The 57,671-nt window shown below is 42.3% G+C and carries 54 protein-coding genes; 18 read left to right on the plus strand and 36 right to left on the minus strand.

What is annotated here, in order from left to right; translation table 11 throughout:
• The first annotated feature begins 384 nt into the window (after window positions 1–384).
• The 3 genes from ACE1EF_RS12610 (at window position 385) to ACE1EF_RS12620 (ending at window position 2,146) form a co-directional block, all read left to right on the plus strand.
• Window positions 385–855 carry a macro domain-containing protein gene (locus ACE1EF_RS12610; RefSeq protein ID WP_375721030.1) on the plus strand — a complete coding sequence of 157 codons (471 nt, stop codon included), beginning with the start codon at window positions 385–387 and terminating at the stop codon, window positions 853–855.
• A gap of 80 nt (window positions 856–935) precedes the next feature.
• Entirely contained in the window at window positions 936–1,553 is a 618-nt protein-coding gene (locus tag ACE1EF_RS12615; RefSeq protein ID WP_375721031.1) for a hypothetical protein, read from the plus strand.
• Window positions 1,554–1,573: 20 nt separating this feature from the next.
• Entirely contained in the window at window positions 1,574–2,146 is a 573-nt protein-coding gene (locus ACE1EF_RS12620) for a GNAT family N-acetyltransferase (protein WP_375721032.1), read from the plus strand.
• A gap of 4 nt (window positions 2,147–2,150) precedes the next feature.
• Here ACE1EF_RS12620 and ACE1EF_RS12625 read toward each other — a convergent pair whose 3' ends face one another.
• Window positions 2,151–3,569, minus strand: a complete 1,419-nt coding sequence (locus ACE1EF_RS12625) for a glycoside hydrolase family 88 protein (RefSeq protein WP_375721033.1) — start codon at window positions 3,567–3,569, stop codon at window positions 2,151–2,153.
• A 321-nt stretch (window positions 3,570–3,890) separates the two neighbouring features.
• Between ACE1EF_RS12625 and ACE1EF_RS12630 the strand changes: the two genes are divergently transcribed.
• Both ACE1EF_RS12630 and ACE1EF_RS12635 read left to right on the plus strand, forming a co-directional pair.
• The gene (locus tag ACE1EF_RS12630) at window positions 3,891–5,909 is read left to right on the plus strand and encodes a family 43 glycosylhydrolase (RefSeq protein ID WP_375721034.1); all 2,019 of its coding nucleotides are present in this window, start codon (window positions 3,891–3,893) and stop codon (window positions 5,907–5,909) included.
• 150 nt (window positions 5,910–6,059) lie between these two features.
• Window positions 6,060–7,445, plus strand: coding sequence for a T9SS type A sorting domain-containing protein (locus tag ACE1EF_RS12635; RefSeq protein WP_375721035.1), 1,386 nt, complete (start codon window positions 6,060–6,062; stop codon window positions 7,443–7,445).
• A gap of 78 nt (window positions 7,446–7,523) precedes the next feature.
• On the opposite strand, the gene ACE1EF_RS12640 is transcribed toward ACE1EF_RS12635, so the two are convergent.
• The 3 genes from ACE1EF_RS12640 to metG form a co-directional block, all read right to left on the minus strand.
• The gene (locus ACE1EF_RS12640) at window positions 7,524–7,841 is read right to left on the minus strand and encodes a hypothetical protein (protein ID WP_375721036.1); all 318 of its coding nucleotides are present in this window, start codon (window positions 7,839–7,841) and stop codon (window positions 7,524–7,526) included.
• Window positions 7,842–7,845: 4 nt separating this feature from the next.
• Window positions 7,846–8,115 (minus strand): hypothetical protein, encoded by a 270-nt coding sequence (locus ACE1EF_RS12645; protein ID WP_375721037.1) that lies wholly within the window; start codon window positions 8,113–8,115, stop codon window positions 7,846–7,848.
• 162 nt (window positions 8,116–8,277) lie between these two features.
• Window positions 8,278–10,311, minus strand: a complete 2,034-nt coding sequence (metG, locus tag ACE1EF_RS12650) for a methionine--tRNA ligase (RefSeq protein ID WP_375721038.1) — start codon at window positions 10,309–10,311, stop codon at window positions 8,278–8,280.
• Window positions 10,312–10,601: 290 nt separating this feature from the next.
• Between metG and ACE1EF_RS12655 the strand changes: the two genes are divergently transcribed.
• From ACE1EF_RS12655 to ACE1EF_RS12670, 4 genes are all read left to right on the plus strand, one after another.
• Window positions 10,602–11,327 (plus strand): SOS response-associated peptidase, encoded by a 726-nt coding sequence (locus tag ACE1EF_RS12655; RefSeq protein ID WP_375721039.1) that lies wholly within the window; start codon window positions 10,602–10,604, stop codon window positions 11,325–11,327.
• A 1,034-nt stretch (window positions 11,328–12,361) separates the two neighbouring features.
• On the plus strand, window positions 12,362–13,102 hold the full coding sequence (locus ACE1EF_RS12660) for a YrhK family protein (RefSeq protein ID WP_375721040.1): 741 nt from the start codon (window positions 12,362–12,364) through the stop codon (window positions 13,100–13,102).
• 140 nt (window positions 13,103–13,242) lie between these two features.
• The gene (locus tag ACE1EF_RS12665; protein WP_375721041.1) at window positions 13,243–14,535 is read left to right on the plus strand and encodes a serine hydrolase domain-containing protein; all 1,293 of its coding nucleotides are present in this window, start codon (window positions 13,243–13,245) and stop codon (window positions 14,533–14,535) included.
• A gap of 210 nt (window positions 14,536–14,745) precedes the next feature.
• Complete coding sequence (locus ACE1EF_RS12670; RefSeq protein ID WP_375721042.1) at window positions 14,746–15,480, plus strand: DUF3667 domain-containing protein; 735 nt, start codon at window positions 14,746–14,748, stop codon at window positions 15,478–15,480.
• A gap of 307 nt (window positions 15,481–15,787) precedes the next feature.
• On the opposite strand, the gene ACE1EF_RS12675 is transcribed toward ACE1EF_RS12670, so the two are convergent.
• Complete coding sequence (locus ACE1EF_RS12675) at window positions 15,788–16,003, minus strand: hypothetical protein (RefSeq protein ID WP_375721043.1); 216 nt, start codon at window positions 16,001–16,003, stop codon at window positions 15,788–15,790.
• A 138-nt stretch (window positions 16,004–16,141) separates the two neighbouring features.
• On the opposite strand from ACE1EF_RS12675, the gene ACE1EF_RS12680 reads away from it, so the two are divergent.
• Together ACE1EF_RS12680 and ACE1EF_RS12685 are read left to right on the plus strand one after the other, a co-directional pair.
• Window positions 16,142–16,585, plus strand: a complete 444-nt coding sequence (locus tag ACE1EF_RS12680) for a MarR family winged helix-turn-helix transcriptional regulator (protein ID WP_375721044.1) — start codon at window positions 16,142–16,144, stop codon at window positions 16,583–16,585.
• Between the two features lie 16 nt (window positions 16,586–16,601).
• Window positions 16,602–17,000: a pyridoxamine 5'-phosphate oxidase family protein gene (locus ACE1EF_RS12685; protein ID WP_375721045.1), complete on the plus strand. Its 399-nt coding sequence runs from the start codon at window positions 16,602–16,604 to the stop codon at window positions 16,998–17,000.
• Window positions 17,001–18,217: 1,217 nt separating this feature from the next.
• On the opposite strand, the gene hemH is transcribed toward ACE1EF_RS12685, so the two are convergent.
• The 13 genes from hemH to ACE1EF_RS12750 all read right to left on the minus strand — a co-directional run bounded on the left by hemH (window position 18,218) and on the right by ACE1EF_RS12750 (window position 35,248).
• Window positions 18,218–19,225, minus strand: coding sequence for a ferrochelatase (hemH, locus tag ACE1EF_RS12690; RefSeq protein WP_375721046.1), 1,008 nt, complete (start codon window positions 19,223–19,225; stop codon window positions 18,218–18,220).
• A 967-nt stretch (window positions 19,226–20,192) separates the two neighbouring features.
• Window positions 20,193–21,086 carry an oxygen-dependent coproporphyrinogen oxidase gene (hemF, locus tag ACE1EF_RS12695; RefSeq protein WP_375721047.1) on the minus strand — a complete coding sequence of 298 codons (894 nt, stop codon included), beginning with the start codon at window positions 21,084–21,086 and terminating at the stop codon, window positions 20,193–20,195.
• Window positions 21,087–21,127: 41 nt separating this feature from the next.
• Window positions 21,128–22,498 (minus strand): protoporphyrinogen oxidase, encoded by a 1,371-nt coding sequence (gene hemG / locus ACE1EF_RS12700; RefSeq protein WP_375721048.1) that lies wholly within the window; start codon window positions 22,496–22,498, stop codon window positions 21,128–21,130.
• 1 nt (window position 22,499) lies between these two features.
• Window positions 22,500–23,879, minus strand: coding sequence for an oxygen-independent coproporphyrinogen III oxidase (hemN, locus tag ACE1EF_RS12705; RefSeq protein WP_375721049.1), 1,380 nt, complete (start codon window positions 23,877–23,879; stop codon window positions 22,500–22,502).
• Between the two features lie 3 nt (window positions 23,880–23,882).
• A complete protein-coding gene (hemE, locus tag ACE1EF_RS12710) occupies window positions 23,883–24,914 on the minus strand; it encodes a uroporphyrinogen decarboxylase (RefSeq protein ID WP_375721050.1) in 1,032 nt (343 codons plus the stop codon).
• A 5-nt stretch (window positions 24,915–24,919) separates the two neighbouring features.
• Window positions 24,920–26,215: a glutamate-1-semialdehyde 2,1-aminomutase gene (gene hemL, locus ACE1EF_RS12715; protein ID WP_375721051.1), complete on the minus strand. Its 1,296-nt coding sequence runs from the start codon at window positions 26,213–26,215 to the stop codon at window positions 24,920–24,922.
• 27 nt (window positions 26,216–26,242) lie between these two features.
• Complete coding sequence (gene hemB / locus ACE1EF_RS12720) at window positions 26,243–27,211, minus strand: porphobilinogen synthase (RefSeq protein ID WP_375721052.1); 969 nt, start codon at window positions 27,209–27,211, stop codon at window positions 26,243–26,245.
• 4 nt (window positions 27,212–27,215) lie between these two features.
• Entirely contained in the window at window positions 27,216–28,007 is a 792-nt protein-coding gene (locus tag ACE1EF_RS12725) for a uroporphyrinogen-III synthase (protein WP_375721053.1), read from the minus strand.
• The gene (gene hemC, locus ACE1EF_RS12730) at window positions 28,000–28,932 is read right to left on the minus strand and encodes a hydroxymethylbilane synthase (RefSeq protein ID WP_375721054.1); all 933 of its coding nucleotides are present in this window, start codon (window positions 28,930–28,932) and stop codon (window positions 28,000–28,002) included. Before hemC ends, ACE1EF_RS12725 begins: the two co-directional genes overlap by 8 nt.
• An 11-nt stretch (window positions 28,933–28,943) precedes the next feature.
• Window positions 28,944–30,191: a glutamyl-tRNA reductase gene (hemA, locus tag ACE1EF_RS12735; RefSeq protein WP_375721055.1), complete on the minus strand. Its 1,248-nt coding sequence runs from the start codon at window positions 30,189–30,191 to the stop codon at window positions 28,944–28,946.
• Window positions 30,192–30,295: 104 nt separating this feature from the next.
• Window positions 30,296–30,577, minus strand: a complete 282-nt coding sequence (locus ACE1EF_RS12740) for a hypothetical protein (protein ID WP_375721056.1) — start codon at window positions 30,575–30,577, stop codon at window positions 30,296–30,298.
• Between the two features lie 1,407 nt (window positions 30,578–31,984).
• On the minus strand, window positions 31,985–33,079 hold the full coding sequence (locus ACE1EF_RS12745) for an endo alpha-1,4 polygalactosaminidase (RefSeq protein WP_375721057.1): 1,095 nt from the start codon (window positions 33,077–33,079) through the stop codon (window positions 31,985–31,987).
• 15 nt (window positions 33,080–33,094) lie between these two features.
• Window positions 33,095–35,248 carry a PAS domain S-box protein gene (locus ACE1EF_RS12750; protein WP_375721058.1) on the minus strand — a complete coding sequence of 718 codons (2,154 nt, stop codon included), beginning with the start codon at window positions 35,246–35,248 and terminating at the stop codon, window positions 33,095–33,097.
• A 381-nt stretch (window positions 35,249–35,629) separates the two neighbouring features.
• Here ACE1EF_RS12750 and ACE1EF_RS12755 point away from each other — a divergent pair, with 381 nt between their 5' ends.
• Complete coding sequence (locus ACE1EF_RS12755; protein WP_375721059.1) at window positions 35,630–37,690, plus strand: DUF6055 domain-containing protein; 2,061 nt, start codon at window positions 35,630–35,632, stop codon at window positions 37,688–37,690.
• A gap of 138 nt (window positions 37,691–37,828) precedes the next feature.
• On the opposite strand, the gene ACE1EF_RS12760 is transcribed toward ACE1EF_RS12755, so the two are convergent.
• Window positions 37,829–38,257: a DUF3788 family protein gene (locus tag ACE1EF_RS12760; RefSeq protein WP_375721060.1), complete on the minus strand. Its 429-nt coding sequence runs from the start codon at window positions 38,255–38,257 to the stop codon at window positions 37,829–37,831.
• Window positions 38,258–38,444: 187 nt separating this feature from the next.
• Here ACE1EF_RS12760 and ACE1EF_RS12765 point away from each other — a divergent pair, with 187 nt between their 5' ends.
• The 4 genes from ACE1EF_RS12765 to ACE1EF_RS12780 all read left to right on the plus strand — a co-directional run bounded on the left by ACE1EF_RS12765 (window position 38,445) and on the right by ACE1EF_RS12780 (window position 41,913).
• Window positions 38,445–39,065, plus strand: a complete 621-nt coding sequence (locus tag ACE1EF_RS12765) for a Crp/Fnr family transcriptional regulator (protein ID WP_375721061.1) — start codon at window positions 38,445–38,447, stop codon at window positions 39,063–39,065.
• A 325-nt stretch (window positions 39,066–39,390) separates the two neighbouring features.
• Entirely contained in the window at window positions 39,391–40,656 is a 1,266-nt protein-coding gene (locus ACE1EF_RS12770; RefSeq protein ID WP_375721062.1) for a plastocyanin/azurin family copper-binding protein, read from the plus strand.
• A gap of 2 nt (window positions 40,657–40,658) precedes the next feature.
• Window positions 40,659–41,495, plus strand: coding sequence for a DUF5777 family beta-barrel protein (locus tag ACE1EF_RS12775; RefSeq protein WP_375721063.1), 837 nt, complete (start codon window positions 40,659–40,661; stop codon window positions 41,493–41,495).
• Window position 41,496: 1 nt separating this feature from the next.
• Entirely contained in the window at window positions 41,497–41,913 is a 417-nt protein-coding gene (locus tag ACE1EF_RS12780) for a QcrA and Rieske domain-containing protein (protein ID WP_375721064.1), read from the plus strand.
• A gap of 87 nt (window positions 41,914–42,000) precedes the next feature.
• On the opposite strand, the gene ACE1EF_RS12785 is transcribed toward ACE1EF_RS12780, so the two are convergent.
• The 15 genes from ACE1EF_RS12785 to ric all read right to left on the minus strand — a co-directional run bounded on the left by ACE1EF_RS12785 (window position 42,001) and on the right by ric (window position 52,570).
• Window positions 42,001–42,297, minus strand: coding sequence for a DUF1905 domain-containing protein (locus ACE1EF_RS12785; RefSeq protein WP_375721065.1), 297 nt, complete (start codon window positions 42,295–42,297; stop codon window positions 42,001–42,003).
• A 16-nt stretch (window positions 42,298–42,313) separates the two neighbouring features.
• The gene (locus ACE1EF_RS12790) at window positions 42,314–42,529 is read right to left on the minus strand and encodes a DUF5652 family protein (RefSeq protein ID WP_375721066.1); all 216 of its coding nucleotides are present in this window, start codon (window positions 42,527–42,529) and stop codon (window positions 42,314–42,316) included.
• A 121-nt stretch (window positions 42,530–42,650) separates the two neighbouring features.
• Window positions 42,651–44,006: a TolC family protein gene (locus ACE1EF_RS12795; RefSeq protein WP_375721067.1), complete on the minus strand. Its 1,356-nt coding sequence runs from the start codon at window positions 44,004–44,006 to the stop codon at window positions 42,651–42,653.
• A 10-nt stretch (window positions 44,007–44,016) separates the two neighbouring features.
• Complete coding sequence (locus ACE1EF_RS12800) at window positions 44,017–45,159, minus strand: ABC transporter permease (protein ID WP_375721068.1); 1,143 nt, start codon at window positions 45,157–45,159, stop codon at window positions 44,017–44,019.
• Window positions 45,160–45,162: 3 nt separating this feature from the next.
• Entirely contained in the window at window positions 45,163–46,131 is a 969-nt protein-coding gene (locus ACE1EF_RS12805) for an HlyD family secretion protein (protein WP_375721069.1), read from the minus strand.
• Between the two features lie 22 nt (window positions 46,132–46,153).
• Complete coding sequence (locus ACE1EF_RS12810; RefSeq protein WP_375721070.1) at window positions 46,154–46,867, minus strand: ABC transporter ATP-binding protein; 714 nt, start codon at window positions 46,865–46,867, stop codon at window positions 46,154–46,156.
• A 491-nt stretch (window positions 46,868–47,358) separates the two neighbouring features.
• Window positions 47,359–47,925, minus strand: a complete 567-nt coding sequence (locus ACE1EF_RS12815) for an FMN-binding protein (protein ID WP_375721071.1) — start codon at window positions 47,923–47,925, stop codon at window positions 47,359–47,361.
• 8 nt (window positions 47,926–47,933) lie between these two features.
• Window positions 47,934–49,133: a hypothetical protein gene (locus ACE1EF_RS12820; protein ID WP_375721072.1), complete on the minus strand. Its 1,200-nt coding sequence runs from the start codon at window positions 49,131–49,133 to the stop codon at window positions 47,934–47,936.
• A gap of 504 nt (window positions 49,134–49,637) precedes the next feature.
• A complete protein-coding gene (locus ACE1EF_RS12825) occupies window positions 49,638–49,826 on the minus strand; it encodes a ferredoxin (RefSeq protein ID WP_375721073.1) in 189 nt (62 codons plus the stop codon).
• 129 nt (window positions 49,827–49,955) lie between these two features.
• Window positions 49,956–50,270: an antibiotic biosynthesis monooxygenase family protein gene (locus ACE1EF_RS12830; protein WP_375721074.1), complete on the minus strand. Its 315-nt coding sequence runs from the start codon at window positions 50,268–50,270 to the stop codon at window positions 49,956–49,958.
• A 16-nt stretch (window positions 50,271–50,286) separates the two neighbouring features.
• Entirely contained in the window at window positions 50,287–50,484 is a 198-nt protein-coding gene (locus tag ACE1EF_RS12835) for a ferredoxin (RefSeq protein WP_375721075.1), read from the minus strand.
• A 5-nt stretch (window positions 50,485–50,489) separates the two neighbouring features.
• Window positions 50,490–50,786, minus strand: coding sequence for a hypothetical protein (locus tag ACE1EF_RS12840; RefSeq protein ID WP_375721076.1), 297 nt, complete (start codon window positions 50,784–50,786; stop codon window positions 50,490–50,492).
• A gap of 91 nt (window positions 50,787–50,877) precedes the next feature.
• Window positions 50,878–51,399, minus strand: coding sequence for a hemerythrin domain-containing protein (locus ACE1EF_RS12845; RefSeq protein ID WP_375721077.1), 522 nt, complete (start codon window positions 51,397–51,399; stop codon window positions 50,878–50,880).
• 1 nt (window position 51,400) lies between these two features.
• Window positions 51,401–51,844 (minus strand): RrF2 family transcriptional regulator, encoded by a 444-nt coding sequence (locus tag ACE1EF_RS12850; RefSeq protein WP_375721078.1) that lies wholly within the window; start codon window positions 51,842–51,844, stop codon window positions 51,401–51,403.
• Between the two features lie 3 nt (window positions 51,845–51,847).
• Entirely contained in the window at window positions 51,848–52,570 is a 723-nt protein-coding gene (gene ric / locus ACE1EF_RS12855) for an iron-sulfur cluster repair di-iron protein (protein WP_375721079.1), read from the minus strand.
• A gap of 111 nt (window positions 52,571–52,681) precedes the next feature.
• Here ric and ACE1EF_RS12860 point away from each other — a divergent pair, with 111 nt between their 5' ends.
• Window positions 52,682–54,928 (plus strand): nitric-oxide reductase large subunit, encoded by a 2,247-nt coding sequence (locus ACE1EF_RS12860; RefSeq protein WP_375721080.1) that lies wholly within the window; start codon window positions 52,682–52,684, stop codon window positions 54,926–54,928.
• Window positions 54,929–54,958: 30 nt separating this feature from the next.
• Here the strand turns inward: ACE1EF_RS12860 and ACE1EF_RS12865 are convergent, their stop codons facing one another.
• Both ACE1EF_RS12865 and ACE1EF_RS12870 read right to left on the minus strand, forming a co-directional pair.
• Window positions 54,959–55,912 carry a calcium/sodium antiporter gene (locus ACE1EF_RS12865; protein WP_375721081.1) on the minus strand — a complete coding sequence of 318 codons (954 nt, stop codon included), beginning with the start codon at window positions 55,910–55,912 and terminating at the stop codon, window positions 54,959–54,961.
• A gap of 351 nt (window positions 55,913–56,263) precedes the next feature.
• Entirely contained in the window at window positions 56,264–56,746 is a 483-nt protein-coding gene (locus tag ACE1EF_RS12870; protein ID WP_375721082.1) for an SMI1/KNR4 family protein, read from the minus strand.
• Between the two features lie 377 nt (window positions 56,747–57,123).
• On the opposite strand from ACE1EF_RS12870, the gene ACE1EF_RS12875 reads away from it, so the two are divergent.
• Window positions 57,124–57,390: a hypothetical protein gene (locus ACE1EF_RS12875; protein ID WP_375721083.1), complete on the plus strand. Its 267-nt coding sequence runs from the start codon at window positions 57,124–57,126 to the stop codon at window positions 57,388–57,390.
• Window positions 57,391–57,671 lie beyond the last annotated feature (281 nt).

Consider the following 57,671-nt stretch of genomic DNA (forward strand, 5'->3'; position numbering starts at 1 on the left):
AAAGAAAGCATTCAGAATTTGGTTTTAAAAAAGAAAATAAACTATTTTTAAGTGGTCCTAAAAATGGGAAGCTTACACAAATACCCAAAACTACTTCGAAAAATGACTCATCCCGTCATGATCCAATACCCTGATCACATCATACTGCCCCCTCTCTTTTTCTTCGCTTATCCTAATATCTACATGGACGAAAAAAAAAGGGGTAGCTCATACTGGCTGGTTGGATCCATTTAAAAGAAGGTGACAGGAATATTTGAAGATGGTAAACCTATATCAAGTCCGTACAAATGTCTTATGTCTTATGTCTTGTGTCTTGTGTCTTATATCTTGCATCTTATTTAAACTTAATTTCGTAAATTTAATCAGACCAAAATTGAATCAGCCATGCAAACAATCTCGTATGTAAAAGGTGATGCTACCAAACCTAAGGGCGAAGGGCCTAAAATTATCGTACATATCTGCAACGACATTGGTGGCTGGGGTGCCGGATTTGTACTTGCCTTATCCAACAGATGGGAGTTACCCGAAAAGAATTACCATGACTGGTTTAAGAGCGGAAAGAATTTCAAGCTGGGTGAAGTACAAATGGTGCAGGTTGAACCGGACATATGGGTCGCCAACCTAATTGGCCAGAGGGACGTTGTGCCGGGTGAAGACGGCAAACCACCTATTCGCTACAAAGCTGTTTACCTGGGAATGGAAAAACTGGAGAAAAAAGCTAAAAAACTGAAAGCCTCCGTACACATGCCACGCATCGGTTGTGGCTTAGCCGGAGGCAAATGGAATAAGATTGAACCAATTATTTCAGAAAACCTGACAGAGCAGGGTATTCCGGTAACCGTTTATGATCTGTGACCCAACACCTTTGATTAAACACAGTAATTTCGTATCTTGTTTACCTGTTTTTGAAACACAACGTCCTAAAGTACAAGACTATGACTGAACGATTTCTTAAGGCAAAACACTGGCAGATATTTTTGCTGACCTTTGGCATTCCCTTTCTCATACAAATGGGAGTGATGATTTCAGTTCTGTCTGAGGTTATTTCAAATCCGGAAGCGCCTCCCACAGATATCGTGGAACACGTAAGATTCATCCCTGTCATTATGTTTATCTTCACAGCCATAATTTACGGTTGGATATGGTCTGTTTCAACCGGTCTGCAAAACAAACTGCCGGAGGGTGTAACCATGAAGATGAACAGGTTTAAAGTCTTCTTTATTATCCCTGTAGTCTATTTATTTCTTATAATGCTGGCAATTTCCATATTCATGGGTGATCTGGCAAGCCTTGACACAGAACCGGATCCGGTTAAAATGTTTACACTTGTTTTAGCTCTTTTACCCTTCCATTTTTTTGCAATATTCTGTATTTTATACATACAGTATTTTACAGCCAAAACCCTCAAAACCGTTGAATATCAAAGGGAAGTATCGTTTGGTGATTTTATCGGTGAGTTTTTCCTGATATGGTTCTACCCCATTGGGATTTGGTTCCTGCAACCAAAAATAAATGCCTTTGTCCGAAAGAACGCGAATTCTGATAAGATATAGCCTGAACGATGATTCGAAAAATGAAGATCACCATTAAAGAACTTGCACCGGAATTACTGGCTGACTATCTCCGTTTTTTTGACACTATGGTGTTTAGCGAAAATCCGGATTGGGCCAACTGTTACTGCTACGAATCCTATTTTACCGGATCAGCCGAAGACTGGACGAAAGATAACAACAGAACTGCTGTGATAAACCTGATTGAAAAAGGAACAATGACAGGTTACCTGGCATTTGACAAGGATAAACCGGTTGCATGGCTTAACATCAATAAGCGGAATACTTTCCCGTCTCTGGAACGCTTCAGAAAGATTACAGTCGATCGCTCAGAAAACATCTGTTCGGTGGTCTGCTTTGTGATTCATCCGGATTACCGTGGCCAGGGAATGGCCACACAACTTCTGCAAAAAGCCATCAGTGATTACACCAGCAGGCCATTTGACTTTATGGAAGCTTATCCCGGGAAAGGCGACCTGTCGTGCGAAAAACACTATAAAGGCCCTTTATCCATGTATGAAAAAGCAGGATTCCAATTGTTTAAGGAATACGACCAGTTATACGTTGTAAGAAAAAGCCTTCAACAAACACCGTAAGGATTTAGTGCATCACATGTATTTTTTGTGAATAAATTTTTGCATCCGTTTTTACCTGCAAAATATAAATCCCGTTGCTGATGTCTTGCTTTCCAACTTCAAATCTGTGATTGCCTGAAGCAAGATCCTGTTCCTGAAGCCATTGTTGTACCTTCCGGCCATTAATATCGTACAAATTTATTGAATATCGTCCTGAACGATTTACATGTAAGCTAACAAGAATTGCATTTGAAGCAGAGGCAACCTGAACCGAGAACGGTGGCAGGGTCTGATCATCCAGGGCAGAAGTGAGTTGAGCCAGCTTATATGTTTCAGCTCCGGCCAGCAGAAATGCGCCCAGACCAAAATCCTCAAAGTTTGGCTCTTTATCGTAAGATAAGGGTTGTCCGTCTGAAGGTTGTTTTCCGGTTCCCTGAACCCAACCCAAAAATCCGTTATCATGCAGTGCATCACTGTGTAATCCGTTCCAGCCCTTTATCACAGCAGGCATGTACGTTTCTTTATCAAGAATCCCTTTGTTCATTCCCCATGCCAGTCCGTAAACAAAAAATCCGGTTCCCGATGTCTCTTTTCCACCATAATCATTCGGGTCAACCAGACTGGGATTCCAAAATCCATCTTCGCGTTGACAGTTAATCAAAGCCTCAGACATGGATTTATACACATCAAGATATTCTGCATAATGTGCTTCTGTTTCAGGAATAATGTCCAGCACACGAACCAGGGCCGCATACACCCAACCATTGCCCCTTGACCAGTAACAGGCTTTACCGTCAGGTGTGGTATACGGCGGATCAAAATCCTTATCCCTGTACCACAGTCCGTCTTCGGAATTGTACAAACCGTTTGTACCGTGCTGGTTTTTCGTGTAACTGAACATTTCGTACATGCGGTTAAAGTATTTCGGATCATCATGAACCACGCCCAGCTTGGCAAAAACCGGCATGGACATCTGTATGGCATCAATCCACGACCAGTCATCAATTTTTGAAGTGTTGATCATGTTATCGATATTCGTGGTGATCGGCGCTATTTTTTCAGGTTTTGGATCCAGCAGATACAACTCTATATAGGTCTGACCACAACACTGATGATCCCCGTCACGGGTATTCAGATTGCCGTAGGTTGGATTCCAGTTGTGACTCTCTGCCCAGTCTACGGCATACTGATACAAGGTATTATCGTCATTAACATAATACAAGGCCATCAGTCCTTCGTAATAGGTTGCACGTGTCCAGAGGTTACTGGGTCTAACCTTATCGGTAACAATGTCGGCTCCCGGATCAGGCCATTTAGCCATAAAATAATTATTTGCCAGCTCCATATCAGACAGGATCTCATCTGCCGGGGGCAGACTCTGAGCATTTATAATAACTGGTATTAAACCCAGTAAAAAAAGTAAAAGTGTTCCAAAGCGTTTCATAGTATGATTAATTAATAAAAGTTAGCTGTATGATATTCTACGTTTAAATGAGCTGAAATATACAGAGCTGTCTGACTCAGTATATGGGTACAGCTTTTCTGTAAATGCAATAAAGGGATGAAAAATGATCTGATTTGAAGTAAAAAACGAACTATATTTTATACTTCGCAATAAAGATATAAAAGTTTGTTTAAAAATGAACCAACCGGGTGATTTTCAAGGCAAAAAAATGAAATAAGGCTAATTCCAATCCTTTTTATATTTTTGTATTGGTGAACCATTGGATGAATTAAGGATAAACAATACAATTACACTATTGCTATGGACAGATTTAAACGCTTAACCTCATACTTATCAGTAGTCTTACTGTACATTTTTATAAACTCGGGCCTTCCTGTTTTTGCGCAGAACTGGCCTGCCGGAATCCATGATCCTTCGAGTATTGTAAAATGTAAAGACAGATACTGGATTTTCGGAACCGGTGACGGCATATATTCCATGTATTCCACTGACCTTGTGACATGGAAGTCTGGTCCTACCCCTTTCACCAAAACAGACTTTCCTGCATGGATCCTGAATTATGCCAAAACATCTACTGCTGAGTTTGAGGGCAACTTCTGGGCTCCCGATATCATTTACATGAATGACAGGTACTATTTGTACTACTCCTGTTCCGTTTGGGGCACCATGAGTTCGTGTATCGGTGTGGTTGTCAATAAAACACTCGATCCTGCAGATCCTGAATTTGAGTGGGTTGATCAGGGCGATATCGGCATTTATTCCAATGGCGGATACATCAATGCTATTGATCCGTCCGTTATGCGCGGGCCTGATAATAAAGTCTGGCTGACCTACGGTTCATTTAACCGCGATGCCATTAATGTGTACGAAATAGACACCATTACGGGACGCCCCAAACCCACCGGCAGATCGACCATTGCCAATTCATGGACCGGTCCGGGCAGTAATAATTATGGTGAAGGAGAAGGGGCCTGTCAGATTTATCATGATGGTTACTATTATTTGTTTTATAACAAAGGCGGCTGTTGTAACGGCATAGCCAGTACCTATTATATCGTTATGGGACGTTCCACAAGTCCTAGAGGGCCATTCCGTGACAAGGCAGGAAAAGCCATGCGTGTGATTGGTTCGCCCAGCGGTGGCACCCTGTTTTTCAGGCATGATAACAGCCGCGGCTTAGACGACCGCTATTACGGGCCCGGTCATGTGGGCTATTTTAAAGAAAACGGCATTGAATACATCACATTCCATTACTATTCCCCTAACGGGTATTATCCCAGTGAAACAGCCAACTATATGGGTGGCCCAACGCTTGGATTCGGAATGATTGAATGGGGAGAAGACGGATGGCCTTCCATTTCGTTCGATTTTCTTGATAAAGGGTACTATTCACTAAAAAATGCGCTTAGTTCAAAAGCCCTGGATGCACAGAACCATTCCATAAACTCCACCGATCTCTACCAGTATGCATACAACTATTCTATGGAGACACAGAAATGGCTGTTTACACCGCTGGGGACGGGTGAGTATACCATTCGTAGTTACGCCGATTCCACACGCTATATTGAAGCAACAGGGAATAACAATGAGGAATCCATCCGTTTGACGTCATCATATACCGGTGCTGTCAATCAGAAATTCAGACTGGTACAATCGCCGAACGGCAAGACTTTGATCTATCCCTCAACCAAAGACAGGATTTTTGAAATCCCCAATGCCAATACCATTGATTACCAGGTTAAATTATGGTCCAATACAAATTCTGACTGCCAGAGATGGTTTGCCACCCCTTATGAAGAAACATTTGCCGTATCGCTCAACAATGTGGCATTTATGTCAAAGGATACCATTTTCAGAGCACTTACTGTCACGGGTACGGCTTCGTGGCAAATTACGGTAGAAGATCCCTCGTGGCTTATTTTCTCTCCGTCAAAAGGGTATGGTGAAAAACAACTGCTGGTGCTGGGCAGAGCAAATAATACCGGTGTTGCCAGAACCAATACCATGAAGATTCGAACATTGGGCGGACAGGAAGCAGTGGTTAATTTTACCCAGGCAGCGGATACCAATACGGCACTTGAAAAAAATCATGCACTTCAGTTTGAAGCTTATCCTAATCCTTCAAATGGAATGATTCAGCTGGTATGCACGGCAGATGCTGTTTATTCCGTGTTTGATAATGCGGGAAGGGAAGTGTTAAGCGGTAAAACCGGTACGAAAACTTCAGTTCTGGATCTGAGTCAGCAGAATGCGGGTATTTATTTTATCAGGGTAACCGGTAAAAACGCATCAGGCATTAAAAAGTTAGTCATAAAATAAATTACATGCTGTGCGCTTTAAATAGCATTAATGTTAAAAATCGGACCAGACTTTCTCCGGCAGAAACGTACAGATCTGAAATATTTTAAAAAATAAAATAAACGTACACAATATTTGTTGTATACTTACAGCCGCATTTAACCCAAAGCAATGAAAGCACATATTACCTTTGTTGGACTGATAATTTCAGTTATGTTTTTAAATGCTCAAAACGCTAAAGAATTGAGCAAAGCGAAAACAGATCCATTTAAACATTCTCCTAAACACACAAGTTTTTTTCAGACTCAATTAAAATCCACAACACAAAAAGCCGGAACACTGGATAGTATAATATATATATCGGATATATACTCACCTGGTGAAAACATGGCAATCGGTAAAGACTTAATGTTTTATAATCAAAATGGCAATCTGGTTTTAGACAGTTCCGTGCACTGGGATTTTGAGCTTGAGAAAATGCAAGCTGACATAAAAACAAAGTATGAATATGATGAAAGTATGCGGCTGATCTCTAAAAAAGAATTCGAATTCAGTGATCCTGATTATGTTTTGAATTCGCACATGCTGTATGCTTATAACGAAAATGGAAAGATAACAGAGGAAACAGAGCTTTACAACAGAGACCAGGACATTTCAGATAAAGATTACAGATTTGTTTATTCTTATGACGGCCATAATTATCCGGTTTCAAAATCGAATTACAAACGGAATTCAGGAGATGAAACCTGGGTATATGATGGAATACATATCTATACAGTAGATAGTAATGGTAGGATCATCGAAGATATCATTAAGGATAAAGACTTCAATAACGATTTGGTCATAAATACATTAGACTGGAAAAGAACCACATACACGCTGGATGAAAACGGTCAAATTACTAAAGAATCGGTTTACAGCAGGGACAGCACAACGGACACCTGGGTTGAAAATAAAAAAACAGAATACACTTATGAAAATGGTTTGGAATTGTTGGAACAGGAATACCGGTTAAAAGATGATTCTGAATTTTATCTGAGTTGGGAAAATCGGTTCACTAACGATGAAAACGGAAATCACATAAAATCGGTATTTATAGATTTAAATGAAGAGCAGGATACGCTTTCTACAGAAGAAATGACATACACCTATGACCTTAGTGCCATGTTCAGCGATTATGCAACTCCATATTTCGTTGAATCGGTGGCTGCGAGGAATAAAGTAAAAAGGATGGATTATACAGAAACCATCGATTCGGAACCGGTTTTTAGCTTTAGTATGCTTTTTCATTATTCAGATGATATTGTGACTGATCTTATAAGACCTGATGAACAAGTTATGACATATATTCAGAATTCCAATAATATTCAGTTCATCTTTAACGGTTTCGGAGATAACGTATTACTGGATATATATAATATTTCCGGCAAGAAAATTCTTCAACAAAAAGTTATAACAAATCAGAAAATAAGTCTTGATAAGTTTCCAGAGGGAGTTTATATTTATACCCTGCGATGTGGCCAAAATATTATATCAGGTAAGTTTATTCTCCAATGACGACCGGAAATATATGTAACACAACACATCAGACAGTAATTATCCGGTTGTAATCATTTCCCTTTTACAGTGTTACCTTTAGTCAACTGAATCCAGGAATTCAAGAATTGCCGTATCAAAATAATTTAAAACAATCCAGACCAGTATTGCGGTTAACAAGGCAGCAATTGAAAATGCGATAAGAATTTTACGGCTCCGACTGGCTTCACTTTTCTTTACCATGGCACGAATGGCCAGACGTTCTTCAAGGGTTAGCTTTCTTACTGTTCGTTTCAGAGGTCTGTGCTTACCCCACTGCCCTTTCATATCGAATATGCGGGTGTGTTTCGGCCGAATCGATTGGTTATACTTAAGCGATTGTATCATCGCCAGAACTGAACCACCAAATCCTCCCATAGTTTTATATTTTAAGGTAAATAAGATATCCCAGCACTAAAGCAATGATGCCAACAACAGCAATTGCCCGGATAAGCTGAATCCGTTGTTGGTTTTTTATTTTTTCCCGGATTGCCTCCCGTTCAGAATCGCTTAACTTTTTCCCTTTGTCCTTTATTTTGAGATTTGTTTTAAGATCATGTTTATGATCATAGATGTTCTGATGCCTGGAACGCATTTTTTTGTTGTTTTCCAGGGCTGTTTTCATAGACTGAACAGATCCGAAACCTGACATAACCGGTAATTTTGATATTAAAGATAGTAAATCTTATTTGTTATTCAAACATAAAATCCCAATCATAAGCTGATATTCACTTCAGCATGAACCCCATACTTCAAGTCAGGCAAAAAAAAACCTCAACCCAAAGGCTGAGGTTTCAATCTAAATATATGTTTTCTAGCGCACCACAAAACCCGGTTTCATCGGATTCTCAGGTGTCACAAATTCCAGTTTCCCCTTGTCATCTTCTGCCAGCAGAATCATGCCCTGACTTTCAATACCACGGATTTTACGGGGTGCAAGATTGGCCAGAATGAGCACCTTTTTACCGGGCAGCTCTTCAGCTTTAAAATACTGCGCAATTCCTGAAACTACGGTACGCTGATCAATTCCTGTATCTACCTTCAGTTTCATCAGCTTGTCCGTCTTCGGTACACGCTCTGCCTCCAGTATGGTAGCTGTACGGATGTCCATCTTCACGAAATCGTCGAATTCAATGTTTGGCTTTGCAGCTTCCAGCTTCACTTCACCCGCAGAATTGGCTTTTCTTGTATCCAGTAACTTTTGTACCTGTGCCTCCACCACATCATCTTCAATTTTTTCGAACAGTAACTCGGGTTTGCCGATGACATGACCAGCCTGAATCAGGTCCGACTTTCCAAGATCTGCCCATCCAAGCTCTTCAACATTCAGAAATCCTTTCAGTTTATCTGAACTGAACGGCAGGAAAGGTGATAAACCAATTGCGCAGTTCGCTGTAATCTGCAGACTGATATTCATGATGGTTTTTACCCTGTCAGGATCTGTTTTCTGCAATGCCCAGGGTTCACAATCTGCCAGGTATTTATTTCCTAGTCGGGCAATATTCATGGCTTCAAACAGGGCCTCACGAAAACGGAAACTATCCAGCGATTTTTCGATTCGGGCTTTTGTCTCGGACAACTCCTTCAGGGTCTGTTTATCGTAATCTGTAAGCTCACCTGCCACAGGAACCTCGCCATTGTAATACTTCTGGGTCAGAACCAGTGCACGGTTCACAAAATTGCCAAGAATGGCCACCAGCTCGTTATTGTTGCGGGCCTGAAAATCCTTCCAGGTAAAATCGTTATCTTTTGTTTCCGGTGCATTGGCAGTCAGCACATAGCGCAGCACATCCTGTTTTCCCGGAAACTCTTCCAGGTATTCGTGCAACCATACCGCCCAGTTCCGGGAAGTGGATATCTTATCACCTTCCAGATTCAGGAACTCGTTGGCCGGTACATTTTCCGGCAGAATATAATCGCCGTGTGCCTTCAGCATGGTCGGAAATACAATGCAGTGAAACACAATGTTATCTTTACCGATAAAGTGCAGCATACGTGTGCTTTCGTCCTGCCACCAGGTCTTCCAGTCATCAGTCAGTTCTCTTGTGGCAGAGATATAGCCAATAGGTGCATCAAACCACACATAGAGCACTTTACCCTCTGCCCCATCAACCGGAACCGGGACTCCCCAGTCCAGATCGCGGCTCACTGCGCGCGGCTGCAGCCCTGTATCCAACCACGATTTACACTGTCCGTACACATTGGTTTTCCACTCTTTATGTCCTTCAAGTATCCACTCTTTAAGAAATGGTTCATATTTATCCAGCGGCAAATACCAGTGTTTCGTTTCTCTTAAAACCGGTTTGCTGCCTGAAATAACCGATTTTGGCTCAATCAGGTCAGTGGCATTGAGCGATGAGCCGCAACTTTCGCATTGGTCACCATAGGCACCGGCTTTTTTACATACCGGACAAATCCCAGTGATATAGCGGTCAGCCAGAAACTGTTTAGCTTCCTCATCGTAATACTGCTCGTTGGTTTTTTCAATGAATTCACCTTTATCGTATAAGGTTTTAAAGATGCCCGATGCCTGATCGTAATGCGTTGGCGTGGTGGTTCGGGAATAGATATCAAACGTGATCCCAAAATCTTCAAACGACTTTTTGATAATGCCATGGTAGCGATCCACGATATCCTGTGGTGTGACACCTTCGTTTTTAGCTTTCAGTGTTATCGGAACACCATGCTCATCCGATCCGCCTATCAACAGAATATCCTCCCCTTTCATTCGCATATACCGGGCATAAATATCGGCTGGAACATACACACCGGCTAAATGTCCGATGTGAACGGGCCCGTTTGCATACGGTAAGGCTGTTGTGATAAGGGTTCGTTTAAAATCTTTCATGGTGTTTTTCGCTTAAATTTTTACAAAGCGCAAAGATAATAATAGTGACAGTATTTTTACACGGATCGGCCATTAAGTTTCAGTTCCTTTTCAGGCCTTTACAATTGATCCTGTTTTAGGATTGCTGATCCGGATCATGATAAAAACATGTTTTCAAACACCTGACTTACTGACTTATAAGAAAATATCATATATTTAGCATCTCATGTCATCCGGTTGATCCGGACGGACTATGCGACAAAGGCAAAGCGGACGTAGTGCGGCGCTTTATTACGAACCAAAACTGATGTATGTGTTTTCATTTTTCATTGGTCGCGAATGTAAAGACCATAAGTAAGCGATTCGGTGTAAGCGGTGATTTCATCAAGGATTACACGCCACAAATCCACTTCAATGGTTTCTCACACCCTGAAACACCGGTCATCCTGAATCAGGGTGAACCAACAGCCATTATGGCAAACTGGGGCCTGATACCGGAATGGGTCCGGACCATGGAAAATGCAGAAAAGATGCGGAATAATACGCTTAACGCACGCACAGAAACTATTTTTGAAAAACCGTCATTTAAAACAGCGATCCGGAATCATCGCTGCTTAATTCCTGCGACCGGCTTTTTTGAATGGAAACTGCTTGAAAAAAAGAAGTATCCGCACCTTATTTATGTAAAGGGTCAGGACATTTTTGCTTTCGCGGGCATATACTCCGAATGGGGCACCGACATGGGCAACAAATCCTTTCATACCTTCTCCATCCTCACCAAAGCAGCAAATGATCTGATGGCCGATATACACAATACCCAGAAAAGGATGCCGGTGATCCTGTCACCCGGTAATGAAAGGCTCTGGGTTAATCCTAAACTGAACCACAGGGAAATTGTTGAGATTCTGGAAAGTGAAAAAAATGAGAACCTGGATTTCAGAACCATCAGTCATGATTTTATGCATAGCACAGGACCGGCAGAAGAAGTTTTAAAGGTTTACCATTATCCGGAACTGGATAATAACCTGTTGTTTTAATTACTCCCGGCAAATACTGGCTCTTGTTTTTGTTACATTCCGGTTGATAAATTACATAAGAAGTTATAACGCATATCTGAACATGTTTTTGATGACTTAAATCCACCCCCCGATAATTCGGGTACCTCCTTTTTGAATTTCGTCTTCAGTCTGCAGCTATGCAAAACGCAAAAGGAGGACATCTGAACTTCATCTGTGTCATGATTCTGTTCATTTAAAAGCCGGCATGTCCAGCATCATAACTCACCTGAAATATTAAGCATTTCAGAACATGCTTGTGATGACTTAAATCCACCCCCCGATACATCGGGTACCTCCTTTTTGAAAATCGTCTTCAGTCTGCAGCTATGTTGAACGCAAAAGGAGGACATCTGAACTTCATCTGTGTCACGTTCCTGTTCATTTAACAGCCGGCAGGTCCAGCATCATAACTCAGCGGAGATATTAAAGCATTTCAGAACATGTTTGTGATGACTTAAATCCTCCCCCCGAAACATCGGGTACCTCCTTTTTGAAAATCGTCTTCTGCCTGCAGCTATGCAAAACTCAAAAGGAGGACATCTGAACTATATCTGTGTCGCGATTCTGTTCATTTAACAGCCGGCAGGTCCAGCATCATAGCTCACCAAAAATATTATGCATTTCAGAACATGCTTGTGTTGACTTAAATCCTCCCCCCGATACATCGGGTACCTCCTTTTTGAAAATCGTCTTCAGTCTGCAGCTATGCAAAACGCAAAAGGAGGACATCTGAACTTCATCTGTGTGACGATTCTGTTCATTTAAAAGCCGGCAAGTCCAGCATCATAACTAACCAGAACTATTAAAGCATTTCAGAACATGCTTGTGATGACTTAAATCCTAGCCATGCACCGGATATCCCGACTATTACAGAATCGTTTGCCGTTCGCGACAACGTAATTCACCATGTATTCTGCAATAATGAACTGCCCACTAAACACTGGCTGTTCTTCATTGATTGTAGTTTTTTCATTAAATTGGCAGGTCAGGAACAGAAAACGCACGTTGTTGCCATGCCACATTTATTTACCAATCGTCCCCGACAACACAATATATTCAGCAATGCGCCGGCAGGTTCTGTGCATTTCAGCTGGGAATCCTTTAATTCGGTACTTTATCTGCTGGGCGGACTAACCTTTGTTACCGGCAGTATATTTTTTCTGCCTCAATATGATCAGAATCCGGACACCGGGGCATGGATTTTTTTTGGAGGCTCACTGGTTTATCTGTTGGTTACCGTGCATGATCTGTTCGAAGCCTCAGCTTATTTACGCAGCAGGCAACATGCATCGTTTTGGGAACGAATCGAATTGTTTGCGGCCATCGTTTACGTTTCCGGAACCATACTCTTTATTGTCGGCAGCCTGTTTTTTCTAAAAGAAACGGATATGGTGGCTGCAGGAAGCTGGTGTTTCATCCTTGGCAGTTTCCTTTTCCTGCTGGGTGCATTTATCAATGTGATTCAGATTATTCAGGCCGGAACCATGTTTACACTGCAACTCATGAATGCCACTGCCATCTGCTTTACGGTAGGCGCTGTTATCTTTTTACTGGCATCAGTGCCCTATTTGTGGACATTCAAACAATCCGCGTTGTCAGAGAAGCTGTACGGCTATATGGCCTGGGAGTATATTACCGGGAGTATATTTTTTCTGGCCGGAGGCATGTTCAATTACTATCGTTCGTATCTTGCCAATAAACATTATAAAAAGATAGAAGCCAAACAACCATTTCACAATAAAGGAAGCAGATAACACCGGGTTGTAACACATCTGATGGGTAACACCGTCTTGTTTATATTAACCGAATTATCTACTTTTAACGTGTAAATCCCCACTTCTGCGCGATTACATATTAACTTAATTCATCGTAGTATAATCTAAAACATGCCGTTATGAAGCCTATCATTACTTTTCTGCTGTCCACTTTCCTGGCCGTTACAGGAATAGCACAAACCAAATCGATTTTGTCCACACCTCCGGTCTCAGAAGCCGCAGCCAAAAGTGTTGGCATGTCAGAGGAAAGGTTAGCCCGCATAGACAGCATGCTCCTTTTTTCCATGAATGAAAAACAGATACCGGGTGCTGTTGCGCTTGTTGCCAGAAACGGGAAAATAGTCTATTACAAAAGCTTTGGAATGGCTGATGCAGAGACCGGACAGCCCTTTGAACGCGATGGAATATTCCGTATTGCCTCCCAAACAAAAGCCATCACATCTACGGCTGTAATGATGCTCTGGGAAGAGGGTAAATTCAGCCTGGATGATCCTGTTTCAAAATACATTCCCGGGTTTAAAAATGCCAGGGTGCTTGAGTCATTTAATGCTTCCGACTCTTCATATACCACCAGGCCTGCCGATAAGCCGATAAGCATACGGCATTTGCTCACTCACACCTCCGGCATAGGATATGGGTTTATTGATAATAATCAGTTTAGAAAGATATATCAGAAAGCCGGCATTATTGATGCGTTTACAACAAAACCGGTGACCATTGAAGAAAATATTAACAAGCTGGCAAAGCTGCCACTGCATCATGACCCGGGTGAGAAATTCACCTACAGCGAAGGACTCGACGTACTGGCTTATTTTATTGAAATTATATCCGGGATGCCGGTGGATCAGTTTTTTAAGGAACGGATTTTTGAACCACTGGGGATGAAGGATACATACTTCTATTTACCGGAATCCAAAGCAGCACGCCTGGTTCCTGTTCAGACGAAGAGGAATGGCGAATGGGTTCGGTTCACGGATACCACCTATTACAACCCTGAATATCCGCGGTCTGGTGCAAGAATGTTTTTTTCAGGTGGTGCCGGACTGTCCAGTACGATTAAGGACTATGCCAGTTTCCTGCAAATGTATTTAAACAAAGGTGAGTTTAACGGCGTACGACTGTTGAGCAGAACCACAGTAGAGGCCATCATGGCCAATCAGGTTGGGGATCTCCTTGGAAATTCCGGTGCGTATTACGGCCTGGCCTTTGGCGTGCTTAATCAGGACGGACAGAACAGGGGCGGAAGAGGCAGTGCCGGCACATTTGACTGGGGCGGTTATTTTAATACACAATATTTTGCTGATCCCAAAGAACAGGTCATTGGCATACTGTTTAAACAAACCCAAAACAGCGGCCCTGACGATACCGGTTGGAAATTCCGTCAACTGGTCGGACAAGCCATAGATGATTAAATATTTAATAATTATAATTAAGGTAAACAGGCACCCATTCTCATGTGTTTAATGAACTCAGGGATGGTTGTGAAGGTGATCCGGTGAAACTGGCAAGGTAAAATTCATGCAATTACCGGTATTCTTAAAGGTTCACCCTGAGCATTTTAATTTGTTCTATTAATCTAAATATTCCAGTTAACAACACCACTCAGATAAAAACATATTCATATGTCAGAGCTTAAAGACCCCGGCAGATGCAGAAACTGCAACAGTGAACTTTACGGAAACTATTGTTCAAACTGCGGGCAGCCACAGGAGTTGAAACGAATAAACGGGCATTATGTCCTTTCCGAGATCGGTAGCGTACTCAGCTTTGAAAAAGGCATTCTGTACACCATTAAAGAACTGATACTTCGTCCCGGTGTCAACATCAGGAAGTTTATAGGCGAAGACCGTAACCGGTTGGTGAAACCCATCGTTTTTATTATTGCCACCTCATTGATCTATACCATTTTTCAACAGCTCTTGCATTTTGAAGACGGTTATGTCAACGTTTCTATGGACGGTGAAACAGCAGCAGGAACAATTTTTGAATGGGTCTCCGCGCACTATGGCTATTCCAACATTTTAATGGCCCTGTTTATCGCTTTATGGATCCGCTTATTCTTCAGGAAATACAAGTACAACTTCTTTGAAATCCTTATCCTCTTATGTTTTATCATGGGTATTGGGATGCTGATCTTTACGCTTTCCGGCATCATGGATACCCTCATACCATTTAAAATAAGGGATAAGGGATACTTTATCGGATTTTTGTATATCACCTGGGGAATCGGACAATTCTTCGATAAAAAGAAAATAATGAATTATGTCAAAGGACTATTCAGTTATTTACTGGGAATGATCACCTTTAGTATCGTTGCCATCGCTTTGGGTTTTTTGATTGATGCCTTAAACAAATAAGGATCAGAGGAAACAATTAACATGTAACCGGATTCAAACCTACATGATGATCGGTTTTCACCAAAGTCTTCTACTTTATAATTCCGATAACGACCGGAAAGGTACCTCCTTTTCAAAACTGGATTTCAGTGCACAGCCTTAAAAACCGGAGAAGGTGGACATCTGAATTACACCGGCAGTCTCCGGTACGAAAAATGGCATTTAAATAGTGCTTCCCCTTAATGTGTGGCTTACGTAATTCAGTTGGAAGACGCTAAATAAATGCCATTAAATATTTCATTCCTTGTACAGGTCCTTACATCAAACCTTATCCAGATAACTTTGACAAACCCAGTCCACCCAGAATAAAGGGCAGGAGTGGTACTGTAATTCCCAGGATAGTGAAAAGAATTCTGACCACAACGGACAGATCCGGCATTTTCCATGCTATGAATAATGCTGCAGGTGGAAAAACAAAAAGGGCTATAAAAAAGGATTTATAGCTGTATCCATATTTTTGAATGAAATCTGAAAATTTACCCATAGCCATGCTGTCATTTTACTTGTCATGACAAATATATAATTATTGTTTGTCATGACAAATAATTATCTTATTTTTGAACAACAATATGCAGATCATTCCATACCGGTGGCTGTATGGATCAACAGGATAAGTTAAGCAATGGATTTTAATCTTGAGAGAATAATAAACCACAGAATTTCGATGCTTTCGTTACTGATGAAGCGCCAGGTTCTGAAAATTATAGCAGATAACAGACTGGATGTTACACCCGAACAGTGGGTTGTTTTATTTTATCTGTGGCAGGAAGACGGACTTTCGATCGGCGAAATTGCCCAAAGGGCCAATAAGGATTTTGCCAACGTGACAAGGATCGTCGATAAGCTGATAAAAATGGAATATGTAACGAAGAAAAAGAGTGCCCTGGACGGACGCAGTTTCCAGGTTTACATTCAGCCCAAAGCAGATCATATTAAAGACAGTATTCAGAATTGCTGGAAACAGGCATCCGATGTGGCGCTGAAAAATATCAGCGAAGCAGAACAGGCACAACTGGACGGAATACTCGCCAAAATAGAGCATAATATATCGAATGATTTAAAATAAACTAAAAACGTCAATTATGTCAAAGCTAACAGAAGAAATGAAGGAAATGATTGGGTCTCAGCAGTGTTTTCATGCTACAGTGAGTAAAGACGGTATGCCCAATAATGCACCAAAGCGCTCAACCCGTGTTTTTAATGATGAAACATTGATTTTCACCGAGGGAACAGGAGGCAGAACCTATCAGAATATTCTGGATGGGTCGAAAGTAGCTGTTGCCGTTGTGAACCGTGATATCATTGATGGTTACCGGTTCATCGGAACACCACAGGTATTAACGGAAGGTGATATTTATGAAAAATCGGCAGAGATGTCGCTCAAAGCCGGCATGCCGAAACCAAAGGCTGTTATCCTGGTAAAAATTGATGAGATTCACAGTTTGAAACCGGGCCCAATGGCCGGTAAAAAGATTGGTTAATCATACCCGGAAAAAAAGATGTATTGGACGCTGGAACCTCCTGCGTCCTTTTTTTATATACAGTGCAGCGCCTGTATTTCAGCACAAGATTTCGACATGCGGCCGTGCCTGGTTTTTATTTCATTTGGGGTGCTCCTCTCCGGCCTCTTTAATTTGTAATTCAAAATTCTGGTTTCTCATCTCCCGCCTACCCTTTAATTCCCAAAAGGGACCCATACCGGTCTTCCTGAAGTTGGGCGTAGTGTCCACACTACGTCCGTAATTCGATAACAGCTTTATAAATCCTCCGTCCTGATTTCACACTGAGCTTGTCGAAATGTCGTAATTCTCATCTCCCGGGAGATTAGTCACCGGGTGAATATAGCAATGCCGGAAGATTCACCCGGTGACTTTACCCCTGTCTGCCATATCCTGTCCCTAAGGGACAAAACAACAATCCCAATCGTCTTTCTACCGATATAATGTCCCTAACTGGACAAGCGCTAAGTTGCCCGATTTATAAGGAATCGAATTCCTGATTTCACACTGAACTTGTCGAAATGTCGTAATTCTCATCTCCCGGGAGGTTAGTCACCGGGTGAATATAGCAATGCCGGAAGATTCACCCGTTGACTTTATACCTGTCTGCCATATCCTGTCCCTAAGGGACAAAACAACAATCCCAATCGTATTTCTACCGATATAATGTCCCTAACGGGACAAGCGCTAAGTTGCCCGAATTATAAGGAATCGAATTCCTGATTTCACACTGAGCTTGTCGAGGTGTCGTATTTCTCATCGCCCGGGAGGTTAGTCACCGGGTGAATATAGCAAAGCCGGAAGATTCACCCGGTGACTTTACCCCTGTCCGCCATATCCTGTCCTTAAGGGACAAAACAACAATCCCAATCGTCTTTTACCGATATAATGTCCCTAACGGGACAAGCGCTAAGTTGCCCGATTTACAAACATACTTTCTTACAGGTATTACAATACCCTCTCCTTTACCCAAAAGTCTTATATCTTATATCTTAAGTCTTATGTCCATCCAAATGTAGCAAGTTCAGTCAGCAAGTTGAAGTTCGGGAATGGGGTGAGTCATTTTACCGCCAGTCACCGGGTGAATATTTCAAAGCCTGCAATAGTTACTAAATCACTATAACAGATCTGCGAAAATCAGCTTAAAACATCTGCGCTCCAAATAGCTATCGGGTCTGCGGGAACACTATAAATTTAAGTTATTTTGCAATCTCCACAATCGCTTTCGCCCAGTCATCGGTATCGTTCAGACTGTGTACCAGGGTGAGTTTTTCGCCGCCGTGTTCCTTGAACAGATGCTGGTATTCTACTTCCAGTTCCACAAAGGTTTCCAGGCAGTCCGCCACAAACGATGGTGCCGTGATTAAGATGTTTTTGGCTCCTTCTTTTGCCTTTTGTTTAATGAGTTCGTCTGTAAAGGGATTCAGCCAGTTTTTGGATAAACGGGACTGAAAACCAACCGAATACCGGTCGCTTTTTAGTCCGGCCGCATTGGCCAGCAAACGCGTAGTCTGGTAGCAGGTGGCTTTGTAGCAGTAAGTACCCTGTTCCGGAAAATTGTTTACGCAGTCGCATTCAGCGCACTGGTATTGCGGATGGATCTTATTGATCTGCCGTTCAGGCAAGCCGTGATAGGAAAAGATGACATGGTCGTATTTCTCCGGTTGGTAAGATGCAATGCGTTTGGAAAAGGCCTCGACAAATGCCGGATGATGGTAATACTGATCTATAAAGCGGATGCCGGGCATAGCCTGCCATTTTTTGGCTTCTGTAAACACCAGGTCGAAGATGGAGCCGGTGGTGGAAGAAGCATATTGCGGGAAGAGCGGAAAGACGATGATCTCGCTAAAGTCCTTATCGTGAATTTCGTTCAGCACTTTGGTCAGGGCCGGTTTGCCATAGCGCATGGCTGCAAATACCTGCACTTCCTCTCCTTTCAGTTTCTGTACCTTCACAGCCAGTTTCATCAGGTTGATGAGCAAAGGTGAGCCTTCGTCGGTCCAAAGGCGCTGGTACAAGCGGGTGGAATTTTTCACACGAAACGGAATGATGATGAGGTTAACCAGCATTTTCTGCAGCAGCCACGGAATATCGATCACCCGGCGGTCGTTCAGAAATTCGGTAAGGTAACGGCGCACGCTGGCCCTGTCCGGGTTGTCCGGCGTTCCCAGGTTTACAATGAGCAGTGCAGTTTTTTTATGTTTCATGATGTGATTGTGTTAAAATCAATATGCATATAGTAAAGATCGTGCATGGACCGGATGTTGTAGAGACGCGATTAATCGCGTCTCTACAACCATCGTTGGGCGTAGTGTCCGCACTACGTCCGTAATTTAATACCGGATCTATTAATAATTGACCACACCTGGTCATATTTTACATCCTTCAAATAAAATCCTCCGTCTTCGGATCCAATGATCCGAAGCCACCTCCTTTATTTCGATACGTCCTGCCAAATCAGGACTACTCAGTAACCCAGGAGGACGCGCTAACAGCTCCAATAATGCAAATTACCAACTGTAATTCAAATGCTAACCCAAGCGCTCAATTCGTAATTTCTAACTCGAAATTCGTAATTATATGCGGCCGTGCCTCGTCTTTATTTCATTTGCGGTCACATTCCCCGGCCTTGATTAAACATTGCATTCAATTCCCGGGGTGGCATTCGCTTCGCTCATTTACCCCGGGCTACCCCCGAAGCATCGGGGTTTGCCCCCGCTGGGGTCATTTTTTTAAGAACACTTTACCGCACCTACCCTTTATTCCCTAAAGGGATCTTCGCGCTGGTCTTCCCCTTTAGGGGACCGAGAGGTAGCTATGGAAAAATCTTTCGTCTAGCGTCTTTAATCAATTCCATCGTTGGGCGTAGTGTCCACGCTACGTCCGTAATTTAATACCGGATCTATTAATAATTGACCACACCTGATCATATTTTACATCCTTCAAATAAAATCCTCCGTCTTCGGATCCAATGATCCGAAGCCACCTCCTTTACTTCGATACGTCCTGCCAAATCAGGACTACTCAGTAACCCAGGAGGACGGGTTCATAGCTCCAATAATGCAAATTACCAACTTTAATTCAAATGCTTACGAAAGTGTAAAATTCGAAATTTTACACAGAGCTTGTCAAAGTGTCCCAATTCGTAATTCCAAATTTGAAATTCGTAATTAATCACACCGTCCACTCAATCCCTTTCTTCAGAAAACCCACAGTTTTTTCCTCTTCCGAGCCGGGTTGCAGCTGAACATTAAAGTCCCAGTCCACCTCGGGTGGCATGCTGACCAGGATGGATTCGATATTGCCCTGGCTGGCCAATCCGAATCTTGTGCCCCGATCGTACATCAGGTTGAACTCCACATAGCGTCCTCTGCGGAGTTTCTGCCACTTTTTCTGTTCAGCACCGAACGGTTTTAAACCATTCTTTGCCATCAGTTCAGCATACATATGCGGATAAAGTTTAGCCAGATCGGAGGTAAATTTTAGCCAGTCATCCAGGTCGTTGTTATGATCAGGCGACTGGTGATCGAAAAATATACCACCGATTCCCCGTGTCTCATCGCGGTGAGGCAGAAAAAAATAGTCGTCTGCCCATTTCTTAAAATCGGGATAATATCGCGGATTATATTTATCGCAGACTGCCTTTATTTCGTTGTGAAACCATGCTGCTTCTTCCGGATCAACATACATGGGGGTAAGATCGATGCCGCCACCGAACCATTCTGCCTTGTCATCCAGGGCAAAATAGCGTACGTTCATGTGAATGGTTGGAACAAAGGGATTGGATGCGTGAATGATGGATGAGATGCCGGTTGCCAGAAATGTTTCGGCTTCCTGATGGAACAGCGATTTCATGGTTTCGGTCACCGGCCCGGTAACATACGAAAAGTTGACCCCGGCTTTTTCAATGATGTTACCACCTTCCATCACACAGGTGAGGCCTGAACCAACTTCCTTCTCCCACGGATGGTCCTCAAAAACACCTTTTCCGTCGGCCTCTTCCAAAACACTGCAGATGTTGTGGTGCAACATCCGGTACACCTCTTTTATCTTTTCACCGTTTTTCAAAGTATGGAGAGTTTAAAAACATTCACCAGTTATAACCCGGATCAGTCTTTAAGGTTCAATGCTAAATTTGTGGCCTGCTTTACGCGGTCGGCCATCCCAATGCCATCGTGTATGTTTCCGGCTAGGATCAGTCCCGGATACTGCTGCTGTACGGTCTCTATTGCTTCCAGACGTTGCGCCGTGCTGGCTTCGTACTGCGGTATGGCATGGTGATACCGGTATATGTTCAAAAGATCCGGTTTTTCACTGCACTGCAGCGTTTCACGTATCTCTTTCAGCACAATTTCTTTAATCTTTTCGTCGGACATATCCACCATTTCGGGTTTGCGCGATCCACCCATAAACAGTGAAATCACAGCGCCACCTTCGGGTGCTCTTCCGGCAAAAATAGACGACGGAAACAGGATGCCCAGGGCATTGCGTTTTTCTTTCGACGGGATCAGGCCACCAAATGCATTCAGTTTGATCCCCTTCCAGGCATTGAATCCGGCAATAGCCTGAACCACTTTGGCATAGCGGGCATTCGCCAGATCCTTCATGGTAGCTGCTTCAACAAAGGGCAACAGGTCCGGCAGGTTATTGCCCGAAACTGTGGTAATCACCTGGTGATATGTCTTTTTCACCTTCTTCCCTTCACCGTTTGTGAATGTGATGGTGTATTTTTCGGTATCCGGCTGTACACTTAAATCCTGACATCCGGTTAGTATGTTGTCCTGTCCGATGGCTTCGGCCAGTGCTTTAATCAGCTCTTTCAGTCCACCTTTAATGGAAAACACCTCGCGGGACACCCTTTTTTCAAGCTCTGTTTTTGGCAGCTTATGTTTTGCCATGGAGCCTTTAATGAAACTGCCGTAATCCTGCTCCAGGCGGTAGAGCTTCGGTAAGGCAAAACGGGTGACCAGTTTGTGCGGATCACCGGCATAAATACCCGAAACAAAGGGATCGACGGCATAATCAAGGTAACTGCGGCCCAGACGGTGCAGCACCATGTCAGCTACCGTTTCATCGGGATTGGTTCCTGGCTTGCGAAACGGTTCACCCAGTATCCTGAATTTATCCAGCATGGAAAACAGCGGTGTGGCTATGGCTGAACCGAGACCGGAAGGCAAGGCATGCCATTTACCGTTTTTCCAGATCCAGCGGTTTTTAGACTCTGCATTCGCCGTCTCCACCTCTATTTTATCTTTCAATTCATCAAACAACAGGACCAGCTCCGGTGAACCAATCACACCCGTACTCGGGCCGGTCTCAAACAAAAATCCATCTTCATTCACACTGTTAATCACACCACCAACACGCTTGTCGCGTTCCAGAACGGTGACGTGCTTACCGTATTTTTTAAGGTAAAAAGCCAGCGTCAGACCGGTCAGTCCGCCGCCAATTACTGCGTATGAAGATTTGCTTTTATCCATGTTATACTGTTTTTGAATATTGCATGGGTTTGCTTTTATAGGCCGGATCAAACAGTACCGCCAGGTTACGGATAAACAGTTTTCCACTTTCGTTCACCTGCAGCCTGTGATCGCCGTATTGAATTAATCCGTCGCTGATCATTTCGGATAAACGCTCTTCCTTAAACCCTGTGATTTCCAGGAATTGATCCGGTGAAATGCCATGCTGTGCTGAAAATGCATTCATGTCAAACGCATCGTTACACATCACCTGCGTAATCACATCGCGAACTATCGCCTCATTATCTGTGAGTTCATATCCTTTCTCAACCGGAAGTTTCCCGTTCTCTATCAATTCTTTGTACTGCTTGATTTCCTTAACGTTCTGCGTGTAGCCATTCTCCAGCTGACTGATGGCCGACACACCGAAGGCATAAACCTGTCCTGTAGTCCGTTTGGTACAGTAACCCTGAAAATTGCGGTGCAGCATGTTATTTTCAAGTGCTGTATTCAGCTCATCTTCTGGCAATACATAATGATCCAGACCGATAGCCTTGTAACCGGCTTCCAGCAAAATATCCCGTGAACCCAGAAACATATCCATCTTTTCACCGGGTCCCGGCAGGCCCTTTTTCTCCAGGATCTGCTGATGTTTTTTCATCCATGGCACGTGCGCATACGAAAATGTGACCAGGCGATCCGGACGAATAGCCGCTGCTTTTCTGATGGTTTCAGTAAAGCTTTCCACAGTTTGTCCCGGCAGGCCGTAAATAAAATCCAGGTTAACCGAAATTCCGGGAGACAGCGACTTGATATATGTCACCAAATCCTCTACCGGAACAGCCGATGGCTGACGGTTCACCGTCTTCAATACCTCGGTATCAAAATCCTGAATACCCAGACTGAACCGGTTAAAACCTGCCGCTACCAGCTTTTGTATGTAGCTATTGTCGAGGTATGCCGGATTACATTCAATGGCAATTTCCGGTTTTTCAATGGTTTGAAACTGCCTCAGCAGCTTACCGGTTATCGCAGTGAGGTAACTTACGTCAACCGCATTGGGCGTACCACCGCCAAAATGGATCTGTGAGATTTTACGGTTTTTATCCAGCCGTGCAATAATGTTGTCTATCTCCTTGTGAAGCGTCGTGAAATAGTCATCCACGGCATCATCGTTCCGGATGGTACAGGCGTTACAGCCGCAGTAAAAACAGATTTTTTTACAAAACGGCACGTGAATATAAAAGGCAATAAGGTTACTTTTATCGGCATCCGACTGCTCAATCATTTTAACATATTCCGTTTCGCCCACCGCATCGTTAAAAAAGTTTGCCGGGGGATAGCTGGTATAGCGTGGTACCGGTGCGTTATATTTTTCAATTAATTCACTTATCTCTTTCATCTTCTATCTCCTCCAGTCTGCATTGCGCAGCCAGTCTGTCATAAATTTTATCTTCTCATACGGTATTCCCGGAATAAACCCATGCCCCAGGTTACAAATCCAGTTCTGGTTCTCCCTTCCAAATAGCACATATTCTTCCAGCACCTTCACTATTTCGTCCTCACTGCCAAACAACATGCGCGGATCAATGTTCCCTTGCAATCCAATTTCAGGATGAACCAGTTCGCGTGCCGTTTTAATCGGCGTCTGCCAGTCGATGCCCAGAAAATCGCAATAATCCGGGGTAATCTCTTTTATGCCTGATCCCACATCTTTAGGGAAAAAGATGAACGGAATGTTCAGCTGCCTAAGTTCTGCTGCCACCTCCCTGACCATGGGTAAGAACAGCTCCTTATACAGGTTGAACGGTATCAGGCCGGCATGCGTCTCAAACAGCTGAAACGCACTGATGCCATGTTTTACCTGGTTGCGGGCATAAATTATGGTGAGATCTTTTATGGCGTCCACCAGCTTTTTTGTGGTGGCTTTATTTTCATAAATGAATTTTACCGCACTGGCAAAACCGGTCTTGCTGCTCAGCCCTTCCAGCATATAACATAAAACCGTCAACGGACCGCCACAAAACCCGATCAGCGGAATTGATGCCGGTTTGGTTTCTATGATCTGATCAATGGCATTGTAGATGTACTGCAACTTATCCGGATCGGGATGCAATGCTGCCAGCGGATCTGCTTTTTGGATCAGTGCTTCATCAAACTGCGGCCCGTCATCTGTAAAGTCCAGTCCCATCCCCATGGCATACGGGATCACCAGGATATCGGAGAACAGGATGGCTGCATCCACTTTCAGGTCTTCTACCGGTAACAGTGTGACTTTTGCCGCCAGTTCCGGGTCTTTCATCATCTGCCAGAACGAATATTTCTCTTTTAATGCCAGGTAGGACGGTAAAACACGGCCTGCCTGCCGCATGAACCAGATTGGCGGACGTTCGGTAGATTCTCCCTGAAGTGTTTTCAGCAACAATGGTTTATCCATATATCTTATTTTTTCAGGCCTTTCAAAACCTCAAAATTCTTTTTTATTGTCATCTCAATATCCTCATCACTGTGCGCCATAGACACAAAAACGGCCTCAAACTGCGATGGAGCATAATAGATGCCCTGCTGCAGTGATCCGTTAAAATAGTCCGCAAACAGACTGGTATCACAGGTCTGCACGTCGGCAAATGAGCTCACCACCTCATTGCGTGTAAAAAACACGGTAAACATGGAACCTACCCTGTTGATAACCGCCGGAATTCCAAGTTCTGTAAGGTTGTTCCTGAAACCGGTCACCAGACGATCGGATTTTTTCTCCAGTTCGTCATACAGCTCGGGCCTGTCGTTGAGTGTTTTCAGCGTGACATATCCGGCCGTCATGGCCAGCGGATTTCCCGACAGTGTTCCGGCCTGATAAACAGGACCTACAGGTGCCAGTTGCTCCATGATCTCACGTTTTCCACCGTAGGCGCCTACAGGCAGACCACCACCGATAATTTTACCATAAGTGGTCAAATCCGGTGTTATATCGCACAGGCCCTGCGCACCTCTACGTGACAGGCGGAATCCGGTCATCACCTCATCGAAAATCAGCACAGAACCATGGTCTGTACAAAGTTTTCTCAAGCCTTCCACAAACGATCGCTTAGGCCTGATCACGCCCATGTTACCCGTGACAGGTTCAAGGATAACAGCAGCAATGTCTTTTCCTTTTTCAGCAAATACCTTTTCCACAGCTTCCAGATCGTTGTAGGCTGCCATCAGGGTATCGCGTGCTGTTCCGGGCGTAATACCAGGTGAATCGGGCGTTCCCAGCGTCAGCGCTCCTGAACCCGCTTTAATCAGAAAACTGTCGCCGTGACCGTGATAACAGCCCTCGAATTTTAATACGAGGTTACGTCCGGTATAGCCACGGGCCAGGCGCAGGGCACTCATGGTAGCCTCGGTTCCGGAATTAACCATCCGGATCATCTCCACCGACGGCACCATATTTTTAATCAGTTCGGCCATGCTGGTCTCGATTTCTGTCGGAGCGCCATAACTTGTACCGCGCATCGCAGCTTCCTTCACCGCCTCAATGACCGGTTCATAGGCATGACCCAGTATCATCGGGCCCCACGATCCCACATAATCAATGTAGGTGTTACCATCGATATCCGTGATTTTGGATCCTTTGGCATTGCTTATAAATACCGGATTGCTTTTTACGCTTTTAAAGGCCCTTGCCGGTGAATTGACACCGCCCGGCATGGCTTTCTGAGCCTTTTCAAATGCTGTTATACTTTTGTCAAATTGCATTGTTTTCAGTTTTTTCGTCGGATTGAATTACAGTTTCTCAATGATGTCCTGTGTAAAGTAGGATATGATGATGTCGGCACCTGCCCGTTTAATGGAGGTCAGCATCTCCATGGTCAGCTTTTCCTCATCTATCCAACCATTGGCTGCCGCTGCTTTGACCATGGAAAATTCACCGCTCACATTATAGGCTGCCAAAGGCAGGTTGAAATTATTTTTAACATCGCGGATAATATCGAGGTAGGACAATGCCGGCTTAACCATCAGGATATCAGCGCCCTCTATCACATCCTGTTCCGCTTCACGCAGGGCTTCCATGCGATTGGCAGGATCCATCTGATAGGTTTTGCGGTCACCGAATTTCGGTGCACTTTCGGCAGCATCCCTGAACGGACCATAGTAGGCCGATGCAAACTTAACGGAATACGACATGATGGGTGTATTCTGAAAATCCGCTGCATCCAGCGCTTCACGGATGGCTTTTACCCGGCCGTCCATCATATCACTTGGGGCCACCATATCCACACCGGCTTTTACCAGCGATACGGATTGTTTCGCCAGGGTCACCAGGGTGGAATCGTTATCCACATCACCATCTATCAGGGTACCACAGTGCCCGTGTGTTGTGTATTCACAGTTGCAGATATCAGCCACCACATATAGGTCAGGCACTGCTTTTTTAATGGCATAAACGGCTTGTTGTACAATGCCGTGATCATGACAGGCTACCTCACCGGTTTCATCCTTATGCTCAGGAATACCAAACAGCAAAACAGATTTTACCCCTTTATCATACAATTCCTTACATCTTTCAGTCAGCACATCAACCGACATCTGGTAATTGCCCGGCATGGATGCAATTTCGTTCTTTACGTTTTTGCCATACCTCACAAACAGAGGCATGATCAGATCATCCCGGGTAAGTTTGGTTTCGCGTACCAAATCTCTTATCACCGGTGTTTTTCTTAATCTTCTCAATCGTGTTACAGGAAATGCCATGATTTTATTGTTTTTTGTGTTCGTTGTATGTAATGCTTTCTTCAATCAGTGTTTCAGATTTGGGTTCAGAGGCAATCACCAGCGGTTCTATGCCGTGCGACCTGCAGGCTTTGGCTGTCACCTTTCCAATACAGGCTGCTCTGACCTTTTTCATCTCAATATCTTCTTTAAACAGTGTCGCAAAATGATGCACCGCCGAAGGGCTGTAAAACAGGATCAGTTTATAATGCCCCTGAATAACCCGCTCCTTTATACGGCTGTCTGTAAAATCCGTCGATATGGTGTTGTACAGATCCAACCGTGTCACGCTGCAGAACCCATCGAGTTCATCCGTAAACTTTTGGTCAGCCAGCTTTCCGGTTGACCACAAAACCTTGTCGTTCGTATGTAATACCTGTTGCTTCAGTTGTTTTGCGAACTGAACAGAATCCTTAGTGTTACTGATAAAGTCCGGTTCTGTGCCGTATTCCTTCAGTGCCTCCGCAGTTTTATCACCGATCACGGCCGTTTTAAGCCCTGAGGGCAAAGCCGTTTTCAGGCGATCAAAAAAGTATTTCACCCCGTTAGAACTTGTGAAAACAAGCCATGAATACGACTGCAGCTGATCCGGAATGATGCCGGCACCCTGGTCCGGTTCAACCGGTACCGTTTGGATCAACGGCAATTCCAGCAATTCATAACCGGAACCGGAAAGCAATGGTTTCAGGGCTTCTGAATTTCCTTCAGCCCGTGTGGAGATAAAGACCTTCTCTCCTGCTTTAGTGCTTACACTATGTACAGATGAACGCTTATCCATTCACTCTTATTTCGTCCAGAATATCTTTACCACCCCTTTCGATGAGTTTTTCTGCCAGCTCAATTCCCAGGTTCTCAGCCTGTGCTGCGTCTCCGGAGAGAACTTCCGAAATATACCTGGAACCATCCACCGATGCAACAAAGCCTTTCAGGGTTAACCGGCCTTCTTTTAGTTCGGTGTAACACCCCACAGGAACCTGGCAACCACCCTCCAGGGTACGCATAAATGCGCGCTCCGCAGTGATGGATATCCATGTGTCTTCGTTGCTTATTTGCTGCATAACGGCATCCAGTTCGGGTCTTCCGGTGACCGTCTCCACGCCGATGGCTCCCTGGCTCACGGCCGGAATCATAATATCGGGAGAAATAATTTCCGACACATGCTTTTCCAGTCCGAGGCGCTTCAGTCCGGTATAGGCCATAATCATGGCATCGCAGTAACCGTCTTCCATCTTTTTGAGCCTTGTATTTACATTCCCCCTGATATCGACAATGGTAATATTTTTATTGTAATTCAGTAGTCCCGCCCTGCGTCTCAGACTTGATGTTGCAACGCGGTCTTCCGGAGTTAAATCTTTTAGTTTTTTGCCGGTAAAACTCACCAGGGCATCGTTAATGTCACCCCGTTCGCTTACGGCTGCCAGTTTCAGACCTTCGGGCAGCTGTGTCGGCATATCCTTCAGGCTATGCACGGCAATATCGATTGTACCGTTGATCAGTTCAACCTCCAGCTCCTTTGTAAAAAGCCCTTTATCGCCAATTTTTGATAACGAAACATCGAGTATTTTATCCCCTTTGGTCTTAATAATCTTAATTTCAACAAGTAACTCAGGAAAGTTTTTTGACAGGATATCCTTCATATAGTTAGCCTGGTAAAGCGCCAGCTGACTTCCCCGTGTACCTATAACCAGTTTTTCAAGTTGCATAAACAAATGCCTTAATCATTAAATAAAAATAAAGACTGAACTTTCTCTATGATGCTGTCATCCTTTTCATTTGTTGATAAGGCTTTCAACTGCTTGATCACGTTCCTGGCATATTTCTGAGCCAGACGTTCGCCATATTCATCCATCAATTTAATTTCGTCATCACCATAAAACTTCCTGGAATTTTCAATCTCATTCTTTTGTATGGTATTGAAATTCCTGGTAATGGAATTGATGACCGGCCTTAACCGTCTGTGCTCAAACCATTCCTTGAATTCTTCGGTCATTTCCCTGATGATCGTGCTGGCCTTATCCAGACTGTCGAAGCGCATTTTATTCGTATAATCCACAGAACTTTGCAGATCATCCACTGAAACCACTTCTGCATTCTGCAATTCTTTTATGCTATCATCAATATTTCTTGGTACTGAAAGGTCGACAAAGACATTCGGTTTCCCATTGATGTATTTTTCCACGTCCGATTTTGTGATCAGATGTGTTTTTGCACTTGTAGCGGTTATCACAATATCGCATTCAGGCAGGTGTTCCTTAAAATTCTCAAAACGGATGGCGTTACCCTTATATAATCTGGCAAATTTTTCTGCGGTTTCATAGGTCCGGTTCACCATAAAAAAGTTCTTAGCACCTTTGTCACTCAGATAGTTCAAGGCGATTTTTCCTGTCTCACCAGTACCAATGAGCAGTATGTTTTTCTGGGATAAGTCTCCTAATCTTTTATGACACCAGTCGATTGCCACATAACTCACCGATGTGGCGCCCTGCTGTATTTTTGTTTTGGTTCTGACTTTCTTACTCGTTTCGAAGGACTTCTGGAATAAGCGCATCAGAATGGCTCCGGTAAGGGCTGCTTTGGTGCTCCTCAGATAACATTCCTTTACCTGGTTTACAATCTGATTCTCTCCTAAAACAAGTGAATCTACTCCTGAAACCACCTCAAACAGATGTTTGATAGCCTCATCGTGTATGTAGACGTAAAATGAGTTATTGAAATCCTGTTTGATCTGTTTGAATTCCTTAAGGATCTCAACGATTTGTTTGATGGTTCTGTTTTTACACGATCTGTCCCGGTAGAAATAGATTTCTGTCCGGTTACAGGTGGATAAAATGACGATCTCTTTGACGTCGGTTTGCTCTATAATAAGTTCAGATAATGGTATCACCTCATCCTCTGCAATATAAAATGACTCGCGAATTTCAATGTTCGCTGTCTTATGGTTTATTCCTAATACACCAATCATGACTTATAGAAATATTAATAAAAAATTGAAAATTCATAAAACCAGCCGGCTAAGCAGTATCACTGCAAGGCATACCGAATAGGTTCATATTCAGTAATCCGGAATTATGAAAAGTAAGGCGGTGGGTTTGGAAACAAAGAATAATCATCAAATGCTTCATCAGTTATGTAGCTTCTGATCTTTGGCGGACTGAAATTACCGGTAAAGGAAGGACATATATAATCTGATGCATTAACATTAATGATCTCTGAAATGGTATTATAAAAATCCGAATAGTGTATGGTATCCTCTGACATCTCCTGTTCAGAAGCATCTATATACAAATTCTTTGCTTCTGCTTCCCTGACCTGAGCTTTGTTGTGCTTATCAACAGATAATGTAATCATAAACGCCGAGTATATCACGGCGATGATGACATATGGTAATAGTGTTGAAAATGCTCCGAAGAAAAACATATCCTTAAAATTGAGTCACAAATTTAGTATTATTTGATTAAAGCACATATAATTCATAACATCAGTTAACCAAATATGTTATAAAATATATATTTTAATATTTAATTAAGATTTTTATCAGTCGGCGGATTGAGATATATCAACAAAGTGATTATTTTCTCTCAAAAAAGGACATTATGACCACTATAATGACCAGAATCATAGACAAGATTCCAAGGTAACCGTCCAGATTATTTTTGAAACTTAAATCAGTGTAGTCGATGAGAAACAAATGAACAATGACGATCACGGTTGCTATGCTTAACAGGATTATTCTGAAGGTTTTCATGAATGCAATAAATTATCCGATACGCTTAAAGATAATAAAAATAAGGTCTGTCTCCAATTCCGTGCCGGGATGAGGAGACGGATATAAAATGCATTTTCCTTTCGGGAACTACGGCCCTCTGTATTATTTACGGTGTAATATGTTCTACCATACTGTCACCCCTACGGGGCGGTTTGGTTGATTGTGAAGCGTGAGAAGGGAATCGTGGATCGTGAGACGTGGATCGTGAGACGTGAAGCGTGAGACGTGAAGCGTGAGGCGTTAATCGTGAGGCGTGAGGAGTTTCGGTTTTAGAATGGAATGCTCAACAACCTTTCAAAGAAATCTTTAACTATTACTCTGCAAAATTCTGCGGAATCAGCGGGAAATTGATGTTCGTGAACCGTTGTTCGTGAGGCGTGGATCGTGAGGCGTGAAACGTTAATCGTGAGACGTGAGACGTTAATCGTGAGGAGTGAGGAGTTTCGGTTTTAGACGGAATGCTCAACAACCATTCAAAGAAATCATTAACTATTACTCTGCGAAAATCTGCGTCATCTGCGGGAAATTGATGTTCGTGAATCGTGAGGCGTGAGACGTCATTCGTGAAGGGTAATTCGAGAGACGTGAATCGTGAATCGTGAGTCGTGGATCGTGAGACGTGAAGCGTGAGGCGTGAGGCGTTTATCGTGAGGCGTGAGTTGTTACTCCGATACATTCCGATTTGTAATCGAAACACTCAGCAACCGGATTGGTAATTTTCAATAAAGCTGTAATATCACCAATTGAAAAATTTCAACAAAAAAATGGAAATTCTCCAATCAGCATTCATTGTACTTTAACATTTACCGGTTTTACTTTGTACCCGAAACTAATCTGTAAAAAAATGAGTATCCTGTCAACTTGTAAAAAATCAAAAAAGAAGCTTTTTAAAACCTGGTTTTTGAATCTGAAACTAAGATGGTAAACCTCCGTATTATTAATTAAGACAAATCTCTTGTATTGCAGACAATAATACTTTTTCCTGATTCTCATAGGTCCTCGTAATACTCAAAGGCATCTATTATATCCAGGTAAACACCATCAAATCCGGCAGCCATTATCCTATCCAGATAGGCATCATTGTTACCGTAAATAAGACTCTGCCATTCCGGATCCCAGTACCAAACCTTGTAGTTCCCTTCCCAGTCCGGGTTCTCCTTATAGAGCCATTCCGGTTGATTTTTGAGCCATATCGTATTCCAGTAGTACCTGTAATCTTCGGCCTCCCCAATGCTCATATAACATATTACGAGACGCTTACCCCCATTCTTCTTTAGTTTCAGTCCGGCGATTTCCTGCGCAGTAAACGCCACGTTATCATGAAATAAATCGATGATGATCAGATCGTAATCTGTTGCAGATACGGCATGGATAAATTCCTGTTTGGTATTATACTTTTCACCGTTAATCAGGTATAAAAAGTTTTTAGCATCAGCCACTGTTTGAATATCATCGTTGTTAACACTATACGGCACAGCCGGATATCCCGGAATGTCGTTTAAATCGCGGTTATCAGCAGCAAAGGAAATGAACCCATTTGTATTGTTCCTGGCATAGGAATCATCCATTTTAATATGCGTTGAGCAATAATCTGTTACTAAAACCTCCACGCTATTCTGCTCATATAACAGACAATAGTCCAGCATATACTGCATCTCGGAAGCTGGTGTAGCTTCTTCGTCCCGGTTATAGCCATAAAACAGATCTTCCCGGCCAACAGCATTGATGGCCGCCAGATAAGCGGATTCCAAAGTCCCATCTGTCTCACCGTTATTTGTAACGAGTTCCTGACCGTTCTGTGGAATAACAATAAAACCAGGCTCAGTATTCCGTGCATAATCAGAAATACCGATCACAAAATCCCGCATCTCCTGCCTGTAATCTATATTATCCGGAAGGTTATTTTTTTCACAGGAGACCAAAAGAGGCAGAGTAGCACAAATGACACTTATGTAGGCTTTCCTTATCATAGAAACATGCATTGATAAAAACATATACGATGTAATAACAACAAAAAAAGGTACAGGTTTAGTGATCACCCTCAGGAAGCCGATTTTATGCTTCATCACAAGGTATATTGGCATGGAACAGGTTTTTGCCTAAGCTGTTCTCATGCCTTTCCTGTCAGAAAATACAGATACACCGGAATTAAAATTCAGTTTTGGAATGGACAAAACCGGTTTCTTCTCTCTGCGCAGGGGTAAATAGATATAAAAAGAAGCTCCTTTCCCCTTTTCGGATTCCAATATAATTTCCCCCTGCATCATATCAACCAGCTTTTTTACAATCGCCAAACCGATTCCTGTTCCTCCGTATAACTTCTCAGCATTATCGTGCGCCTGATAAAAACTATCAAAAATGTGCTCATGTTTGGAATCTTCAATTCCGATTCCGGTATCTGAAACAAACATACAAATGTTCTTTTCATCTGTGTATTTTATTCCGAATGAGATGTTACCTGACTCTGTGAATTTTAATGCATTATCAAGCAGATTATTAAAAATCTGTACCAGGCGTTGTTCATCTCCTGAGAAGTTGATATCGCTAACCTGAAGATCAAGTTCCAGCAAAAGGTCGTTATTATCCCGCAACTTTTCAGAATATGCTGAATAAATGGAGTTCAGTGTTTCCGCTACATTAAAACTATCGTTATTCAATGTGGCGAGATTGGTATGGAGTTTAGAAATATCCAGGATATCATTGATCAGCGCCAGTAATTCATCGGAACTTTTATTTATAATGCTGAGATATTCCCTTTTAATATCCACCGGCAAATCCTCTTCTGTCAGCATTTCAGAAAATCCAAGTATACCGTTCAACGGGGTTCTGATTTCATGGTTCATATTTTCGAGGAAGGCACATTTTAAGCGTTCACTTTCTTCTGCCTTCTCTTTTGCGATGATCAGTTCGCGTAATAACAGGTTTTTCTCCGTAATATCATTGACGATGATATGGTACAACTTTTTATGGTGTATGGTGATCTCACTGAAAAACATTTCCACATCAAAGAGATGACCATCCCTGTGTCTGTGCTGACATTCGGTATGAAAAACACCTTTTGAGATATTAGATTTCAGCATTTTCTTTATATCCGACCACTCGTCAGAAGAGATCACGGATATATTCATACCAATGAGATCTTCCAGCTTCAGTCCATAACATATACCTGCTGCTTTATTCGCATCAATAAGTATTCCCGTTTCTGTGTCAATAATCAGTTTCACAGCACCATGGCTTTCAAACATTGTTCTGAACCTCTCCTCATCTTCCAGAAGCCTTTTCTGATGGTTCCACAACTCCGTCTGGTCCCTGAATGCGACTACCATTCCCACTATGCTTCCCTTATTATCTGTTAAAGCAGAAAAACTCCCTGTAACATGTGGTTTTTCTCCCATACGATTTTCCAATCTGACATCCAGATCAATCTCAAAACTGACCCCATTTAACAACACATCCTCTGTAGCTTTCCTGATATCCAGCATAGTCTTGTTTGAAACCAGTTTAAATATCTCATCCGGGTGACGGCCAATGGCATTTTTTTCCTTCCATCCGGTAATCTCTTCAGCTGCTTTATTCATCCGCACAATTTTTCCCTCCAGACTGGTTGTAATCAATGCCTCCAGGGTGCTGTAAAATGTAGAGCGGTACAGATTTTCTGCTTCTTTTAACAAACGCTCGTTGATCAGCTGCTTTTCTATGGCTTTCAATACCATGCTCATGGCAACCAGGGCGGTTGGTAAAATCAACATAACCGGCAGCCATATCACTTTAAAGATGGCCAGACAATCATATCCGGGTGTCATAAAAATTGTAGGCAACGTCAGCATATGAACCAACCCACCAAACAAAAACAGATAGACATTCTTAGTCCTTTCAGGCCTGTTATGCGATATCCACCTGAATACTAAACCAACCACACCGGAGATGACAATTGATGCCATCCCAGAGTACATACCTGCACCACCAACCATAAAACGATACAAGGATGTTATCACCACAGAAACCGCTGCGGGAAGCCAGCCTCCGAAAAGACCTGCCAGTGCAATAACGATGGTTCTTCCATCAATAAATATCCCCTCTTTCAGTTCAAACGGAACAGACATACCAGCCACAGCTACAGCACCAAAACATAAGCCGGTTGCTACTTTATAAAGTAAAGGTTTTTGTGCCCTCAGTCCTGCAAAAACACTATAAAAAACTGTTAATGAAACAAGTAACGCTGAATTCTTTATCAGGTCCAAAGTAATTTCCATAAATCATATCTCCTCAATCAATCCGGCCGCCAAGATAACCATAATTTAACACCAAACAAATTCATTTAATTTTTATTTAATTTTCAATTAACCACCAATAAGTCTTTATATGTACCGCTTTTTCGTATTTACCTGAATCCCGGCGTTATTAAAAGGGACCAATCGCCATAAGAAAACCTGAAATAAAGAAAATAACAGGCCTTTGACTCCTCTGTCCTTAACTAATTGATGGGATTATCTTATCAATTTAATTTGTTCTGTCTGGCAAAATCATATTTACCTGCCTTAGAATAGCACAAATTCGCAAAACTGTTGCACAAATGTGCGTTGTTCTTGTACTGAAAAAGTATTTGAATTATGTTTGTATAAACGTCTGAAGAAATGCGAAAAACAATCATTTTATCATTTTTATTCCTGCTTACCATGATGTTAGCGGTTGAGGGAGTTGCACAGGAAAAATCCATTTATAAGCCATCTTCATTTGGCAACATGGATCTTAACAACACCTCCAGCCGGTGGTGCTACCAACGCAGTGTGGAATCAGAGAATTTTATTATTTTCTGGGAAGCAGGATATGGATCGAACCCCAAAACAATAGCAGATGCGAGTTACAGGGTTAATACCGATGCTGTATTAAACATAGCAGAAGCCGGTTTTAGCATGTACCGCGATTCCATGAAATTCATTATCAAGGGACAATCCAAAACGGATCAGTATAAAATGATCATCCTGTTATTCTACACAACCGACTGGATTGCCAGTGGATCGGGAGTGGATGATATGATCGGACTGCTTAACCTGAGTGCCTGGGCCGCACAGGCTTTGGGCGTAACGGTAGCACACGAAGTAGGACACTGTTTTCAGTACCAGGTTCATTGTGACGGTTTCCCGGGAGGCTGGATCTATGGTTTCGGTCCAAATGCATCGGGAGGTAACTGCTGGTGGGAACAGTGTGCACAATGGCAGGCATTTAAGGTTTTCCCTGATCAGCAGTTCAGCGATTACCGTTTTACCGAATATCTCGATAATTCCTACAGACATATCCTGCATGAGTCACCGCGATATGCCAATTACTTTATTCAGGATTACTGGACCTTTCTTCATGGTTTTGACTTTATCGGATACCTGTGGCGGGAATCAACATATCCGGAGGATCCGGTTGAAGCCTATAAACGTCTTACAGGAATTTCACAGGCAAAATTTAATGATGAAATGTACGACTGTGCCTCGCGGTTTGTGACCTGGGATATTCCGGTTCTGCGTGAAAGGGGAAAAAACTATATTGCTGCCCGTTCTTCCAATACCTTAAAACCATCAGATGACGGATACATGATTATTGATCCGAACGAGTGTGTGGAAAACTATGGATACAATACCTTTCGTTTAAACGTCCCCGATCCAGGTGAACCGGTTACGGTTTTCTTTGAAGGTAAAACAGGTACTGACGGATACCGGAACGTAAAAAGCAAGACCTATGCCGGATGGCGTTACGGTCTGGTTGGCCTGAATGCCGACGGAAGCAGGTTCTACAGCCCAGTGAAATCACCAAGTTATATAAAATCACTGGATAACCCCAAAGATACATTAACTGTCACCTGTCCGGAAAACTGCACAAAGCTCTGGCTGGTGGTGACCGGTGCACCATACCAACACTGGCGTCATGCGTGGGATGACGATGATTCAAATGATGAACAATGGCCTTATCAGGTAAAATTTGCACATACCAACTTATATGGTACGTTTGATTTTACTGAAGAAGATGTGCCGCATAATGCCACCATTACGCAACATGTAAGGATGGTACCCTTTGTTGGCAGCGCCAATCCGTATCCAAGTACAGCTGTTCAGCCCAACCTGGAAACGGTATGCCGCGCTTTTTGTCTGAATCTCAGTGAAGTGAAATCAGCCTTCGGATCAACCATAAAATACTGTGCCATAAATCCGAATGGATCATATAACTATTCTTCCACTGCCAACGCACCCGGCCACTGGTTCAACAAAACCGGAAATGTAACCAACTGGGGAAACAGCAGTTATATATTCTCTGAGCTGAACTCCGGTACCCTGACATTTAATATCGGACAATACCCTGATATTTGCAAGGAAGGCGATGAATTTACCATCAAACAGGGACTGGTTTACACACCTGCTGGAGGTACTCCGGTTTCGGTAACTTTTGTATTCAACATTCTGGTAACGTCTGATATTACAGCGGGAACAGATGAAAAACAGGTAGTACAATTTGATTCTCCTGTTCTGAATAGCTATGTCAACGATTATATTTTACTGAATAAATCGTATGAGAAGGTGGTCATCTATAATATGGGTGGGCAGGTTATAAAAACAGTTTCGAACACCAGCAGAATAAATTCAGCCGATTTAGCATCCGGCGTTTACCTGATATATGTTGACGGAATGACGGGGAAGGTGGTGAAGAAATGATATGATAAAATGCAGTTTATTAAAAATAGAAGAGACGCGATTAATCGCGTCTTTACTATTTTATATTGTTACATTTATTTTTAATCTCTATTAATGCATCACTTATTAAACAGTCCAGCTTAAAAAAACATTCGTATTTTACTTCAATCCTTTCTTGTATTTCGTTACTTCCAGGAGATCTGATAACTGTTCTGCATTGTTCATTTGAAAAGTCAATGGAATTAATTTTCCGGACATTTTTGAGGAAAACATGCTTTTTTTCAGGTCGTCATTAATGTTGAGTTCTGTAACACCGGGCCTGGTCTTTTCAGTAAAATAAAAAGACACCTTAAAATGCTTATCCCAAACCGATAACCAGAATATGGTCTTCTTTTTATGCACCACCTTACACAGCCACGCACCACCATCCTTATAATAGTGCCACAGGAGTTCAAAATCAAAGTCGTGCTCAACTGTTTGTCTTAATTCGGAAAACACCGGAAATACATTTTCGCCTAACACTTGTTTTAATACATCATCGGTTGGTTCTACTTCCGAATCGCGGAGTTGAGGTTTTTCTGGAGTCATTTTGAGAGTTTTAGAGGTTTTGTAATTTTCAAAGTTATAAATTTTAATGAATTAAAGCTTACGGTCTCTCATACAAACGGTATCTATATTAATTGAATTCAGTAAACAAAAGGTTATAAATATCCATTATATTAAAAAGTTTAAGGAAATTTGTAACAACCGATGTATTAACCAAATCGATAATACTATGTCCGCTTCTATCGACCATCTACCGCTTTCTGCTGAACTTATTGAGCTCATCAAAGCAAATTCAACAACCATAGATGTTCCCAGGAATACAGAAGTCATGTACGAGGGCCAGTATATTAAAAATATTCCTATTGTGATTAAGGGTCTGGTTAAGGTTTTTATTAAAAATGAAGATAAAGAATTATTGCTCTACTATATACAACCCGACGAAAGTTGTATTATGACTTTTAATGCCAGTCTGGATAATTCTCCCAGCAGAGTTTTTGCTTCAACGGAAGAAGATTCATCGGTAGTCTTGATGCCGGTTGATAAAGTATTTAAATGGCTAAAGGAATACCCGGAAATGAACGTCCTGTTTTTTAAACATTACAATGCCAGGTACAGCGAATTAATCGAGATGATCAACCATATACTGTTCAATAAAATGGATGTTCGACTTTTAAATTACCTAAAATCAAAAATCAAAGTTAAGAATCAAAATCCTATCCGTATTTCACACAAACAAATTGCCAATGATCTCGGTACAGCCAGAGAGGTTGTTACAAGGATTCTTAAAAAACTGGAATATGAAAATAAGGTTCAACAAAATTCCGGATTAATAAAAGTTATGCATGTGTGACTGTAGTCACTGACTTTCTTATTTCATCTCCATATTTTTGTTTAGAATCAATTTAAATAATTGAATGCAAAATATGGATATCTCCGATTGTATAGTAAAGGTATTAGGTTTTGATTTCTCTTATGCATTGTTCTTTAAATGCATTGTTAGCTGAATCATATATATCATGTTAATTACCCTTACAGCAATTTTCCTCCTCACATCTCTCACAAGTATCTGTTCACTGTGCTTCCATTGAAATAAGTACATGCTTAAAAACACGAGGGTTAATGTTACATACCCTTTGAGTCTAATATCATTCGTAACTCTTTTAAAATTAATGCTTATGAAAACTACATTTACACATCGTAAACTTACCAGCCTTATTACATTGTTCTTTGTAATTATCGGATTCGTTAGTCTTGCTCAAAAAAAACACATTGTAGAGGCTTCCATAAATGTTTTCACACCTTCTGAATTAACCATTAACGCTGGTGATACGGTCGAATGGAGAAATATAGAAGGGTGGCATAATGTAGATGGATTACAATCAACCTATCCCGATAATCCAGAATCATTTGGCAACAGCCAGGGCAGCGGATGGGTCTATTCACACATTTTTAATGCTGAGGGTGTATACAATTATCATTGTGATCCGCATGTCGGTCTTGGGATGAAAGGGAAAATTATAGTTGAAGCTTCTGCAAACAACCAGGGACATACTTTAACAATCAACTTCTCATCCATGAATCCTCATGTCGGCCAGACCCTGTACCTTTCATTAATTGATTCTGAAACCGGAAAAGAAGTTGAACGAAAAACAGAAGATATAGATGCATCCTTTTCTGTACAGCTTTCGGGCCTTGAAAAAGGACATTCATATCATGTGGACTTCTTTGCGGACTTTAACGAAAACGGCATTTACGATACGCCTCCAACGGATCACGCCTGGAGAATGGAGGTCAATAACGTTTCAGACGATGTAATACTAGATTTCGTTCATAACACGAATTTCACTGATATAAGCTGGGAATATAAACTGACTTTGAATTTTATGAATATGAATCCGCATCTGGGACAGAAATTAACGTTTTACCTTGTTGATGCTGCCAATGGATCAGTCATCGATTACAAGATGATATCAGAAATCATCAATCCTGATTTTTCCATTGAATCTTATAACATAGTTCCAGCTGGTTCCTATAATCTTGATTTTTATGCAGATCATAACGGAAACGGAATTTACGATGCGCCTCCTGTTGACCATTCCTGGCAAATATTACTAAACAGTATCAGCAGAGATACAACAATAACATTTACACATAATACAAACTTTACAGATATATCGGCAGTGACACCAATAATAGCTCCACTCAGTGAATCACCAACACTATATCCCAATCCCGTTTCTTCTGCGTTAACCTTGCAGTTGAATGATTCCGGCTATGAATACCATTCCATCTATGATATTTCAGGCAAGCAACAGAAGGTTCATATTTCAACCTATAATAATGTAATGGATATAAAAGTGAATGAACTGAAAGCGGGGATTTATTTCGTTGAACTTCTGAATAATAAGGATCGAATGTTTCTCAAATTCATAAAAAACTAACTATGTACAGATCATTTACCATAATACTTTTGGGTTTTATTTGCACAATTGCGTTCTCTCCTGGTGTAACAGCACAGGATGCAGAACCTGTTGAATACGTTTTTAAGGGAACCAGGATTGTTAATGACCAGTCTGTCAATCTTGCAGATAAAGGTGAACTGTTGCTTCTGGTCCAGCACCGTTTCGGAGATGTGAGTGGTGGTTATTATGAGTTATTCGGTCTTGATCAGGCAACAATGCGACTGGGATTTGAGTATGGTTTTGGATCATTCTTCAATGCGGGCATAGGCAGAAGTACATGGTTGAAAACCTACGATGCTTTCGCAAAACTAAGACTGGTGCGTCAAACGTCCGGGTTCCCTTTTACAGCCGTTATTTCCGCCGGGGGTTCAGTCCCTACAATCAGAAATTTTTTCCCTGAGCCAATGAATTCATTTTCGGATAAGGCCTCAGGAAATGTGCAACTGTTGCTCGCAAAAGAAACGGGCAATTTTGGGTTTCAGGTGTCCCCCGGATTCATTAAAACCGGAACCATCGCTGGTCTGAATAAAGACTTGTCATTCTTTACAACAGGATTTACAGGTTCCGTAAAAATTGTAAGAAAAGTCTCTCTTAATCTGGAGTATTTGCATGCTTTTAATAAACAGATCTCAGGCGACAATACACTTTCATTGGGTATTGATATCACAACAGGCGGTCATTTGTTTCAACTGATCTTTTCCAGCAACCAAACCATGTTGAACCAGGGATTTTACTCCAGCAAGACCGGTTCATGGACCAGTGGTAATATCTACTTTGGGTTTAATTTAATTCGAGAATTTACATTAAAATATTACTGATATGGAACGAAAAGAATTTATAAAAAAACTGACCATTGGCGGCAGCGTGCTCTTTGCCTCACCACTGCTTTTTAATGCTTGTACTGAAGATAACGGCATGGTTGACAACCAAACTTCGAATGACCTTGTCATTGACTTAAATGATGCTGCATACTCTGCACTTTCAACCGTGGGAGGTTTTGCCTATAAAGATAACATCATTATTTTCACAACAGGAACGGACACCTATATGGCACTTTCAAAGCTATGTACACATCAGCAATGCACCGTCAGCTATAACCATTCATCGGGGACAGTACCCTGTCCCTGCCACGGGTCAATCTATTCAACTTCAGGTGAAGTATTAAATGGTCCTGCTACACAGGCACTAAAACAATACACAGTAACTAAAGATGGTAATACCCTGATTTTAAAATAGTCAGTCAAAATATTTAAATATGCCGCTCGAACCCCCTTCATTAAACATGTTGGCAGAATTCATTACGTTATGTATAAAATGGTTTGGTTAAATCCAGATAAGGACATCCACATGTTTACCTGCCGAAATGTTTTCTGCAGCCCGTATTTCTGCTTTTAACGATAAGGAATATGCATTGGTTTTGGTATCAAACCATATGGCAGTTTTCCACTCGCTTTTCCCTACTCTTGCTGTTGCTTTTAGTCTGCCCCAGCCTTCCTCTTCTGATTTAAATATTGTTCTGATTTCTTCGGATAATGCTATCGGTAATGTAACAAAATACCAACCACCGGAAGTACCGTATTGCCAGGGTATGGCGCTAAACTCATATTTAACTCCTTTCATCTGCTACAAGTATAGATTAATCACTTTCCCTGTTCCGGTTCATCAGGATGTAAACAATAGGAAGTACACCAACTGTATTAAAAACGGCAATGCAGATAAACCAGGCCAGATGATTATTCCGGGCTGATTTCCACATGCCGGTAATTTTCCATACACCTTCCCAGATGGCCAGAATAATGATGACAGGCAATAACCATAAATGGGCTTCAAATAACTGTTGTACGTTTTCCATTTCAATCTGTATTTAGAATACTAAATATATGAATTTCAGCAAAATAAATCAACCATCCACAGCGCGAATAAACACCTTTAAAATACAGATAGATCTGTCCAGGATTTAATTCTTTAACCACCTATTTATTCTCCATTAAATCCTTAAGCCTCAGGCAGGCAATAACATAATTATAAACGGCCTGCAGATAATCCACCCTTGTACCTTCATAAGTATGTTGCACTCTCAATAAGTCCTTAGGCAGACTACGTCCTTCAGCAAAAACTGAACGTGCTATTTCAAGGTTTTTACGTGCCAGTAGAATATCCTGCTCTTTTCTTTTCATATCTCTTTGGCCGGTATGCATATCAGAGACAGCTTTTTGCATATTGGCTTTTTTCCGGTTGATAAAATCCGAAATATCATAACCTGTCTGATCCAGTTGCAGCCTGCCTGCTTCAATGTCGTGTGCTGAACGGATTTCCTTGCTTATTGGAATATTTAACGATAACCCAACAAAACTGTTACCATACCAGTTGGCAGTATTGAACAAATCCAGCGAATTTGCATAGTAATTTGTTCCGTATGCTGCATTTAACGATAAAGTAGGAAGGAGCATTTTTTTTGTATTTAACAGCAACAGGCTATCCTGCATATAGCGACTCTGTAATTTTTTATAAGCAACAGAAACTGTTGGATCAAGACCTGAGGCTATACCACTTTTCAACATCTGCAAAACCTTATTCAGGCTGTCGGCCGGTTCAGGTAATATGTCAGCCCCGGGATTTAGTCCCATCTGATAAGCCAGTTCCAACCTGGATTGCCTGTAAACATTAAGGGCCTGCTGATACCTGCTCAGCGACTGGCTCAAATGTAACCTTGACTCATTGACATCCTGTGTATTCAGACGCCCCTGTCCGGACAGATCCTGAGCGACAGCAAGATCCTTTGCATATAATACCGTATCCTGACTGGCATAATTCAGTTGTTCGCGTGCCAACACTGCTTCAGCGTAAGCTTTTGTAACAGCCGTTCTGAGCGCCCCTTTATCAGCTCTGTAATTCAGCTCAGCCATTTTCCCTGAATGCCCGCTCATAATCAGTTGCTGTTTACGGGCAGGATTAAAGATGTCGTAGTTCAGATTCAGCCCGATGCCGGACTGCCAATCAGTACCAAATTTCAGATATGTCAGTTCACCTGATGTTGCATCACCCGTAATAAGTCCCAACGGAACAGGTGTTGATGGTATAATCAGATTTCGTCTTAAGGATACTGTTGATGAGATATCCGGCAACTTACTGGTTTCTTCTGCTGCCAGCTGCTCCTGTTTTATCCTGACCTCCAGCTCACTGCTTTTCAGCGACGCATGTCTGTTAAATGCTGTATCAATGGCCTGATCAAGTGAAATGTGTTGCTGTGCATATGTAGTCCTGACTACTAAAGAACAGACTATTGTAAGAGCAAAAAGCTTTATTTTGATCATCTTTAATGTATTCATTTTCCTCATTTTAATTTCTGAAAACAGATGCAGGTTCAACCGTTTTAATGGTCCTCACAGAAAAGAAAAAGGTACTCCCCAGGGAGATTCCAAAAGTGACCAGAAAGAGTCCCAGCATTAACATCGGTCCGATATGGATCAGCAATCCGGAACCGGAAACTGCAGCTTTAAATGCCGTCAGCAGTCCGATTGCTATGATGAAGCCTGTAATGGAGAAAAGCGCTGACTGGGTGATGATCAGCTTTGTTATAAACCTGTTTCGTGCACCTATGGCTTTCAGTGTGCCGTAATCCCTGATCCTGTCCATGGCCGAAGAGTAAAGCGTAAGACCGATGATAAAAAATCCACTGAGGATGGCGAAGATTACCAGAGAACCAATACTGGAACCGATATTGGAACTGACCACAAGAAATTTTACCGTTGTTGAACGCAGGTTGTCTGTTGTCCATGCCCGTATTCCCGGTATGGCTGCATTGATATTCTTCACGACCTGCTGAGGCGTGAACCCATCATCAATACTTACTGCAATGGCACTGATTTTTACATCAGACGTTTTGCAATACATTCTCGCCTTATCCAGGGTAGTGTAAAAATAGGATCCTCCGAAACCACGTGCATTTTTTGTCTGCATGCGGATAATGGCTTTGGTGCCGTTTATCTCCAGTTCTGTCCCCACATCCGTTGAACTGCCAAATGTTTTGGCATCAAAATAGTCGGCGCTGATCCCATAATCTTCCACAAGATCGTTGAGCGTACCTTTAAAGATTTTTTTCCTGTTTGGACCGGCAACAAAACCCGGAGGATTGCTGCCGATAATATTCACAGGAGCTGTCTTACCGTTCTTAAACCTTGCCACTGCTGCACCAATAAACATGGGTTCAGCCGACCGTACACCATCGATACTCTGTATTTCATAAACCTTGCGTTTATCAAGCTGCGACAGATTATTTGCATTTTTAGTCATACTGTCCACCACCCATATCTGGGTTGTCGCAGTCCGTGAATTATTGATCAGTCCACCCATAAGATCCATCAGAAAATTAAGGATGCCGATCTGCTGACCGATGAGAAACGTACTGACCACAATACCAATGACCACACCAATACTTTTGGCTTTATCGTAGCGAATAAATTTAAGTGCTGTGCGTAACATAGCTTACTTTGTTTTTATTGTACACTCTACCCTGCTGTTAAACAGCAGTTGTTTTGTATTGTCCAGTTCTATGCGCACCTCCCTTACTCTCCTGTCCTGCTGGTCTGTCGGACTTGAGGTAAACAGTGATTTCTGAGACAGGTATGGTGATACCATGATGACCTTTCCTGTGGCGATGACCTTACTGAACCCAATATGCCGGATATCTGCCTTTTGTCCCGGTTTGACCTGGGAAGCAAACATTTCATCAATCTCACAACGAACCATTACCGGACCTTCAGGAGCAAAGGTCACCAGGGTCGTATTCCGGCCTACGGTATTGTTTAAGATGGTATTCATTTTCAGAATCTGACCGTCTTGCGGTGCTTTAACCTCTTTTTTTGATACTGTGAGCTTCGCTTTCTGAATGTCTACATCCAGCGCTCCCAGCTGCGACCTGGCCACATTAAGATCAGCATTCCTCTGTCTGAGATCAGCCTGCAGGCTCTGAACCTTCGTTTGCAGGTCGTCCAGATTCTGCTTTGTCTCTGCTCCCGAACTGATCAGCACCTTTGCTGATTTAAGATTGGATTCCGCGTTCTGAAGCGTGATCCGGGTATTTTCAATACCGGCTTTGGCTGCTTCGATCTGATATTGCTGTGTTTGTTTTTGTTTCAGCAGCTTTTCCAGGGCCAGTTGTTCCTCTCTGTTATCCATCTGTATAATGACTTCCCCGGAATCCACACGATCACCCATGTTTTTAAAGATTTTTGTCACCGTACCCGGCAGCTGAGCCGCCAGATCAGTGATCATATTTTCCGGTTCTACCAGACCGATACCAACCACCTTGTTTACGTTCTGTACCGCATGCAATGTTGTAGAATCCGACCGTGTTGTTTTTGCTTTGGTTCCGTCATCAGAAGATGTACTCTTACCACATGCGGATAACAGCATGATGACCGGTAACAGAATAAATATGACTTGACGTTTCATATGGTGTATGTTTTGTTGTCGCTTAATTGTCAGGTGGCAAATCAGCCATCTCTCCGTTTTCGATATAGATAATTTTATCGGCATAGGCCTTTAAACGATGGTCGTGTGTGACCACAATAACACACCGCCCCTCCTTGGAAAGTGTCTTTAAACGCCCCATCACTGATTCAAAGCTGGCCTGTTCCAGAGAGGCTGTCGGCTCATCACACAAAATAATGGATGGATCGTTGATCAGAGCGCGCGCAATGGCGACTCTTTGCTGTTGCCCACCACTCAGGTTCCTGGGAAGACTTTTCTTACGGTCACCCATGTTTAGCTTTTCAAGTGCCTGCTCAGCTTTATCCCTGGCTTCCTGCTTGCTTACTCCCATAAGCAAAAGGGGCTGCATCACATTTTCAACGGCATTCAGGGGGGCAATGAGGTTAAAATACTGAAAGACAAAGCCGATATTGTGAAGCCTGAGATCTGCCAATGCTTTTTGTTTCATCTTATTTACAAGCTGCCCTTTAATCTCCACCGTTCCTGATGATGGATAAATAACGCTTCCAAGAATGGAAAGCAGGGTAGTTTTACCGGAACCGGAAGGTCCCAGCACCAAAATAAGCTCGTTCTTATAAAATGAATAACTTACATCGTTCAATGCCGTTATGGTGGTGTCCCCCATCTTGTACTTCTTGCTCACATTTTTAAGCAGAGCTACCGGTTCTTCATCTCCTGGTGTGCTGTTTTGGTTCATGCAACTGAAGTTTTAATGGCACTTTATCCTTATTTCATGAGATAAATAACTTATCTTACTTATTAACAAAATGATGTGAATTTTGTGGTGTTAAAAAAGCATATAATTCGGGCATCCTGTTTAGCTTAAATTAAACAAAATGAACATAATACAACACTGTTTTGCATTTTTTAAAACCACAGAGAAAGTATATCTACCGGTGGTAAGGGAACTAAGTTCTAAAATGAATGATACCGGTATCAGGTAAACCCGGTGTATATAAGTGCAGCAGACAACGTTTGATACTGTTGCGGATGTTTCACTGCTTCAATATAAGGTAAACTTTTCCGGAATCGCTGATCAGGCCTGCATACCATTTAATGATGTCGAATAGCTGATACGTCAAGCTCCGTGTTTGAGAAAGAGGATATACCATAATCGTCCGAAATTTTAGCGTTCTAATAAAAGTTTTCGCTCATAATTCCGGTTCAGACCAGGGATCCAGGGGTCTTTTATTTTAGGTTCTGAAGGATGCCGGTTTTCTCCTCAATATCCAGGGTTAGTGCATCCACAGATATTGTTGCACCGGAGATGGCGTCAATATTTTTTCCTGCTTCCAGTTCCCGTGATCCATCATATCCAGTGAATTGTTTCAGCCAGCCACGCGCGGTGACTTCCTGACCGTGTGTAGCCTGATAATTAAATACTTTCACCATACGGACCGTTTTATCCGGATCAAAAAACATGAAATAGTCAAAATATTCTGAATCGCCGTCATGATTTTTATTGCCGTTGATGGAACAGCCTCCTGCCCTGCAGCTTAACACGCGTCCAACATACACAAAACGGATGGTCGCTTCAGGATCATCCTCTATGCGGAAAAACTTACCATTAACCGTATGCATTTTGATTAAGGAGTCAGGTAAGGTAATTTCCCTAAGGTGTTCAACAGAATGTACTTCATATCTTTGAAGTGCCTTCTGCAGGCTTTTATGCTGAAAATCAACAGCATTTTGCGCAGGCACTCCAAAAACTGAAGCTGTAAATACTATTCCGATTATAATAATTCTGATCCCCATATTCCGGTTTAAAACATCACACCTATTCCGACACTGAAAACCTTACTGTAAGCATTATCACTTCCGTTTTTCACAAACTGCATATCAGCCTTAACCACGGCTCCTTTTGTCAGCCCCAGTGTCAATCCGGTGGTAATAATATTCTTCTCATAAGCAGGATTCGCCGTGATGGATGGTTCAACCTGTTGGTGTGTGTTCAGATATTCATAGCGAATAAAAGGAACCAGTTCATTTTCCGTATTACAAAACCGGAATACATTATACCCTGCTTCGACATACCAGCCGGTCATGGCACGCCCTAAATCATTAGGTTTTCCGTTTGAATCTGCAGTAAAGGTGTTATACTGAGCCGTATTGCTTAAACCGGTGTAATAAAACTGTCCCCGGAATTCAAATCCACTTAATGAATACCGTGCATCAACACCTAGCATTGTGATCCCAACAACTGATGAGTCTGCCTTTGCAAGACCTGCCTCATTGTTTTTATCCATGTCATTGTACAGGGTACTCTCGGTTGAACCAATATAACCTGAGACGCCCACATTTAATCCCCTGATGCCATAGTATTCAAGTTTCAGAGCCAGGTCCGGTGAGCTGATAAATGACTCAGCTCCCTTCTGACGTCCTTTTCTTAAGCCGTTTGAACCGTTCAAATGTGGCGAACCATCGTAGCCGTTAAAGCCATTCATAAGATAGGCCTGATACTTTAATGAAGCCGGCAGAATATTTCCGGTGATACCAAATCCTATTTCACGCCATGTAGTCGGTGCTATGGTATTGTCAACCACAGGGCGTTCCACACCGTTAAAGGTTGTCGGTTCGTGGTATTCATTGGTGATCCCCATGGGAACAAGGATCAGTCCCGCTCTCAGATTGATGTAGTTGTTCAGCCGGTGTTGTAAAAAAGCCTGTTCCACATAAACCTCCTCTACATGCTCAAACTCGAGTTCAGAAACAAACTGTGTTTTACTGCTGAAATTATAGCCCAGTAACATGACCAAACGATGTACATCGAGCTTGCCGTTATTCCTCACATCTGCATCCAGTGGCTGATTATAATGAACCTCACCATAACCGCCAATCACGAGTCTGCCATCAGTTGATAAGAGTTTTTCTGCAGAATTAATATACTGATTTCCCTCGTTTTCCTGTGCAAACGTTAAGCCGGCCCACACCAGCACTGCCATCAAAAGCCCTGTCCTTTTCATTGTTATTTTAATTTATTCTAAATATAGATTTCCGTGACAAAACTACCACAACAGTGAAAAACAGCAATCATAAGATGTTATGATTTTATGAAACTGGAGCATGTTTCAGGGCTCTTTACAGAAAAGTTAAGTGGACCGTCAGATATGGAATCCCCTAAATATTTTGAACCTTCAGGATAATAAAAAATAATCTAAAAGTGGGGATAATAAAGAACAGATCACCGGAATACAGATGATCATAAAGGCAGGATATTTGATTCAGCCTAAGGGTAATTTAAACCTTATACTTTAAAAAAACGAATTCCCCTAAACAGAAGCGATGTGTCCTCTGTCCGGGGAATAAAAACTTAATGCCGCTGTGCACCAATGCTGAAATGCCTTTGAAGCATAAAATACGTTTAAATAAAAGCAGGTATGGTTTTAAATAAACGACATACCAATCTTCATCTGTTTCCTGAACTTACCTGTTTCAGCAATACTCAGGATCAAAATGAGGAGGCTTTACTACTCAAATTTAATGACTTCAACGGGACAGCTTTCTGCCGCTTCTTTAATATCGTCTTCATTGGAAGCAAAATCAGCGCCATCTTTCACGACAGCTTCATCTTCCATTTCAAACACATCCGGGCAAATTTCTTCGCAGAGTGCACAGGCTGTACAGCCCTCTTCGATCCATACTTTCTGAATTGACATAATATAAATTTTAGTGTTAAACAATTAATTTTAAAACGTTTATATTCTATCTCACTATAAATCAAGCAACATACAAATGTAACAGAACTTTATTTAAGGTGTTCAATAAAACCTTTATCGTAACATTATTTAATACTCCAGTTCCACTTTACTGATCCGCACTTTGTATGACTCATACCACATTGCCCTTCCTTTTTGCTTGGCATCCCTGTGCACACTGTTTTTTGCCCATCTCCGGATGGACTCCATATCTTTCCAGTAACAGACTGTAATTCCTACTTCATTTCTGGCAGATTCCATACCAATAAATCCCGGTTGTTCTTTCACCAGTTCTTCTATCGTATCCGACATGTCACTGTAGCCCAGATCACCTTCCGTTCTTACCGATGTAAAGATAACTGCATAATATGGTGGTTTTGGTGTATTTGCGTACATTTTGTCCATCTTTTTCTGTTTTTTTTTACGAGATCCTAATAATCCGGGTAGGACAATTTTCTGATGCCTGCATGATGTTATGTTCATACAGGGAATAATCCACTCCCGGCAAAACGATCATCCTATCAATAACCCTGAATACTGCCGGTGCATAAGCTTCACAGATACCACAGGCAATACAGGCCCTTTCGCTTTCATCCTTCCACACTTCCTGTATTCCCATATGTATTACTCATAACCGCCCATGCAGGACAAACATGCATTGGCATAGGCGTCATACTTATCAAATGCAGGCCCCGGCCTACCATTAACAGTAATTATATGATCCAGCCTAACGAGTAGGTCGACTCCTGTGTATACAAACTCCCCCTGATCTGCCTTTAATACTCCACGGCAAATCCCCTTTGTTTCTGCCAGTTCGTTGTGGCGATTAAACCAGAAAATTCTTACCTGCTGCCCCCTCAGTTCCTCCAGCACATCAAAAAAGTCCGGATCAACGGGCATATAAGCATCATATTTATCCATAGTAAAACACGTTTTAAATTTATGTTTTTGCAGGAATAAATTGCGTATAGGTCCATTTGACTCCCTTTTACACCGGAGATTCAGAAGCAGATCATGCCCTGGCCAACAGGTTTAAATAACTACTGATCCTACCACCGGTATTATGCTCCTTCAAAACAGCGTCATACTGAAGCAGGATCTTTTCCTTCTCTTCTTCAGGAATAGCCTGTTCTGCCATGGGATACAATATATGATCTTCTTTGTAAATATGATCCATCAAAAGAAAAGAATAGCCACGGGCATTTTCGATGACCTTTTCCTTATCCGATCCTGACAGACCATCTTCCATACCACGCACAAAATCTCTTCCTTCCTCATGTTCGTGTAACATTACCGGAACAGGATTACAGTGCATGCAATCTTCATTCTCAAGCATGGCTATGAACAGAATATCTTCTTCTTTGGCATGGTGAAACTTATCAGCATAGTTTTTTATAAAATCTATTGCCTGTTCAAAAAAAGCAGCATCAATTGCTTTTCCTTTTTCAATCTCCTCACATTCATTTAATATGAGCTCAATTACACCCATTATATTGCGGTGTTCATCTGATAAAATATCGGTTACGTTTTGCATTTTAATATAATTCCAGTCGGTTTAAAACAGCCGTTCCATTTTTAATTTTCTCCGAAAGCGACTGAATGGTTTCTGTGGTAACAATTGCATAGAATCCATCCCTTATCGCCTTGTATTTTTCATGCAGCGGACACGGATTATCGTTATTGCATTGCTTTAAACCAAATCCGCATTTGTAAAACCAGGCATCCCCCTCCATCACATGAATCACATCAAACAATCGTAATGCTGTTTGTGTTTCGCTGAAATGAAATCCGCCACCACGGCCTTTCATTGAATCCAGCAAGCGGTGCTTAGTAAGGGTCTGCAGAATTTTTGCTGTATATGCAGCAGGCGCCTCAATTTCCTGTGCAATCTCCAAAACACCGGGCCTTTGCTTTTCCCAGTTTCTCAACTGTATAAAAACCAGTGCCCTGATGGCATACTCTGTACTTTTTGATAGCATTACTTATGATTTAACCGATATTTCACGGGCTAAATTTAATGCTTTCCTGAACAATATGTTGTTTTCAAGGTGAATATGACGATGCAAATCATCTTCAAACTCTTTCAGGGTCTGATAGGTAACCCTGTAAGTATTACATCCGTCAGGAGGACATGTATATCCGGATGTGATTTCTGACATGTGCTCAAAACGGTCTCCCTCCGTCTGATGTTCCTCAAACATCGTTTCTATCGTACTGACAGCTTCCTGGTACTTCTGTTCCGAAAGGTTGATCTCTGAATCCGCCATACGTCGAATCAACGGAAAAAGAATCAGCTCTTCTTTCTTCATATGTGCAGATAAATTACCTGCAGCCCCGTCAAACAGTTCCTTCACTGTGAATAACTCAGGATGATGCGCTCCATGTACATCACACAGTTTCTGCAGTTTTTGCTGTAAGAAAGGAATGGTATCATTCACATAACTGTGATGTCTTTTTTCGATATAATCGCATAACTCACCGGGGGCAAGACCATTAATATAGGCTGAATCGGCATCTCTCTGCTGCAGCAAATCATTTAGATCCTCCATTAATTGCCCGGCATCAATATTTGATTTCTTGCAGGCCTCATCAATACTTATGCCTCCACCACAGCAAAAGTCTATGCTGTTGCTTTCGAAAAGCTTAGCAGTTTTAAAGTTCTGCTTCACGATATCCCCAACTCTTGTACTTCCACTTATCTCCATATCTTTTACATTTATTTTGTGACAAAGATATAATTAATTTATAAAAGGATATACAGGTCCTTTTATATTTTTATCATATATTTGTTCAACTAACTATTAAACAATTCTTCTATGAGCACAAAAAAACTCTGGACCGGTTTTATTCTGGTCATGGTGATTTCGTTCGGTATCCTTGGTTGGTTCGGACACGAAATTTACAGGGATGCACCCCCTATCCCCGACAAGGTAGTATTAACGGACGGCACACAGGTCATGTCGTCAAAAGATATAAAGGACGGCCAGAATGTATGGCAGTCTACAGGAGGACAGGAACTGGGAACAGTTTGGGGTCATGGCGCCTATAAAGCACCTGACTGGACAGCAGACTGGCTGCACCGGGAAGCTGTATATATTTTGAATGTATGGTCGCAAAATGAATTTTCAGTTCCTTATGATCAACTGGGTGATGAGAAGCAGGCCATGCTACAAAAACGACTGCAAAACCAGTTACGCAAAAACAATTATGATCCACAGACCAAAACCCTGACCATCTCACCTGTACGCTACCAGGCCTATGAAGCCGTAAGTAAACATTACAAAGGTTTATTTATGGACGATCCCGGACTGGCTGAACTCAGGGAAGCCTACAGTATACCCGAAAATGCCATCAAAGATCCGGAGAGAATGGCCATGATGAATGCCTTTTTCTTTTGGGCCAGCTGGGCTACGGTTACAGAACGACCGGGTAAAGAGATCACATATACCAATAACTGGCCTGCTGAAAAACTGGTGGGTAACACGCCGCCCGGATCGCTCCTGCTCTGGACCGGCTTCAGTGTTATTATTCTATTATTCGGAATAGGCCTGCTGGCATGGTATTATGCATCCAATCGCGGCGAGGATGACCACAGTACAGTACCAAAAGTCAATCCTTTGTCCGGTACAAAACTGACACCATCCATGAAAGCTACTCTCAAGTATTTCTGGGTTGTTACCGCATTAATCCTGGTACAAATCTTAATGGGAGTAATTACAGCGCATTACGGTGTGGAGGGTTCCGGTTTTTATGGCCTGCCACTGGATAAAATGCTGCCCTACTCTATTTCACGAACGTGGCATATTCAGCTGGCCATTTTCTGGATTGCCACTTCATGGCTGGCAACCGGTTTATTTATTGCACCGGCTATTTCAGGGAGAGAACCAAAATACCAGCGCTTTGGCGTGAATTTTTTGTTTATCGCACTTCTGATCATTGTTGTCGGATCACTTGCAGGTCAGTGGATGGGTGTGATGCAAAAACTGGGTCTGATCGAAAACTTCTGGTTTGGACATCAGGGGTACGAATACGTTGATCTCGGCCGTTTCTGGCAGATCTTTCTACTCATTGGCCTTGTCCTGTGGCTGTTTTTAATGGGACGTGCCATTCTGCCGGCCCTGAAACAGAAAAATGAACACAGACATCTTTTGACCATGTTCCTGATTGCCTCCATCGCTATTGCCGCTTTCTATTCAGCAGGACTGATGTGGGGAAGACAAACCCATCTTGCCATGGCAGAATACTGGCGCTGGTGGGTGGTTCACCTCTGGGTGGAAGGTTTCTTCGAAGTGTTTGCAACCGTAGCGATCGCCTTCCTGTTTGTAAGGATGCAACTGATAGGATCGAAAATAGCCACTTCAAGTGTGCTTTTCTCTACCATTATCTTCCTGTCAGGCGGCATAATCGGTACGTTCCACCACCTTTATTTTACCGGTACGCCAACTGCGGTACTGGCTCTCGGTGCCTCCTTCAGTGCATTGGAAGTTGTTCCGCTGGTTTTGATGGGTTTTGAAGCCTATCACAATATCAGGCTCAGCAGAGCCAGCGACTGGGTGTCGGCCTATAAATGGCCTATCTACTTTTTTGTGGCTGTTGCATTCTGGAATTTTCTTGGTGCCGGAATCTTTGGTTTCCTGATTAACCCGCCCATTGCTCTTTATTATATGCAGGGACTTAACACCACACCGGTTCATGGCCACACCGCCCTGTTTGGTGTATACGGCATGCTGGGTATCGGCCTGATGCTTTTTGTGCTTCGCGATATGGATCTGAGCGCCAACTGGAAACAGAAACCGATCAAAAATGCCTTCTGGCTGCTCAATATCGGATTGCTGCTGATGGTTGTGATCAGCGTACTGCCGGTAGGACTTGCACAGACCGTTGCCAGCGTAAAACACGGACTGTGGTATGCCCGTTCTGCAGAGTTCCTGAATACACCACCGTTGCAAACCATCCGCTGGCTGCGGGTGATTGGTGATACCATCTTTGCCTTTGGGGCACTGATCCTGGCCTGGTTTGTCTTTGGATTGAAATTTGGCTGGTCGCTGAAGAAACAGCAATAATTCAAAGAGCCGCTGCAGAGCGGCTCTTTTTTATTCCTGCATGACCAGAAAGGTAGTATAGGCTATAAAGGTTACCAGCAGAACAGCGGCTTCCCAACGGTCGAGTTTCTTTCTCTGTCCCGTAAACATAGCTATAAACAGGAAAATGGTTCCACCGGTTAATATCCAGAGATCGGTATTGAAATGGGTATTATAAGGAATAGGCTTCACAAGTGAACTGATCCCGAGAATCAGAAAAATATTAAAGATATTGGATCCGATGACATTCCCGATGGCGATATCGTTATTCTTTTTCATCACGGCCACTACAGAGGTGAACAGTTCCGGCAGCGATGTTCCGGCAGCGATTATGGTCAGACCGATAACCTTCTCACTTACCCCAAGTTCTGTTGCAAACTTCACGGCATTATCCACCACCAGCTTTCCACCAATAACCAGACCGGCTAAACCTGAAGCAATAAAGATCGCAATCAGCCAAACGGGGCGCTGCTTTTCTACCGTTGCGTGATCCGGTAAGTCAGTTTTCATCTGTCGGTACACATACCAAAGAAACAGTGCAAAGAGCATCAGAAAAATCATACCATCCAGTCTTGAGATGACCGGAAGTTGTCTGTGCAAGGTATCATTGGCCATAAACAGCAACAACAGTGCGGCCATCAACGACAGAGGAATCTCCTTCCATACCGTCCCTGATTTCACCACCAGCGGTGATATCAGACCAGCTACTCCAAGGATCATAAACAGGTTAAAATTATTGCTGCCAATGATATTCCCAAGCACAATATCATAATGTTGCTGTGAGGAACTGATAATGTTCACCACCAGTTCAGGCGCCGACGTCCCAAATGCCACAATCGTTAACCCAATGGCCAGTTCAGAAATTCTGTATTTCCGTGCCAGTGAAGATGCTCCGTCAACCAGCCAGTCCGCACCTTTTACCAGCAGTCCAAGCCCTAAAAGCATATATAGAATATTCCAGATCATATCAGCACCAAATGTATGACAGAAATTAATGCATACTGCAATTTTATCATCTTATTATTGGAGTTATGAACCAGTAAAACCGAAAAGAGGAAGTCAGAACCTTCCATGTTGCTGTGAGTCGTCCTCCTTTGCTGACAAAGGAGGTGGCTTTGCCGAAGACGAAGCCGGAGGATTTATTAAAAAAAGTATCCAATGTTTTGACTTATAACGTTCCCGCGGTAAGGTGTCGTGGCAGTTTCTGTCCGATAGGATAGGAACTGTCAGGACGAAAAGTACTTTGCGCGAACGTTGATAATTTTGGTTTAAAAGTACTGCCATGCACTATGACCGCGTGTTGTGCAACGTTTTTTATCACTCAGTATGTTTGTCTTCTTTTACCAGTCCATTGATGAAATCGTCGAAACAATTTGCAATGTGAATATCTTCATTATTTTCCATGTCAAGCCATCTCACAGAAGGGATTGAATTATTTCTAAAATCAAGTGAAATCCAATAATGTCCGTCCCCTGATAAAAGGACTTGCTTTTCAGGTAATCCCCATTCCTTTGTCATGTAATCGGAGTCAAGGATGTTTTGAGCTGTGTCGATAGATTTGTCAGTCACTATGCCAAACATTTCATTAAATGGTACATGATCTTCAGCCCAAGAAGTTTTTTGTTTCATTGGAAATCTAAAACCTTTCGTATATCCTCCATTTTGAATTTTTAAAAGTTCTATCAATAGTTTTGGTAGCTGAACTTTCAATGCAAATTCTGCACTCATTATCGTTTTATCAGTCAACGGTGGATGTTTATAAAAGTTTTCAGCCCAAAAGTTGCTTTTATCGACAGTCATTTTTTCTTTTCAAATTGTTGCATAACTAGCATATATACTGATATTTATTCAGCATTTCCATCCAATAGGGTTGATTTTGCGGTATTGGTTTCAGCTTTATTTTTAGTGATTGCTATGTAAATCATGATATTTTCAGAATTATTCCAAACCAGGAACAGGCACAGATCAATTTTGGTGGATTAAAGATATGGAATTGAGGGGAATAAAGCAAGGGTTTAGAGACAGGTATCAAGACACTGGTATCAAGACTTGTTTTTATTTTTGAAAAGTGAGGATTAATAGTGAAAATCCTTTGATTCCTATCTTACGGTCGGTGATGAGGGTATGGTAAAAAAAATAAATCCCCCGTCCTGACGATACCGTCAGGACACCCCCTTTTGAAAAAGGGGGACGTCGTGACCGGCAAATGCCATGCGATCTGTGTTTCTTTGGATAAGGAGGACGTTGGGACATTCGGGTTCGCTGTGGGCCGTCCTCCTTTGCTAACAAAGGAGGTGGCTTTGTCGAAGACGAAGCCGGAGGATTTTGCACAACAGAATCTCAAACTTTTGCTGATAATACCTGTCATTAATCTTTCGTATTATTCCATTTATTTCTGGCCTTCAGTGTTTTTATTTTGTCAGTGGTTTAGTGGTGGACTGTAAGAGAAATCCTCCGATCCCGATCCCGATGTACATCGGGAGGACCACCTCATTTTGACTTCGATAAGCTGCGCTACTCAGTAACCAAAAGGAGGACGATGGGACGGATGATTCTAAACACAAGTTACCGAAACACGATTAATTGCGTCTCTACCAGAATAAAGGTTTGTTTCCCAAAAAATGTACCTTTATTTTGATCAAAATGTACCTTTATTTTAGTCAAAATATACCTTTATTTTTTCTTAAAGAAAGGTATGTTTTTCTGACAGGTTGTTTTTGTATCA

Origin of the sequence: Quyinboa sediminis (assembly GCF_042219855.1) — a bacterium.
Lineage (GTDB): Bacteria > Bacteroidota > Bacteroidia > Bacteroidales > UBA5342 > JBHJHP01.

Bases quoted from the DNA above. Each gene is read 5' to 3' on its own strand.
- ACE1EF_RS12610 (WP_375721030.1), top strand. From the start codon at position 385: ATGCAAACAATCTCGTATGTAAAAGGTGATGCTACCAAACCTAAGGGC.
- ACE1EF_RS12615 (WP_375721031.1), top strand. From the start codon at position 936: ATGACTGAACGATTTCTTAAGGCAAAACACTGGCAGATATTTTTGCTG.
- ACE1EF_RS12620 (WP_375721032.1), top strand. From the start codon at position 1,574: ATGAAGATCACCATTAAAGAACTTGCACCGGAATTACTGGCTGACTAT.
- ACE1EF_RS12625 (WP_375721033.1), bottom strand. From the start codon at position 3,569: ATGAAACGCTTTGGAACACTTTTACTTTTTTTACTGGGTTTAATACCA.
- ACE1EF_RS12630 (WP_375721034.1), top strand. From the start codon at position 3,891: ATGGACAGATTTAAACGCTTAACCTCATACTTATCAGTAGTCTTACTG.
- ACE1EF_RS12635 (WP_375721035.1), top strand. From the start codon at position 6,060: ATGAAAGCACATATTACCTTTGTTGGACTGATAATTTCAGTTATGTTT.
- ACE1EF_RS12640 (WP_375721036.1), bottom strand. From the start codon at position 7,841: ATGGGAGGATTTGGTGGTTCAGTTCTGGCGATGATACAATCGCTTAAG.
- ACE1EF_RS12645 (WP_375721037.1), bottom strand. From the start codon at position 8,115: ATGTCAGGTTTCGGATCTGTTCAGTCTATGAAAACAGCCCTGGAAAAC.
- metG (WP_375721038.1), bottom strand. From the start codon at position 10,311: ATGAAAGATTTTAAACGAACCCTTATCACAACAGCCTTACCGTATGCA.
- ACE1EF_RS12655 (WP_375721039.1), top strand. From the start codon at position 10,602: ATGTGTTTTCATTTTTCATTGGTCGCGAATGTAAAGACCATAAGTAAG.
- ACE1EF_RS12660 (WP_375721040.1), top strand. From the start codon at position 12,362: ATGCCACATTTATTTACCAATCGTCCCCGACAACACAATATATTCAGC.
- ACE1EF_RS12665 (WP_375721041.1), top strand. From the start codon at position 13,243: ATGAAGCCTATCATTACTTTTCTGCTGTCCACTTTCCTGGCCGTTACA.
- ACE1EF_RS12670 (WP_375721042.1), top strand. From the start codon at position 14,746: ATGTCAGAGCTTAAAGACCCCGGCAGATGCAGAAACTGCAACAGTGAA.
- ACE1EF_RS12675 (WP_375721043.1), bottom strand. From the start codon at position 16,003: ATGGGTAAATTTTCAGATTTCATTCAAAAATATGGATACAGCTATAAA.
- ACE1EF_RS12680 (WP_375721044.1), top strand. From the start codon at position 16,142: ATGGATTTTAATCTTGAGAGAATAATAAACCACAGAATTTCGATGCTT.
- ACE1EF_RS12685 (WP_375721045.1), top strand. From the start codon at position 16,602: ATGTCAAAGCTAACAGAAGAAATGAAGGAAATGATTGGGTCTCAGCAG.
- hemH (WP_375721046.1), bottom strand. From the start codon at position 19,225: ATGAAACATAAAAAAACTGCACTGCTCATTGTAAACCTGGGAACGCCG.
- hemG (WP_375721048.1), bottom strand. From the start codon at position 22,498: ATGGATAAAAGCAAATCTTCATACGCAGTAATTGGCGGCGGACTGACC.
- hemN (WP_375721049.1), bottom strand. From the start codon at position 23,879: ATGAAAGAGATAAGTGAATTAATTGAAAAATATAACGCACCGGTACCA.
- hemE (WP_375721050.1), bottom strand. From the start codon at position 24,914: ATGGATAAACCATTGTTGCTGAAAACACTTCAGGGAGAATCTACCGAA.
- hemL (WP_375721051.1), bottom strand. From the start codon at position 26,215: ATGCAATTTGACAAAAGTATAACAGCATTTGAAAAGGCTCAGAAAGCC.
- hemB (WP_375721052.1), bottom strand. From the start codon at position 27,211: ATGGCATTTCCTGTAACACGATTGAGAAGATTAAGAAAAACACCGGTG.
- ACE1EF_RS12725 (WP_375721053.1), bottom strand. From the start codon at position 28,007: ATGGATAAGCGTTCATCTGTACATAGTGTAAGCACTAAAGCAGGAGAG.
- hemC (WP_375721054.1), bottom strand. From the start codon at position 28,932: ATGCAACTTGAAAAACTGGTTATAGGTACACGGGGAAGTCAGCTGGCG.
- hemA (WP_375721055.1), bottom strand. From the start codon at position 30,191: ATGATTGGTGTATTAGGAATAAACCATAAGACAGCGAACATTGAAATT.
- ACE1EF_RS12740 (WP_375721056.1), bottom strand. From the start codon at position 30,577: ATGATTACATTATCTGTTGATAAGCACAACAAAGCTCAGGTCAGGGAA.
- ACE1EF_RS12745 (WP_375721057.1), bottom strand. From the start codon at position 33,079: ATGCCAATATACCTTGTGATGAAGCATAAAATCGGCTTCCTGAGGGTG.
- ACE1EF_RS12750 (WP_375721058.1), bottom strand. From the start codon at position 35,248: ATGGAAATTACTTTGGACCTGATAAAGAATTCAGCGTTACTTGTTTCA.
- ACE1EF_RS12755 (WP_375721059.1), top strand. From the start codon at position 35,630: ATGCGAAAAACAATCATTTTATCATTTTTATTCCTGCTTACCATGATG.
- ACE1EF_RS12760 (WP_375721060.1), bottom strand. From the start codon at position 38,257: ATGACTCCAGAAAAACCTCAACTCCGCGATTCGGAAGTAGAACCAACC.
- ACE1EF_RS12765 (WP_375721061.1), top strand. From the start codon at position 38,445: ATGTCCGCTTCTATCGACCATCTACCGCTTTCTGCTGAACTTATTGAG.
- ACE1EF_RS12770 (WP_375721062.1), top strand. From the start codon at position 39,391: ATGAAAACTACATTTACACATCGTAAACTTACCAGCCTTATTACATTG.
- ACE1EF_RS12775 (WP_375721063.1), top strand. From the start codon at position 40,659: ATGTACAGATCATTTACCATAATACTTTTGGGTTTTATTTGCACAATT.
- ACE1EF_RS12780 (WP_375721064.1), top strand. From the start codon at position 41,497: ATGGAACGAAAAGAATTTATAAAAAAACTGACCATTGGCGGCAGCGTG.
- ACE1EF_RS12785 (WP_375721065.1), bottom strand. From the start codon at position 42,297: ATGAAAGGAGTTAAATATGAGTTTAGCGCCATACCCTGGCAATACGGT.
- ACE1EF_RS12790 (WP_375721066.1), bottom strand. From the start codon at position 42,529: ATGGAAAACGTACAACAGTTATTTGAAGCCCATTTATGGTTATTGCCT.
- ACE1EF_RS12795 (WP_375721067.1), bottom strand. From the start codon at position 44,006: ATGAATACATTAAAGATGATCAAAATAAAGCTTTTTGCTCTTACAATA.
- ACE1EF_RS12800 (WP_375721068.1), bottom strand. From the start codon at position 45,159: ATGTTACGCACAGCACTTAAATTTATTCGCTACGATAAAGCCAAAAGT.
- ACE1EF_RS12805 (WP_375721069.1), bottom strand. From the start codon at position 46,131: ATGAAACGTCAAGTCATATTTATTCTGTTACCGGTCATCATGCTGTTA.
- ACE1EF_RS12810 (WP_375721070.1), bottom strand. From the start codon at position 46,867: ATGAACCAAAACAGCACACCAGGAGATGAAGAACCGGTAGCTCTGCTT.
- ACE1EF_RS12815 (WP_375721071.1), bottom strand. From the start codon at position 47,925: ATGGGGATCAGAATTATTATAATCGGAATAGTATTTACAGCTTCAGTT.
- ACE1EF_RS12820 (WP_375721072.1), bottom strand. From the start codon at position 49,133: ATGAAAAGGACAGGGCTTTTGATGGCAGTGCTGGTGTGGGCCGGCTTA.
- ACE1EF_RS12825 (WP_375721073.1), bottom strand. From the start codon at position 49,826: ATGTCAATTCAGAAAGTATGGATCGAAGAGGGCTGTACAGCCTGTGCA.
- ACE1EF_RS12830 (WP_375721074.1), bottom strand. From the start codon at position 50,270: ATGGACAAAATGTACGCAAATACACCAAAACCACCATATTATGCAGTT.
- ACE1EF_RS12835 (WP_375721075.1), bottom strand. From the start codon at position 50,484: ATGGGAATACAGGAAGTGTGGAAGGATGAAAGCGAAAGGGCCTGTATT.
- ACE1EF_RS12840 (WP_375721076.1), bottom strand. From the start codon at position 50,786: ATGGATAAATATGATGCTTATATGCCCGTTGATCCGGACTTTTTTGAT.
- ACE1EF_RS12845 (WP_375721077.1), bottom strand. From the start codon at position 51,399: ATGCAAAACGTAACCGATATTTTATCAGATGAACACCGCAATATAATG.
- ACE1EF_RS12850 (WP_375721078.1), bottom strand. From the start codon at position 51,844: ATGCTATCAAAAAGTACAGAGTATGCCATCAGGGCACTGGTTTTTATA.
- ric (WP_375721079.1), bottom strand. From the start codon at position 52,570: ATGGAGATAAGTGGAAGTACAAGAGTTGGGGATATCGTGAAGCAGAAC.
- ACE1EF_RS12860 (WP_375721080.1), top strand. From the start codon at position 52,682: ATGAGCACAAAAAAACTCTGGACCGGTTTTATTCTGGTCATGGTGATT.
- ACE1EF_RS12865 (WP_375721081.1), bottom strand. From the start codon at position 55,912: ATGATCTGGAATATTCTATATATGCTTTTAGGGCTTGGACTGCTGGTA.
- ACE1EF_RS12870 (WP_375721082.1), bottom strand. From the start codon at position 56,746: ATGACTGTCGATAAAAGCAACTTTTGGGCTGAAAACTTTTATAAACAT.